The organism is Clostridium sp. (assembly GCF_036569345.1).
Classification (GTDB): domain Bacteria; phylum Bacillota; class Clostridia; order Clostridiales; family Clostridiaceae; genus Clostridium_AD.
Map to the genome: position 1 here is coordinate 1 of NZ_DATCQT010000164.1, position 57,671 is coordinate 57,671.

The window sequence follows — 57,671 nt, forward strand, 5'->3', positions numbered from 1 at the left end:
ACGTGTTACTCACCCGTCCGCCGCTAATTGATCCCGAAGGATCGCATCGCTCGACTTGCATGTGTTAGGCACGCCGCCAGCGTTCGTCCTGAGCCAGGATCAAACTCTCAATTTAAAAGTTTACACTTTTTTAGTTGAAATAATTAATCTGCGCCAACTGTAAAGTTGGTTAGCAAGCTCATTACATACTTTTTAGTCTTACGACTAAAATATTACTTTTTTCTAAAGTAATTAACTGGTTAAAATAAAATGTTATTTCATTTCTTTACCTATTTCTCTGTTTAATTTTCAAAGACCAGTTTAATCTATTTGTTCGTCAACAAGTGACTACTTTTCATATTATATCAGTTGTATTTGTTCATGTCAATATTTTTAAAATATTTAATAATATTTAGAATCTAAGTTCCTCAACTCTAACTGAGGACAAGTAATAATAATTATTATTACTTGTCCCCAAATCATACAGAGAGGATGCAATTAAGATAACTACCTCAAAGAAAAAGAAGCCATATTAGCTTCTTTTCCTCATTTATATCCTATTATTTTATATACCTAATAAAGCGACTACTTTTTCCTTATCAAACCCAACCATTTCTTCTCCATTTATATCTATTATTGGAACCGACCTATATCCTTTTTTTATGAGTGCTTTTTTTGCTTCAAGATTTTCAGAAATATTATGCTCTATATATTCAATATTATTTTCTTCGAAAAACTCCTTAGCCATATGACAAAATCCACAAGCATTACTTGTATAAATCTCAATTTTATTCATAAATAATCTCTCCTTTATTTTGACTCTTTCAACTTACATCCCATACCTTTCAATTTATTTTCATACTACCATTTTTCTTTTACTGAGTCAATAATATTAGTTTTTAATTTTTAATTTTTATAGATTTTGAATTTAAATAAATAACAATTATTTAACTAGTATTCCACTAAATTTAATAATAAATAATAATATTTTTGTATTTTAGGTTTACATATATTTTTTATAATATTATGATAGTCTTAACACTATGTGTTAGTTACAAAATAATTTATAAGTATTTTGTAACTAGGTAACTAAAAATATAAATATGGGGAGGTGCCAAATAATGATTAAACTATTAGAAGCTATAAATAATGCAAAAATAACTCATAAGTTAACCAAAGATGAAATCATCTCTATTTTAAGTTGTAATTATTTAGACCAAGAATTATTTAACGCCGCTGATGAGGTACGCAAAAAATATGTAAGCGATGAAGTTCATCTTAGAGGTCTTATTGAATTTACTAACATTTGTAAAAACAATTGTCTTTATTGTGGTCTCAGGCGGGATAACAAAAATTTAGTTAAATATAGATTAACTGTGGAACAAATTTTAGACTTTGCCACTAAAGCAAAAACTATCGGCTATAAAACTATAGTACTTCAAGGTGGCGAAGATGATTATTATACAAGGGATATAGTAGTCAAAATAATTAAGGGTATTAAAGCTTTAGATTTAGCCCTGACTTTAAGTATAGGTGAAAAAACTTATGATGAATACAAAGCTTTTAAAGATGCTGGCGCCGATAGATATCTTCTAAGAATTGAAACAACAGATAAAAAACTATATGAAGATTTGGATCCAGGCATGAGTCATGAAACCAGACTGAATTGCTTGAAAAATTTAAAAGAATTAGGGTTTGAAGTTGGAACAGGTGTTATGGTTGGTCTTCCAAACCAAACAATAGAATCATATGCTGATGATATATTGTTTTTCAAAGAAATAAACGCTGACATGTTGGGCATAGGACCTTTTATTCCAAATGAAGACACACCACTTGCAAATGTCAAAGGTCGAGAACTCACTATGGCACTTAAGGTAATGGCTATAACTCGTTTACTCCTACCAGACATCAATATACCTGCAACAACTGCTATGGAGTCCTTAGCCAAAAACGGAAGATTAATGGCTCTGCAAAGTGGTGCCAATGTAGTTATGCCAAATGTCACAGAAGGTGAATATAGAAAATATTACGCACTTTATCCTGGAAAGATATGTACTGGAGATACTCCAATTCATTGTCGCGGATGCATAACCGGTAAAATTAATAGTATTGGAAGAACAATTTCAACTAATTATGGATTTAGAGGAGATAAACCTAATAAATAATTTTATATCATAAAAAAAGAGCTCAAGGCTCTTTTTTTAGCGAAATGTATGTTTCGCTTCTTTAATTGGTTTATTATTAACTGGTTCACCTTCTGCATCCTTAATTCCAGGCTTGTTGTGTTTCTTATTTAAATCATGCTGTATATTCATTTTTGTAGCTTTATTGGGCATTAAAAACTCCCCCTTTCTAGAATTATATTATCCTAGAAAGGTAGTTTCTATTCTATATTTTTAATATTTATAATCTTTGTATCATTAAAAGTTCTGTTTGATGTAATAAATCTTGTACAGTTTTTTTATATAATATTATATTAACGAATAAAATTCATAAATATTTTTTCTTCTCTTTCTGGTGCTTTAATATTCTCTTTTCCGTTTTCAACAAGTTTCATAAGCCATGCCATATTCTTCCCAAGCACTCTCATAATTTGTACACCCTCTTCATCTTGTAAAACTTCACCAGGTGTTGTGCCATTAATGACATTCCAATAATTTGAGGTTGGAATTAACATTTCCGAATAATTAATATAGTTGTTTAACTGATTGAAGGTTGGAATCCCACCAGCACGTCTTACAGCAACAACAGTTGTGCCAACCTTATGTCTTAACATTGAATCATTATTACCTGCAACATAGAAAGCTCTATCTAAAAATGATTTCATAGTCCCTCCCATTGATGCGTAATGTACAGGGGATCCTAAAATTATTCCATCTGCTTCTTTCATTTTTTGAATCCACTCATTAACCTCATCACCAGGTAGCACACATTTTTCATTTTTATTCTTTGCACATTGATTACAAGCAATACATCCTCTTATGGACTTGTTTCCAACATGAATAATTTCCGTTTCTATTCCTTCTATTTCGAGCTCATTTGCAACCATTTTTAATGCATGATAAGTATTGCCCTGTTTATTTGGACTTCCGTTGAAAGCTACGACTTTCATTTGTAAAACCTCCTTTTATATTTGCCACTATTATACCTATAAGCAAATTCATTATTTTGTTATATCTTTTTATATATATTAATCACTGACTGACCTTCTTTTAGCTCTGCAAATTTGGGAACAATACTAGTAAAATGTTCTGAGGCATTATGAATTTTAACAGCATCGTCATTTTCCCACTCTTCTATAAATGCTAATATATTAGACTTATTAGCATCTTGATATAAATTGTAGGATATGTTTCCTTTTTCTTTTCTGCTTTCACTAATAAGTCTTTCTGCTAAAATTTTGAATTCCTCTACTTTTTCCTGTTTTATTGAATTTTTTGCCACTATAGTAATCATTAAAATTTTCACGCTCCTTTAAGCTATTTTAAATCAAATACATTTCTATTTTAAAGTATACGCCATTAGAAAATATAGAACAAGTATGCACTTTTTTGTAAGATACCTTGGGAAAGGTTATTTATTCTAAATCAAATATTTCTACATAGAAGCTATAACATTATAAACACCATCTTCGTTATTGCTTTCTGTTATAAAATTAGCATGTTTTTTCACTTCTTCTGGGGCATTCCTCATTGCATAACTATAATGTGCTGCTTTAAACATAGTTAAATCATTATAATAATCACCAAAAACCATTGTATTATTTTGATCTATTTTAAATTTTTCTTGTAGTATTTTTATAGCACTTCCTTTACTTATGCCTTTATTCATTATATCTATAAATTTACCTCCAGATACAACAAATTCAAGTTTCTCATCCAATTTTTCTTTCAAATGATTTATTATAGCGGAACTTACGCCACCTGCCATATAATAAGTAATCTTATATATTGGACTTTTTAATTCACTAAAAGATTTCAATTTTACCACAGGCACATCAACGCAGGTGAGCTCATGAAAAATAACTTTTGATGGATTTACTATAAATGCTTCATTTTCTCCAGCTAAAAACATTTCTTCTCCTAGTTGTGGATTTAAATTTATTACGTGTTCTATTTCTTCTTTGGCAATATTATTTGAATATAGCGTTTTTCCTTTGTTATTATACTTAATAAGAGCTCCATTATGTGCAATGAATATCATATCCGTATTTACCTTTTTAAAATTTAAGCTCAGTTGCGAATAAAATCTGCCACTCGCCGCCGCGAATTTTATATCCTTCTCATTCAAATCATGTATCAAACCAAATATTTTTTCATCTATATTCCCTTTATCATTTAATAAAGTTCCATCCATATCAGTTGCAATAAGTTTTATAATAAGTATTTCCCCCTTAGTAACGTTTAAGTAGATGTATTAACAAGTAATTCTTTAATAACAAAAATGGGCTATAAACGAACTAGTGTTCATTTATAGCTCATAAATTTCTTAAATTTTTATTGTTAATGCGTTTTTGTTATTTCATCACTTTACATATATTATTTGTAAATTCTACTGGATCATTAATTGGTAATCCTTCAATGAGTAGAGCTTGATTATATAATATATTAGTATATAAATCTAATTTGTCTTTATCTTTTTCAAAAGACTCCTTAAGTACTTTAAACATATCATTATTTATATTTATTTCTAAAACCTTGTCTGCTTTTACATTTTCGTTGTTAGGCATAGAATTTAATGTTTTTTCCATTTCTATTGTAAGGTCACCATCATTTGATAAACATACTGGGTAATTTTTAAGTCTTTTAGATGCTCTAACATCCTTAACTTTACCTGCTAAAGCAATTTTCATATGTTCAAATAATTCTTTATTATCTTTTTCATCAGTGCTAGAAGGATTTTCTTTTTCATCCACTTCTATTCCTAAATCACCACTTGATACGGATTTAAATTCCTTTTCTTTATACTTCATTATCATTCTTATAGCAAATTCGTCTACTTCATCAGTAAAATATAAAATTTCGAATCCTTTATCTGATACCATCTCAATTTGTGGTAATTTTTCAATTCTTTCATTTGATTCTCCAGAAGCATAATAAATATATTTTTGATCTTCTGGCATTCTAGAAACATATTCATCTAAAGTAACATTTTTTTTCTCCTTTGATGAATAAAACAACAATAAGTCTTGCAAAGTATCTTTATTACTACCAAAATCGCTATAAATACCATACTTTAGTTGTCTTCCAAATGATTTGTAGAATTCTTCATACTCTTGTCTTTCATTTTTAAGTAAATTATCTAACTCATTTTTAATTTTAGTTTTAATGTTTTTAGCTATAAGTTTAAGTTGCCTATCATGTTGTAATACTTCTCTAGATATATTAAGTGATAAGTCTTCTGAATCAACTATTCCTTTTACAAAACTAAAATAGTCAGGTAATAAATCTGCACACTTGTTCATAATTAATACACCACTTGAATATAGTTCTAAGCCTTTTTCATATTCCTTAGTATAGAAATCATAAGGTGTTTTTTCTGGTATATACAAAATTGAATTGTAACTTATAGTACCATCAACACTTATATGAATATGCCTCGCTGGTTTGTCAAAGCCATAGTGCTTTTCAGCATAGAAATTATTATAATCTTCATCAGTAAGTTCACTTTTGTTTTTTCTCCATATCGGAACCATGCTGTTTACAGTCTTTTCAACTATTATATCCTCGTATTCTGTTTCACTACCTTCTTTAAGTCTTGATTCACTTATATCCATTTTAATTGGATACCTAATAAAATCTGAGTATTTCTTTATAATAGATTGTAATCCGTGTTCATCAAGATATTTATCAAAATTATCATCTTCTGTATTCTCTTTTATTTTAAGTGAAATCTCTGTACCAACAGAATCTTTTACGCAAGGTTCTATAGTATATCCTTCTGCTCCAGTAGACTCCCACTTATAAGCCTTATCACTACCAAAAACTTTACTTATAACAGTAATATTATCTGCTACCATAAATGCTGAATAGAATCCTACTCCAAATTGACCAATTATATCATATCCATCTTTTATTTCATTTTCTTTTTTGAAATCCAAAGATCCACTTTTAGCTATAACTCCAAGGTTATCACTAAGCTCCTCCTCTGTCATTCCAATTCCAGTATCAGAAATTTTCACTGTTCTAGTTTTTTTATCAGTTGCTATTGTAATGTAGTAATTACTTTTCTCAAAATTTAATGAATCATCTGCTAATGTCTTATAATAAATTTTATCAATAGCATCACTTGCATTTGAGATAAGTTCTCTTAAAAAAATATCTCTATGAGTATATATTGAATTTACCATCATATCTAAAATTCTCTTAGACTCCGTTTTAAACTGCTTTTTTTCCAATTAAAATTTCCCCTTTCGTACCGTTATTCTTATTTTTTGGTTTTGTTAGCACTCTATGTGTTTGAGTGCTAACGATAATTATAAAATACACCTTTTTTTAAGATTTGTCAATGTGAGTAGTATCTTATTTTGCCATTATAAGTAGATCCTTCTTTAATATATGACTTACCAACCACTCATTTAAAAAAGTTAATATCCCCATTATGGCTTCATCTTGGTTTTCATCAATTTTACTTAAATCAACTTCATCCATCTTTTTAATGAAAAATGCATGGTCTATTTTTTGGGTAAATAATCTTTTATAATTTATACTTACCATATACTCTTCTTCAGCTTTAAAATGATAAACAGTATACTCTTTTAATTCTTCTATTACCCCTACTATTTTATCGTATTTATCAATATCATATGGATCTATAAGTAATTGATAAGCCCTTTCTCCTATTTCAAAAAGTCTTTCATGTTCTGCATCAATCTTTTGATTATAAGTTTTATATTTTTCCTTCATCTCAAACATTAATTAATCTCCTCCCCGCTTGAATTAATTTTAATATATTATATAGGTTATAGTTACTTCCTTAATAGCTATTAATATTATATCTTTATCTTACTTTGTTTTAATTTAATTTACAAGAATAATTAATCAAAATTTTCATTTACAATAAGTTCTCATTAATAAAATACATATTGACAAATATTAATTTACGATGTATAGTGTTAAACAATATCAATGAACAGGAAGAGTAGATAAGGGAGTTTAGTTTAAGCGAACCTGGAAAAGTGAAAGCTGGGTACTGTAACTCTTATTGAATGGGTCTGTGAGATGTGATGCGAACTAGTAGTAGCATTTACCGGAGTGTCTACCGTTACATGGACAGGGCAATCGAGAAATCCGTGCCTGACAAAGATAGTTATTTAGGTGGTAAAGCGAAATTTTACATTTCGTCCTTTAATAGGATGAGGTGTTTTTATTTTTTTGTATCATAATAACTAATATGGGTGGCACCGCGGTCACTTCGTCCCATTATACGGATGAAGTGTTTTTTGTTGTACAAAAAAATAAAGAGGTGGTAATAAAATGGTTAATTTAACTGCAAAAGAATTCGATGAGAAAAAATCTTTGAAAGTAATTTTTCCGATGTTTATTAAAATCAACGGCGATGAACTTACCCCAGTAAATATTTACTACAAATTAAAGGGAAAACATAAGTTTTTACTAGAAAGTGCTTCATCTTCTAAAGAGGAATCAAGGTACTCCTTTATGGGAAGTAATCCTTATATGGTATTAAGCAGCCGAGGTGAAAATGTAACTATAACAAAAGAAAATGAAATTAAAGAAAAAACAGGCAAAATATTAGACTATGCGCAGGGTCACTTACTTAAAAATTATGATAAATTAGACTTAGAACTACCTTTTATCGGAGGCGCAATTGGTTATATCGGTTACGACATAATAAGGCAATATGAAAACTTACCAGATAATAATCCAGATGAATTAAACCTCCCAGAGACTTGTTTGCTTTTTTACAAAGAATTTATATGTATTGATCACTTTAAAAACACAATTATGTTAATTTATAATGTATTTCCAGAAGAAGATGAAGATTATAATACTGTGATAAACAAACTAGATAATATGAAATCATTAATTAATGAAGAGCACATTACTCATAAATTTATTGAAGCATCGCAAAATGCAAAAGTAGTATCTAATTATACAAAGAAGGATTTTTGCAAAATGGTCACAAAAGGAAAGGACTATATAACTTCAGGTGATATTTTTCAAGTTGTCTTATCTCAAAGGTTGAAAATTGAAAATAGCAATGATCCTTTTGAGGTATATCGAAGGCTCAGGCGTAACAACCCATCACCTTATATGTTTTATATAGATTTTGAGGGCTTTGAAATTGCTGGGGCATCTCCTGAGAGTTTAGTTAAAGTTAAGGGAAATCAAGTAATGACGAATCCTATTGCTGGCACAAGACCTCGAGGTGGAACCCCAAAGGAGGACCAGAAGTTAAAAGAAGAATTATTAAATGATGAGAAGGAACTTGCAGAACATTTAATGCTTGTAGATTTAGGTAGGAATGACATAGGAAAAATATGTGAATTTGGGTCAGTAAAGCTAGATAAATTTATGGAAGTAGAATTCTTTTCTCATGTAATGCACATATGTTCAAAAGTGACTGGCACACTTAAGAGTGAATTAAATTGCTTTGATGCACTTAAGTCTTGTTTACCAGTCGGAACAGTTTCCGGTGCCCCAAAGGTAAGAGCTATGGAAATAATTGATGAACTAGAAAATGTCAGACGCGGTATATATTCAGGAGCCATTGGTAATTTTTCATATGGTGGAGATATGGATACTTGCATAGCCATAAGAACAATAGTATTTAAGGATAATTTTGCTTATGTTCAAGGTGGTGCTGGAATAGTTTATGACTCAGTGCCAGATACGGAATACACAGAAACCTTAAATAAAACTATGGCACTCCGGGAGGTATTATAATGATTTTAATTATTGATAATTATGATTCCTTTACTTATAATTTATATCAATATATAGGTGAATTATATAAAAACGTGAAAGTTGTTCGAAATGATAAATTCACAATTGAAGAATTAAAAACCCTGCCATTGAAAGGCATTATTATTTCTCCTGGGCCTGGTAGGCCTGAAAATGCTGGTTTAAGTATAAATGTTATAAAAGCCTTTGAAGGCATGCTTCCAATTATGGGTATATGTCTAGGGCATCAAGCTATAGGTTATGCTTATGGTGGAAAAGTTATAAGTGCACCAGAAATTAAACATGGAAAAACCTCTATTATTAATCATAATGGGAAAGGTTTATTTAGGGATTTAGAGGATAACTTAAAAGTAATGAGGTATCATTCTTTAATTGTTGAAAAATCTACACTACCAAAAGACTTAGAGATTACAGCTGTTACAAAAGATGGGATAATCATGGCAATTAAACATAAAAAATTTCAAACATATGGGCTTCAATTCCATCCTGAATCAATATTTACTGAAACAGGAAAAATGATAATAAAAAACTTTGTGGAGGTAATCTGTAATGTTAAAGATGGTGATTAGTAAAATTATAGCGAATCAGGATTTAACAGAGGATGAAGCTTATGCTTTTATGAATGGAATAATGATAGGAGAAGCCACGCAGTCTCAGATAGGAGCTTTCCTTGTTGGTTTAAGAATGAAGGGCGAGACCATTGAAGAAATAACAGGTTGTGCAAAAGCTATGAGAGATAATGCACAACGTATAAATTTAATTAGTGATTATGCTATTGACACATGTGGAACTGGTGGAGATGGTGGGAAAACTTTTAATATATCTAGCATTTGCGCAATAATAGCAGCATCCGGTGGAGTCAAGGTTGCAAAACATGGTAATCGTGCAGTTTCCAGTCAAAGTGGAAGTGCAGATGTCCTAACTGAACTTGGAATTAATATAAATGTAGACCCTAAAGATGCAGCGCAATTAATTGAGAAAAAAGGTATGGCCTTTCTATTTGCTCAAAGCTATCACTTAGCTATGAAGAATGTTGCAATGCCAAGACGTGAAATAGGAACTAGAACTATTTTTAATATTTTAGGGCCATTAACAAATCCAGCTTTTGTACGTGGCCAGTCACTTGGAGTTTTCAGTAAAGACTTAACCAATCCAGTTGCTCAGGTTTTAGGAAGGCTTGGATCAGAGAGAGCCCTTGTAGTTCACGGTGAGGATGGATTAGATGAAATAACAACAACGGGTTTTACCTATGTTAGTGAATTAAAAGATGGAATTGTATTTGATTATAAAATATATCCAGAAGATTATGGCATTAAAAGAACATTCCTTGAAAATATAAGTGGAGGTAATGCTAAAGATAATGCAGGTATTATACTCAATATTTTAAAAGGACAAAAAGGGCCTCAAAGGGATATTGTTGTAATAAATACAGCTGCAGCATTATATATAGGAAAAAAATGTGAAGCTTTAAAAGATGGAGTATTAATGGCCAAAAATTTAATTGATTCAGGTTATGCTTTGCGAAAACTTGAGGAGCTTAGATTATCATGAATATATTAGATGAAATAGTTGAAAATAAGGTGCACCAAATTACAGTGGAAAAAATTGATAAACCATTAGAAAACTTTATTAATATTGAAACTAGAGTAATAAGAGATTTTAGACAATCACTTACAGGAAATGGCCTATCAATAATTGCTGAAGTAAAAAAAGCTTCACCATCTAAAGGACTTATTGATCCAAATTTTGATCCTATTAAAACTGCTTTAAACTATGAAAAATATGGTGTTGACGCTATTTCGGTTCTAACTGAGAAAAAATATTTCTTAGGAGATGATAAAAATATAAGATTAGTTAAAGAAAAAACATCGAAACCTATTTTAAGAAAAGACTTCATTATAGATAAGTATCAGATATATCAATCCCATTTCCTTGGTTCTGATGCAATCTTGTTAATAACCTCTGTTCTTAAGGATAAACTTAAATCTTATTTCGAGCTTGCAACTTCCTTAGGACTTCATTGTTTGGTAGAGGTGCATAATAGAGTTGAAATAGAACTTGCCCTGGAATGTGGTTCAAAAATAATTGGCATAAATAATAGAGATTTAAATAATTTTAATGTCGATATTCATACTACTGAGAGCCTAATGAAGTATATACCAAAAGACAAGATTATAGTATCTGAGAGTGGCATAAGTTCTATAAGTGATGTTAAGTATTTAAAATCAATAGAAGTGAATGCAGTACTAATTGGAGAATCCTTTATGAGAGACCCAGGTAGTGTGTCCTCTTTTCTTATGGCATGCCATGACTAAAATAAAGATTTGTGGAATAAGACGACTAGAGGACATAAAGTATCTTAACGAGCTCCTCCCAGAATACGCAGGTTTTGTTTTTGCTAAGAGCAAACGACAAGTAGATAAATATTATGCCTACCATTTAATAAATAATTTAAGGTGCGACATAAAAAAAGTTGGAGTTTTTGTTGATGAAGATCCATCCGTGGTATTCGACATTGCTGAAAAATTAAAACTTCAGGTTCTACAGTTTCATGGCCATGAAAGCCAGGAATATATAAATAAATTTAAGGGATATGAGATTTGGAAAGCACTTAAAATTAATAATATTGAAAGTATTTCTGAAATGAAAAATTACAAATGTTCAAAATTTCTTTTAGATAATAGTGTTGCAGGCTCCGGTGATAGCTTTAATTGGAACCTTGCAGAAAAAAAAGTTGATGGCAATATTATTATGCTAGCTGGTGGATTAAACTGCAAAAATATAAAACAAGCAATTATGAAGTTAAAACCATGCGGAGTTGATGTGTCCAGCGGAGTAGAAAGAGATGGATTTAAAGACTATGCATTAATAAAAGAATTTATTAAGAAAGTGAGGGAGTTATAATGAAAGGTAGATTTGGAAAATTTGGAGGTCAATATGCACCTGAGACAGTAATGAATGCAGTTATAATACTTGAGAAGGAATATGAAAAGGCAATGGAAGACCCTGAGTTTATAGCAAAATTTAAATATTATCTTAAGGACTATGCAGGCAGGGAAACTCCACTGTATTATGCTGAGCATCTTACAAAAAAATTAGGTGGAGCAAAAATATACTTAAAAAGAGAAGATCTAAACCATACTGGGGCTCATAAGATTAATAATGCATTAGGGCAAATACTCCTTGCAATAAGAATGGGAAAGAAAAGAATAATAGCAGAAACCGGAGCAGGTCAACATGGAGTTGCAACGGCTACCGTAGCTGCAATGTTTGGACTTGAGTGCGAAGTATTTATGGGCGAGGAAGATATAAAAAGGCAATCTCTAAATGTGTTTAAAATGAAAATGCTAGGGGCTAAGGTTACCTCAGTCACTACTGGCACCGGAACCTTAAAAGATGCCGTTAACGAAGCTATGAAAAATTGGGTCAGTAACGTGGATGATACTTTTTATGTTATAGGATCTACCGTAGGATTACATCCATATCCAACAATGGTGCGTGACTTTCAAAGAGTTATTGGAGATGAAGCTAGGAGACAGATATTAGATAAAGAATATAGATTACCAGATTACATAATAGCATGCGTTGGTGGTGGAAGTAACGCTATGGGGATTTTCTATCCTTTCATCGAAGATAAATCTGTAAAGCTTATTGGAGTTGAAGCAGCAGGAAAAGGGTTAAATACAGAGCAACATGCAGCTACTATAACTAAGGGGGATATAGGCATAATTCATGGAATGAAGACATACGTGCTTCAAGATGAAGATGGTCAGATAATGCCTGTATATTCTATCTCTGCAGGTCTTGATTACCCTGGAATAGGACCTGAACATGCTTATTTACATGACATTAATAGAGCACAGTATGTCTGTGCTACAGACGACGAATCCGTTGATGCCTTTATGGAACTCACAAGAGTTGAAGGAATAATCCCTGCTATAGAAAGTGCTCATGCCGTTAGCTATGCTATGAAACTCGCACCAACACTCACAAAAGATAAAATAATTATTGTTAACCTTTCAGGACGTGGTGATAAGGATATCAATACAATTGCACAAATAATGGGGGTAAAACTATGAATAGAATAGTTGAAAAGTTTAATTATCTTAAAACCAAAAACGAAAAAGCATTTATACCTTTTGTAACAGGAGGAGATCCCGATTTAGATACCACCTTAGAATTAGTTTTAACTCTTGAAAAAGCTGGAGCTGATATAGTAGAAATAGGTATTCCCTATTCTGATCCTATGGCTGATGGTCCTGTAATACAAGCATCCTCTACTAGAGCCTTATCTAATGGGATTAAAATAAATTCTATTATGGACAAGGTTTGCAAAATAAGAGAAAAAACACAAATCCCACTAGTATATCTACTTTATTATAATTCAATTTTCAAATATGGTGATATAAATTTTTTTAAGAAATGCAGTGAAGTTGGCATTGATGGATTAATAATTCCAGATCTCCCCTTGGAAGAGAGAGCTGAAGTAATAGCAATCGCAGATAAATATGACATATGCATAATACCAATGGTTGCCCCAACATCGCATGGTAGAATTAAAGCAATTACTAATCTGGGAAAGGGTTTTGTGTATTGTGTTTCAGTAAATGGTGTAACAGGTACAAGGCAAAATCTTAATACAGACATTAAAGAATATATGGATTTAATCAAAAGCTACACTGAGATGCCTAGAGGCCTGGGTTTTGGAATTTCTAATGCTGAAATGGCAAAGAAATATGCGCCCTATTGCGAAGCAATTATTGTTGGAAGTGCAATAATAAAATTGGTGGCTGAGGGTGGAGCTAGAGAAGAAATACTAAAAAAAGTCTATGATTTTGCATTAGAAATAAAAAATGCTATAAATTAAACTAAAAAAGCTATTGAATATGTACTTAAGTATTCAATAGCTTTACTTTGTTATATTATTTTGTTGTAGGTTAGACAACTATCGAGGTTATGATTTACCTTCAACATCGAGCTATACAACTTATTTATTAGTTTGTGTATGTATTTCTATAATATCATTCACCACATCATCAATACTACTAATGTTCATAACCTCATGGTCACAATATTTTTTGTACAAATCACATCTTTCCTCAAGTAATTTGTAAAGCTGAGATGGGTCCTTTGCAAGTAATGGACGAGCTACAACATCTATATCTTCCACTATATTTTCAATAGGTCGGTTTATATATATTATTATGCCAGTTTTCTTAAGGTTTAAGATATTTTCATACCTCTTAATTACTCCACCACCAGTCGCAATGACTGCAGGATTTTTTTTTGATAATTCCATAGCCGCAATAGATTCTATATCTCTAAACCCATCCTCACCATTCTCAAATAATTCAGCAATGGTATGATTTGTACTCTCCATAATATAAACATCTGCATCTATGAAAGTCATCTTTATTTTTTCTGAAATCATTTCCCCAATTGTACTTTTACCACAACCAGGCATTCCAATTAAAACTATACTTTTCATCATCTAATTCTCTACCTCCTTATTTAACTCTTCATAGATTTCATCAATTGTGCTCTTTGGAATTTTAATATCGTTCCAGATTTCCTGAGCGCATGTTGCCTGCCCAACTAGCATGTAAAGACCATTTACTGCTTTTAAACCCACTTCCTCTGCATACTTTAATAATAGAGTTTTTTTAGGATTGTAGATCATATCCACAGCGGCACCAAATTTACCGATAATTTTTTTTCCTATTAGTGAGCCATCCAAATTAGGATAAGTCCCAATTGGCGTACAGTTTACCACTATATCTGACTCTTTAATCCCTTGAATTTCATCATAAGAAATCAACTTACAATCATCAAATTTTCTAATCTCTTTAAGCTTTGCAGTATCCCTTGTGGCTACAGTGATTTCAGCTATTCCACTATCTAATAGATACTGAACCATAGTGACTGCTACCCCCCCATTTCCAAGTATTACTGCTTTTTTATTTTTAACTTTAATAGCATTTTTATCAAAAAGCATACCTATGCCAAAGTAATCCGTATTGTAACCAATAGTTTTGCCACTTGCAAATTTTAGAGTATTTACAGATCCTATCTCTTTTGCTCCAAGACTAAGCTCATCAACAAATTCCATAACCTTAATTTTATATGGAATGGTTACATTAATTCCTCTTGGTTTTATAACCTTAAAACCCTCCATTGCTGATTTAAGATCTTTACTTTTAAATTCAAATAAATGATAGTAACCTTTCATGTTCAATTTGTTAAAGATCATTGAATGTATTTGCGGAGAAACACTATATGATAGTTTTTCTCCAATTAAACCATATAACTCTGACATAAATCCCCACACCCCTTTTATAAAACTTATTCAATATCGACAATATCACGTCTATAATTACCCAGTATCTTAAAATAATGACTATTCTTTTTAATTAACTCAATTGTAGGTATAATCTTATTTTCATTTATATTTCCCTCAAAATCTATATAAAAGAAATATTCCCATGGCTTATCCTTAATTGGCCTAGATTCAATTTTCAATAGATTTATATTATTATCTGCAAAATGTTTTAAAACATGACATAGTGAACCTGCCTTATGGGTAGTAGATAAAACTAAGCTAGTTTTATTACATTCAATCGTCGACTCCATCTCCTTGCCAATGATAACAAACCTGGTCATGTTTGTTGTATTTGAATTTACATCCTTTTGAAGTATTTCAAGATCATATATTTCTGCGGCCTTAGTGCTACCTATCGCAGCCAGTGTTTTGTCCTGCTTATTTCTAACTAATTCTGCGCTTTTCGCAGTGCTTTGGTATGGAACTAACTTCCAATGTTTATATCCCTTTAAAAATTCCATACTTTGTTTTAGCCCTTGCGAGTGAGAATAAACCTCTTTAATATCATCTAAGGTTGAACCTCTCACTCCCATTAGATTTTGACTTATTTTGAGATATTTTTCTCCTGTTATATAAAAATTATATTTATTAAGAAGGTCATAAACCTCAGATATTGCTCCTGTTGAAGAATTTTCTATAGGAATAACACCATAATTTATTTTTCCATAGCTTAGTTCCAAAAATATATCTTCAAACTCACTTATTGCTTTTTTGTTTACTCCTTGACCAAAATACTCATTTAAAGCTTGCTCGCTGAATGATCCTGTAACACCGTAAAAACCAACAGTTACATTTTTAAAGTTTGTCAAAGCTTTCTTGCTATTTAAATTTTTGTTTTGAAAACCCCTACTTATTTCCATAATTGATTTGAAAAATTCTTCTACCTCTAAACATAGATCTTTATTTTTAACTAGGTCTATGTTTTTCTTTATAACTGCTTGTTCTCGCTTACTATTTAAAATTTTAACATTATTTTCCTTTTTATATTTAGCTACTTTTGCAACTATTTCCATACGATTTTCAAATAATGAAACAAGGCTAGAGTCAATTTCATCAATTTGATTTCTCAAATCATCTATGTCAAATCCTTCTAAATTACTCATTAAAACACATCCTTAAATAAAATCTAAAATACTCATTGCAGCGCAGGCCTCAATTACTGGTAGTGCTCTCAAGACTATGCAAGGATCATGTCTACCTTTAACTGATACTTCTGAATTCTCACCAGTTGCCATATCAATGGTATTTTGAAGTTTTGCGATGGAGGGTGTTGGTTTCATTGCAACTCTAAAAACTATTGGCATTCCATTAGTTATGCCCCCATTAATTCCACCATTATTATTAGTCTTAGTTAATACTCTTCCGTTATCCATATAAGGTACATCATTTGCCTGACTTCCCCTGATTTTTGTTATTTCAAATCCCAGTCCAAATTCAACGCCCTTTACTGCTGGAACGGAAAATAGTAATTGAGCTAAATTACTCTCTATAGAATCAAAGAATGGTTCTCCTAGTCCACAAGGCAAATTTAATATAGCAACTTCAATTATACCCCCAACTGAATCTGTTTCCTCCTTAGCCTTTAGAATAATATTCTTCATTTCTTTCCCTTTTAAATCATCAAGCACAGGGAAATCTTTTCTTAGAACATCTGCGAGTGTCTGTACTTTTAAATTAACTCCATCAAAATAACTGTCAGTTACATTTCCAATACTCAAAATATGACTTCCTATTACAATACCCTTATCGAAAAGTATTTGTTTTGCAACAGCACCTGCAAAAACAAGTGGTGCTGTAATCCTTCCTGAGAAATGACCTCCACCTCTATAGTCGTTAAAGCCTTCATATTTAATCTTTCCTGTGTAATCTGCATGGCCTGGTCTTGCTAAATTTTTTAATTTATCATAATCTTTTGAATTTTGATTTTCGTTAAAAATCATGCCACAAAGAGGTGTTCCTGTGGTATACCCATTAAAATATCCACTTAAAATTTCAACCTTGTCTCCCTCGAATCTTTTAGTTGAAAATTCATCGCGTCCAGGTGCACGTCTTTGCATTTCACCACTTATAAAATCCATATCAAGCTCTATTCCTGGTGGCAACCCATCAATAGTTATTCCTATCCCTCTTCCATGAGACTCTCCAAATATAGAATACTTTACTTTTTTACCCCATTGTCCGCTCATTAACTTTCCCTCCTAGACTCTTAAAATCTTCATAAAACTCTGGGTAAGATTTCTTAACAGCGCCGCTATCCTCAATTATGAGCTCTGAACTACATCTAATTGAAGCAATTGACATAGCCATAGCTATTCTATGATCATTCCAGCTGCTTACAACTCCGCCCTTAAGCCATGGTTTACCATGAATTATAAGTGAATCTTCTCTTTCAATAACCTCTGCTCCAATTTTGTTTAGCTCTGTTGCCATAGCTTTTAATCTATCCGATTCCTTAATCCTAACTCTACCAGCATTAATAATTTCTGTTGTACCCTCACTTAAAGCCGCAAGAACTGCAACTATTGGTACAAGGTCAGGGCATTGCGATGCATCAATAATAGTGCCTTTTAAATCTGATTTTGAAGCTTTTAATTTACCATCTTGAATAGTAATATTCCCACCCATATTTTTAATTATATCCACTATGACCCTATCCCCTTGAAGTGATTCCATGTTTAAATCATGACATTCAACCTCTCCACCTAAAACACCTGCAGCTAGGTAAAATGCAGCTTGTGAAAAATCGCCTTCAACTCTGTAATCTGTTTTTAAATAATGTTGATTACCTTTTATCTTAAATTCTCTATAATTATTATTTTCTATATTCACTCCAAATTTATTAAGTACATCTAAAGTTAAATCTATGTACCCAATAGATTCCATTTCTGTAGTAATTTTAATTATTGAATCTCCATCTAATAGAGGCAATGCGTAAATTAGACCAGTAACAAACTGTGAACTTACGTCTCCTCTAAGTTCAAAAAAACCAGGTTTAAGGCTCCCGTCTACTGTTAATGGAAGGTTACCATTGATAGTCGTGTACTTTATATTCTTCGTATCAAAAATTTCATAATAGGGTTTAAGCGTTCTTTGTACTAGTTTAGACTTACCTTTGAAAGTTATTTTTTCTCCAGTAAGCATTGCTATTGGAATTAAAAAACGTAGAGTTGATCCGCTTTCATTACATTGTAGATCGTTGCAAGCAATTTCATTACGGGCAATGAAATTGCTATTAACCCCACCGCATGTTAGTTGTAGTTTACCTTTTCCAGTTATTTTGAGATTTCCAGGAAATTGTTTTATCTTAACTCCAAGTTTCTCCATTATTTCGCAAGTAGCTATTATATCATCGGACATACTTATATTATCAATTAAACATTCTCCCTTACTTAATCCTGCAGCTATAACTGCTCTATGAGATAAAGATTTTGACGGTGGAATTTTCACTTTTCCATTTAAAGGGAAAGGATATATTACAACTGATTTCATCATACAACACCTCTACTTAATAATTTACTTAATAATTTTTTTAAGATAATCTTTTATCTTTGCTATATCAATCTTTTCAATAAAACTACTACCAATGGCTTCTATTAATATTAAATTCATTGAGTCACCAATATTTTTTTTATCATGATTAATTGCTTCAATTATATCTTCACTTCTTATTACAGGCAAGGTCCAGGGCAGATTATACTTTATTAAAATGTCCTTTATAGCAATAGATGTTCCAATTTTAGTTTTCCCTAGTTCTTCTCCAAGTTTCGCTATAGAATACATTCCCATTGATACTGCTTCTCCATGAGAGTACTTTGCATAGTTAAAGAGTTGCTCTATTGCGTGACCTATGGTATGACCATAGTTTAATAACATTCTATCCCCAGTATCCTTCTCATCAACTTCAACAATATCAGCCTTAATGCTACAACATGTATAAATAATTTTATCTATCTCCGTCATAAGTGCTTCTTTATTTTCATATTCCATTAAGTTATAAAATAGTTCACTATCTTTAATAGCTCCATATTTTATAACTTCACCCATTCCATCATTTAAGTACCTCTCTTTAAGTGTTCCGAGTAGCAATGGATCAATAAAAACTGCTTTTGGCATATAAAAGCTTCCCACAAGATTTTTTCCACGAGGAAGATCTACTGCAACCTTGCCTCCCACACTACTATCCACCTGTGCAAGTAGCGATGTTGGAATTTGTATTAGAGAAATTCCCCTTAAAAAAGTTGAGGCTGCAAACCCAGCCAAATCTCCCACAACTCCACCACCTAATGCAATTATAATATCTCCTCTGTTTATCTTGAAATCTAAAAGTTGGTCATACACCTCTAAAAGAGTTTGAAAGGATTTACTTTCTTCACCAGCTTTTACAACTATTTTAAATGTCTCAAATCCTACCGTCTTTAATGAACTAATAAGCCTACGTCCATAAAATTCATCAACGTTCGAATCTGTAACTATAGCTATTTTAAGTCCTTTATATATCTTCTTAATTTCTACTCCAATTTCCCCTAGTAACCCATTCTTAATGTATATTGGATAGGTTCCGTTAGAAGCTTTAACTTCTATACTGTACACCTTAATCTAGCTCCTTTCTCTTCTTCGTTGCATTGTCAAACTTTATCTTTAGAAAAGCTTCATCATGATTTATTATTGCATCTTTTATTTCTTTTATATTGTTTTCAAAGTCTTCTATTTTACTAATTATATTTTCTTTATTATATAAAAGTAATTCAGGCCACAATTCACAATTTATAGTAGCAACTCTAGTGGTGTCCTTAAAACTTCCTCCAATAAACTGAGATATTCCCATAATTGAACTATTACAATCTATTAACGACGCAGCTATAATATGTGGCAACTGACTTGTATACGCAATTATATCATCATGTTCCTCAGGTGTAAGGTGGACTACTCTATTACAGCCCATGCCTCTAGCAATCTCTGTTATTAAATTTATATTTTTATCTTTATTACCACTAACAGGTGTTAAAATGTAATTCGCATTTTCAAACATATCTTTGCTTGCAGCCTTAAGCCCTGACTCTTCTTTTCCAGCCATAGGATGTCCACCTATAAAATCTAAATCCTCACGAAGTATAGACATGATTTCTTTTACTAAATTACTTTTAATTCCAGCAGTATCTGTAATAACTGCATCACTTTTAAATAAATTCATATTGCTTTTAACAAATTCTATAGTCTTTAAAGGATAAAGTGCAAGTATCACAATATCAGAATTCCTTAGTGGTATTTCTGAACTTGTATATCCAATATCTATAATATTCATTTTTTCTGCTGAATCTAAAGTAGCTTTATCAATATCAATAGCCCAAAGATTTTTAGGTTTTAATTCTTTAAGTGCCATAGCAAAGGACCCACCTATAAGTCCTAAGCCTACAATTGTAATATTAAAGTCACTGCAATCCAAATTTACCATCCCCTAAACTATTCTATTTTGTGTTTTAGCAATTTCTCTTAGCTCATCTACAAGAGCAACAAATTTCTTTGGTTTTAAGGACTGCTGTCCATCACACAATGCATTAGTAGGATCGTTATGAACCTCAATTTCAAGACCATCTGCCCCAACCGCTATAGCAGCCTTTGCAAGTGGCTCTACTAACCACCATTTACCAGCAGCATGACTTGGGTCTACTATAACTGGCAAATGAGTAAGTTTTTTAAGCACAGGAATTGCACTTAAATCTAAAGTATTTCTTGTAAAAGTTTCAAATGTTCTAATTCCTCGCTCACACAAAACTACGTTTTCATTACCTTCTGACATTATATACTCCGCAGACATAAGAAGTTCTTCAATGGTAGCACTCATACCTCTTTTTAAAAGTATTGTCTTATTACATCTTCCTACTTCCTTTAAAAGATCAAAGTTTTGCATGTTTCTAGCACCAATTTGCAATACATCAGCATAACGAGATATTTTCTCAACTAGCTCAACGCTCATAACTTCAGTTACTATTGGAAGCCCTGTTATTTTTTTTGCTTCTAATAATAATTTTAGTCCTTCTTCCCCCATTCCTTGAAATGCATATGGGGAGGTTCTAGGTTTATAAGCCCCACCTCTTAGAAAATTAGCTCCTGCTAGCTTTACATCTTTTGCAATAGTTATCAGTTGCTCTTCACTTTCTACAGCGCAAGGTCCTGCGATTATTGCTAGTTTTTTCCCACCTATTGTTTGCTCGTCTACCTTTATTATTGAATCATCAGGATGAAAAAGTCTATTAGCTCTTTTATAAGGAGCTTGAACTCTCATAACCATATCAACACATTCCTCTGCTTCAATTTGACCTTCGTTAATTCTGCTTGTGTCTCCAACAATCCCTAAAACACAATGATTTTCTCCTTTGGAAACATGAACAATGCAACCCAATTCCTCTAGTTTTTTCTTAATGGCCCTAATTTGCTCTCCATTTGCATCTGATTTCATTACGATTATCATTTAAAATTCCCCCTAAATATTATTTTAACCTTAGTTTAAATAAAGTGTTTAACATACTATTTTTTATAAATGATTATAAAAAAAGGAAGACCCCTTATAATGGGTCTTCCTTTAAAAAAAGTAGAACCCTTATAATGAGTCCTCCTTGCGTACAGACTTAGTTTACTTTCTATAAATCAGCATAAGCCGGTATCATAGTTTTATTACTAAACTCATTATTTAAAGAAACCATATATATTTTTTTGCACAAAAAGTAACCAACGCTAAAATAACGATAGCCCCAGCTAAAATAAAAATATACTTTTTTAGTGATTTCTTTCATAATGATGTTTTTCATAATAATACCTCACAAAAGTTTAAATTAGTACCTATATTTTTTTAATATTAAAATATTATAACATGCTGGTTGTATTTGTCAAGAAGTATCTTTTCAAAATTAACATACTTTAAATTTTAGGCACAAAAATGCCCTATAGGCTAGACTTTTCTATGTCTACGCTATAGGGAACATTTTAGAGTTGATTTCCGTCCAATTTTTTAAATATTATTATGAAGTAACTCTATAGCTTTACGTAATTCTACTACAGAAATTTGACCTGGGGCTGAAACCTTCTTAGCTGCACCAAATGTTAATGCAGAACCAAATAATTCCCCTGATAATCTACTAATAATACCTTTACCTGCCATGGACATAGTAATAATAGGACCATTGGCATATTCTTCATTCATAATTCGCGTTGCATCAAGAAGTGTTATTACATCTGCTGCACATGTAGGCATAACTGCAATTTTTGGAAGATCTCCACCTAATTCAACTGCCTTACGTAACCTTGATATAATTTCTTCTTTTGCTGGGGTCTTGTGAAAATCATGATTAGATATAATAACAGCTACATCATTTTCATGAGCTACTTTAACTAATTTCTTCACATCTTTTTCATCGTTAAATAACTCAACATCTATAACTTCAACAAGTTTTGACTCTGCAATTGATTTATTTAGTTCAACATAAAATGCTGTACTAACTTGTTTTTGTCCACCCTCTTTAGCGCTACGGAAAGTAAAAACAATAGGTTTATTAGTTAGTACTTCCTTAATTGCTTTTAATGCTTCTTTAACCATTTCTATATTTGTAACATCTTTAAAAAAATCCACACGCCATTCTATAACATCAAAATCAAGTTCTTTTAAAAATTCAGCTTCGTCTATGAGCTCTTGAATAGTTTCTCCCACCATTGGCACACAAATTTTAGGTAGGCCTTCGCCAATTATTACGTCTTTAATTTTAACTACTTTCTTCATTATTACCCATCCTTTCAAATATATTAAAAACTTATTTGAACAACAATTCTCTAATATAATCTACTGGCATTTCTTGCCCTGTCCATAGTTCGGATGCAGCTGCACCTTGCCATAACATCATACCTATACCATTGACAGTTTTACAACCCTGTTCTCTAGCTAATTTAAGTAATTCTGTTTCGAGTGGTGCGTAAACAGTATCTGCAACTATTAAATCTGAGCGTAACATTGTAGTATCTGTAATTAAACTTTTACCTTGTAATGGTTTCATACCAACACCTGTTGCATTAGTGAAAATAACACTATCTAAAATTTCACGGCGCAAGCTTTCTTTGTCATCTATATCATATAAAGTTGCTTTGCAATCTGTTTTTTCATTTATAATAGCCACTGTTCTCTCAGCATTTTTATAGAAAGCATCTTTACGATTAAAAATAGATAATTCACTTACACCATCAAGAGCAGCCTGAATGCAAACAGCCGTTGCAGCACCACCTGCACCACATAGGGTCATTTTCTTTCCGATAATATCAACATCTGCTTGCTTTAGTCCAAGCATAAAACCAGTTCCATCAGTGATATGACCAGTTAGAATACCGTTATCATTGACAATAGTATTCACGGCTCCCACCATTTCAGCCGCCGGTGATAATTTATCTAAATACTTAATTACTGTTTGCTTGTTTGGCATAGATATATTTGATCCACGCATTCCAAGTGCTCGAATTGCTTTAATTCCATCCTCTAATTGTCCATCTCCTACTTCAAATGCAAGATAAGCATAGTCTAGTCCAAGTTTAGCGAAAGTCTCATTGTGCATTATTGGTGATAAGCTGTGCCTAATAGGTGTTGCCATTAATCCGATAAGTTCTGTATGTCCTGTAATTCTTTCTGCCATTTTAATTACTTCCCTTCGTTTAATTATTTTAGTAATACTAAAAATTCTTTTATATAATCCTTTTATAAAAAAATAACCCTTTTTATAAAGATATTAACGTAATATTTACATAGCCCCTATTTTTTCTAATATAAGAGTTAGTTCACTGCCTTCGCGGACACCATCCATTATTTTTCTTGCTCTAGCACTATCCCCAATATTAATTATTTCAACATTCTTTTCCGAGAAATATTCTTGTAATTCATTTAACCCTTCATTTACCGGTTTCATACCAAGGCATACAAATCCAAAATCGAAATCTATATTTTCTTCTTTTTCACCTTTTTTAACCTTGAAGTGGTCTGAAGCTACTTCTACAAGTGCTGTGCTCGTGTTAACATCTACATTATATTCTTTTATTATAGACATCATAGAAACTTTAGTAATCACGTCCAAATCACGTCCAAGCATTGGCATCATTTCAATTATGGATACTTTTGCTTTTCTCTCTGCAAAGAATTCTACAACATCAAGACCAACAGCTCCACCGCCAATAACTGCTATCTTTTTCCCTACAAGATCAAGCTTTTTAAATTCTTCTATTTTATCAAGCAATCCAAATATTGAATATAAGGTCTCACCTTCCTTATCAATACGCTCTAGAAGTCCTTTGATTGGTGGAAGTAAGGGAATAGATCCTGTGGCATTCACTATAATATCTGGGTTTAAATTTTCTATCATTTTAACATCTGGTTTTACATTTGTAAACGCTGTAAAGTTACTAAATTTTTTAATCTTGTTTAGGAGATAATCTGGAAAATAAGAAATTCTTTGTTTATCTGGTAATTTTGAAATTTCTCTTGCGAGTCCGCCTAAATATGGCTTTTGTTCAAACAAAAACGTTGTACATCCAAGCTCTGCTGCTGTACCTGCTGCCTCAAGTCCAGCAGTTCCACCACCAATAACCACTACATTTGTCTGCTTTTTCACCGTTCTATTTTTATAGGAATCTTCATTTATAATGTCTGGATTAACTGTGCATCTAATTGGTCTATTTAAACCTATTCTATAACCTGCACATCCTATATTACATGAAATACATTTTCTAATAACATCTTCATCACCATTTTTAACCTTTTCTACCCAATTAGGATCGGCTATAAGGCCACGTCCTATGCCAATTAAGTCAGCGTCTCCATCAGATAAGATCTTCTCAGCTATTTCTGGATTTCTGATGTTTCCTGTTGTTATTGTAGGTTTATTAAATTTGTTTCTTACGGCTTTTGACATATATGAACGCCATCCATCCTTAAGGCTCATGTTATCTATTTGGTATTGCAATGAATCATTTAAACCTGCGGACACGTCAAAAATATCAACTTCATCGTTTAAGTATTCTAATAGTTCTAAGGTATCTTCTAATGTATTACCGCCTTCTAAAAGTTCATCTGCACTTATTCTGAGCATTATAGGAAATTGTGGTCCAACTTCTGCTCGTACACTATCAATTATCATTCTCGCAAATTTTGTTCTATTTTTAACACTACCACCAAATTCATCTTCCCTTTTATTATAAATAGGTGATAAAAATTGACTAATTAAATATGAATGACCTGCGTGAATTTCAACTGCATCAAAGCCTGCTATTTGCACTCTTCTTGCTGCCTTACCATATTTTTCAACTATATCTAAAATTTCGCTCTTTTCTAGAGGCCTAGGAACTGCGCCCCCAGTTTTGGACGGAATATTGGAAGATGAAACTGGTTGGCAACCTATTCTTTCTGCCATTGCTGATGCTCCTGAATGGTTAATTTGTATAGCAACACATGCGCCATACTTGTGCAATCTTTCAGTAAGCTCATATAAAGATGGCATAAAACTATCAATATCTATTCTAAGTTGTGTTGTTCCATTAGATCCTAAAGGAAATTGAACACTAACATTTTCCACAATTATGAGTCCAGTTCCACCTTTAGCTCTTTGTTCGTAATATTTAATATGGTCTTCATTGATTTCACCATTCTGCCCTGCAAAGTTTGTACCCATTGGCGGCATAATAATTCTGTTTTTTATTGTCATATTTTTCACTTTTAGTGGACTAAAAATATTCTTGTATTTTATCATCTTGACCTCCTATATTCATTAATAATATAAAAACACACTTGAGTGTTTTGTAAACATTTCATTGTCCTGATTCATCTAATTGTGTCTCTCTAAGCTTGTTATACTTTTAACATAATATCGATTACAATTTCATTATACTCTTGCAGTAGTTATAAATCTAATTGATATTTAATGCTTAATCTATAGAATTTATCTATATGTTTTGGTATAATAATTAGTATGAATAATCAACAAATGCTAATCAATGATATGAAAGGATTGAAATTTAATGAATTTAAAACATCTTGAATATTTTCGTGTACTTGCAAGCCTAGAACACTACACACGTGCAGCTAATCAGTTATATATAACCCAACCAAGTTTAACTAATGCCATTTCAGTGCTCGAAAGAGAATTAGGAACTCAGTTATTTGAAAAGAAAGGTAGAAATACTCAATTAACAAAGTATGGACGCTTTTTTCTAACATACGTGAATACTGCATTAGACACATTAGAAAAAGGTGAAAAAGAACTAAGACAATTAACTAGTCCCTCACTCGGAACTATTGATTTTGCATTTATTTACACTTTAGGTCCTCATTTCGTACCAACAATTATTCAGGCTTTTTCAAGTGAATCAGGAAATGAGAATATCTCGTTTTCCTTTAATGAAGGAAACACAAAAAACATTGCCCAGGGACTTAAAGATGGAAAATTTGATTTGGCTTTCTGTTCTTTTTTAGAAGATGAACCAGATATTGATTTCATTCCTCTAGTACAACAAGAACTTGTCATCATAGTGCCAACCAACCACCCACTTGCAAATTGTGATTCAATTGATTTAAAAGACACTGCCTCCTACCCATTTGTCTTCTTTAACAATCAGAGTGGTGTTAGGCCTCTTATCGACAGTTTATTTGAAAAGGTTGGCGTCACCCCAAGAATAGTATGTGAAGTTGAAGAAGATAATTCTATGGCAGGTTTAGTATCTATAAACTACGGTATTGCCATTATCCCACGCATATGGTCACTAAATCATTTTGATGTAAAAATTTTACCAATACACACTCCATCTCATGAACGATTTATCTATATTGCTTCCATGAAAAATAAATATTTGAGCCCACCAATTCATCTATTTCGTGATTTTGCTATTAACTACAGTAAAGTTCATTCTTTAACTAAAGGTAATCATGTATAAAGAAAACAATTATGAAATTTTCTTTCACTGCATAAATTTTAATTCTAAGAATAGCGATAGACTTAGGATTAAAATTTATATTTAGATCAATCTTCACCACCTTAATAGGTGCTTAGCATTAACCTAATTAATCAGATATTACAATACGGGTAGGTTTTCCTATGATAAATATGTAGGAAAAAGCACCTACAATACCCATAGAAGACACAAAAACCAAAGCAGAAGAATAAGATCCAGTTCTTGCAATTAGATAACCAACTATGGCTGGTGATAATGCCCCCCCCAAATTGGCTATAAAGTTATAAGTTCCATATGATAAACCTAATAGTTCTTTCGGTGCTATCTCAGATAACAGAGCCCAGGAAATAGCTGATGCCATACCCTGTCCAAAAAATGCAATACACATAAATGTGATAATAATATTAACATCATTGGTATAGTTAGACCCAATCATCACAGAAGACAATATCAAACCCAAAATAACGGGGAGCTTACGTGAGATCCCTAGCCCATATCCTTTGGAAATCATCCGATCTGACCACTTGCCAGCAACTATAACTCCAGCAATTGCTGCAAAGTAAGGAAGTGAACCGTAAATTCCAACTTTTAATATACCCATGTGTTTTTCAGTTACAAGATAAGATGGAAACCATGTCATAAAAAAGAATAATATAGCGGCATTTGCAAAAGCCGTTATGTACATACCACCTAGTTGGCGGTTTATTAACAATTTTTTAATCTGTTTCCAAGTAAATTTCTTTTGTTCTACGATTGTATCAGAGAGACCACCACCATTTTTAATAAGATCAATCTCTGCTTTATTAACACCTTTAGATTTAGCCGGATCATTATAACTGAGAAACCAAATGACAGAAAATACAATGCCTAATAATCCAGTAGTGATAAATATAGATCTCCATCCAAAAGTTACTAGCAACCAAGTTAGTATAGGAGTGCATAGTGCAAGTCCTACATATTCAGAACCAGTATAAGCTCCAATGGCGAGTCCTCGTTCCTTAGATGGAAACCATGTAGTAACAATGCGAGTGTTTGCTGGAAAAGCAGGCGCTTCAAAAAATCCAAGGCCAAGACGACAAAAGATTGTACTAGTAAAATTATAAGTAAATCCCATAATCATTGTTAAAACCGACCATCCACAAAGTGCAACTCCATATACTATTTTAGATCCAATGCGATCAAGAAGCCAGCCACTAGGAATTTGCATTAAAGTATATGACCAACTTAAAGCAGAAAATATTAATCCCATCTTAGCAGGGCCTAATAGAAACTCCTTTGACAAAAAAGGAGCAGCCACCGCAAGATTAGCCCGATCTAGATAATTTATAAAAGTTATTGAACAAATCAAAAAAAGTATAAACCATCGTCTTTTGGTTGGTTTTTCTTGTAATTTTCCTAAATTTTTTTGTCCCATTATTCTCCCTCCAATTCTAATTAACCCTATACATACAAACTAATAATTAAGAATCTATCCTATAATTATTTCCCTTATATCAAACAATACACTAGGTACGAGGCTGAAGTTATTTCCATCATTTCCTCTACCTAGTGGCATTGTAATCTTTTGTGTAAATTTGTAATTGTTATTTTAAATTAATTGTCTAAAACCAATTATAAATTAGTGTAAATGTTATCTAAGCTATTACTTTTTTAGAATACTGTTTATTTACAAACACTGCAAGACAAATACCAATAACAGTAATTGATATGTTAAATAAAAGTATATATTTAGGTCCTTGTATCCCACCAGCTTTTGTAATAATACCCGCAATAGTTAAGATAATATAATTTGATAAACTAGAAGAAATCATAACTATGGATGTAATCTTACCTTTGTTTGTTGGGAACATTCCGTTTGCTGTTGATACAGCTAACTGAAGTACACCACCTGCTGCTGCGTATCCAATTACAAATCCACCTAATAATAGAATAGTTGGTGATTGTACGAAATATAGTATTAACAACATAATTGTAGAAATTACAGGGTAAATCACAAGAATTCTAACTGGTTTAACACCTTTTTTTATAAAAGCTGCAGTTACTAATATAGCAACCATTGATCCCATTGCATAAAATGATTGAATACTTCCTGGATTAGTCATACCATATAATTTACCTAATTCCTGATTACAGTTTAACCATAACTGGAATGTAGATGTAGCTGTAAATGCAATACAGATGATTGCAATACTGGTTGGTGTAAATTTCATTTTCTCTTTTTTAGGTTTTGCTGCACTTTTTTCACCCTGGATACTCACGTTCCTTGGTGGGAATGGCATGAATGCGATTAAAATACCATCAATAATAAGTAATACTGCTACTACGAAGAAAATAGTTTTATACGACATTTGGCTTGTTGCAACAAACCCAATCATAAATGGAAGTAAAAATTGTCCGATAGATATTGAAAATTTTGTAAACATATTGGCAACATCACCTGAATTTACGAAAATCTCTAAACATGATGGTGTAACGCATGTATCTAGGAAAGAATTAGCTACGCCTCCAAGCAATGCAAATCCATAAGCTACATACATGTTTGGTGCTAGTACTATACCAATAAAATAAGCAACGTAACAAGCTACGCCGATTAATCCAGAAACTCTTCGACCAAACTTATCTGAAATAGGTCCAGCAAATGGAAGTGTAATTAAACGACCTAAACCTAATGCGGCAATAACAGTGAGGACTATACTTACATCAATAGTACCATCAGCCAATTTTCCTGCACCCCAGGCACCTGCGAAGTTACTTTTATATTGTCCTAAAACTGATACCCCTATACCATGTATAAAATATGTGAAATATAATGCCAGTGCAGTTGGAATGTATTTTTTATTATTCATCTCTTTTTTCATTTTCTTTTCTCCTCCCATTGTCCCCTTTAGGGTAACATACTTATATTTACTAACTTTCTTTATCTATCCAATAAGAATAAATTTTCTTATTGATAATTTTCTGCCATTCTTGTTAAATACTTAACTATATGTCGCCGAATTCAGGGGTTAAATGTAAAATTCAACCCCTGACATACCTTGGATCCATAAATTAAAATGTACACCCTTATATTTTCATCGCTATTTCCATTGCCTCGGCTGTTGCATCAAGTGCTCTACGCGCTTTCATTGCATCACCAATAACATAAGTTTCTTTTACTATCTTCTTAACTTCTTCACTTATTGGATCGTAATTACGTGCTCCCATGGAAAGAACTACTGAATCAAAACCATCAAGAAGATGCTCCTCTCCTTCACAATCTGTATAAGCAACCCCGCCTTCAAAGAACTTGGCAACTTTTGCACCTGTAACAGTTTTAATGTTGTATTCTTCGAAATCCTTCATTAAGAATATTCTATGCTCAGACATTACATCTGCAGCCACCGCATCACGAAGTTCAATTACTGTAACGTCATGTCCATGCTCTCCTAAAAAATCAGCAGTTTCAGCTCCTACCATTCCGCCTCCTACAACAAGAACCTTTCTGCCGCAAGCGTCTTTTCCATCAAGAAGATCTACTGCATGTATTAATCCTGAATCATGGATTCCTGGGATATTAAGAACTAATGGTATGGAACCTGTAGAAATAATTACTACTTCCGGTGCCTGCGTTGATACCATTTCAGCCGTCACTGCTGTATTTAATTTAACTTTAACTCCATACATTTCACATTTTTTAACATAGCTTCTTACCATGTTTGTAAGATCGCCTTTTCCTGGTGGGAATGCTGCAAGACGCATTTGTCCACCAAGTGTATTTGATGATTCATATATTGTTACATCATGGCCTCTCTTAGTTGCCAATGCTGCTGCATATAAACCAGCTACTCCTCCGCCTACAACCATTACCTTCTTTGCTTTATACGTAGGCTTTATTTCACCTTCATGTCCAACCATTGGGTTTACAAGACATGTTATTGGTTTTCCCTGATACATGTTTGGAACGCATCCCTGAAGACATCCAATACATGGATTTAATTCGTCAAGCTTTCCAGCTGCAGCTTTATTTGGTGTATGTGGGTCAGCAATACTCTGACGTCCAAATGCAACTAGGTCAGCTCTTCCTTCACGAACCATAAGTTCTGCAAAATATGGCTCTGTGTAACGTCCAACTGTGATTACTGGAATGCTTACAGCACGTTTTATTTCTGAAACCTGCTCAGCATTGAATCCACCGTGAAGAACTGTAGGTGCCCACATGTACTGATCTTTGAGATGTACAGCACGTGAAACGTTAAGTCCGTCAACACCGCAGTCTTCTAAGTAAGCAGCAATTGCAGCACTGTCATGAACATCTAATCCACCGTCTACTTCGTCACAGCTGTTTATACGGCAAATGATTGCTATAGAGTTTCCAACTTTTTTACGTATGTTTTTAATGATCAATTTAGCAATTCTCATTCTGTTTTCAAAGCAGCCGCCAAATTCATCTACACGCTTGTTTGTCCTTGGTGAAAGGAAGCTGCTAATTAGATATCCATGTGCACAGTGAACTTCCACTGCATCAGCTCCTGCTTTTTTAGCACGAAGTGCCGCATCTCCGAAGAATTCAACAACTTCATGGATTTCTTCTGTTGTCATTGATTCTGGTGTATCTTTTCCTGATGCTGAAGCAATTGCAGAAGCAGCTTTTATTGGATATCCTGCAGCTGCTGCGTTTCCGTCAGGGCCTGCATGCTGAAGCTGTATGGATATTTTAGCGCCTTCTGCATGACAAGCATCGATTACTTTTTTGAAGCTTTCTATAGTGCTGTCATCAAATAAGCATGGCTTGCGAACTCCGCCTTTAGCTTTAGGAGATACAACAGTAGCCTCGAAAGTTATTAATCCGAATCCGCCTATTGCACGTTCACGGTAATAAGCAAGTGACCTTTCGCTCATAGTTCCATCTGTATTTGCATAATTGTTTCCCATAGGTGAAACTACAAAACGATTTGGAACTGTCATCGGACCAATTTGTATTGGTGTAAACATAGATTTAAATTTCATAAAACAAATCATCCTTTCCTAATTAGATTAATTTAAATATATTTTTTTATTATTTTGATTGTGGAGATACTTCAGGCCATGCTTTGTCTAGTACTTTTTTAGCATTGTCATATGTGAATTTAGCCGCTTGGGCAACACCTTCTGCTAAAATAGCATCGCTTATTACTTCAACACCGATACATAAAGGTTTGATGCCTTTTTCTTTTATCATTCGAACAAAGCCTTCTGTTGCATTGATTCCATTACCTGGTGCAAGTCTGTCATGCATTGATTCATCTCTTAAGGTAGATATTGCATAAGGTCTTTCATAAACATCGTTAATCTGAATAGATACAATCTTATCAGCTGGAATATCTTTTAATAATTTAACATCATTTTCCTGATTTGCTCTTACCCAATGCCATGTATCCAAGATAAGTTTAGCGTTATCACAACCAGAGCCTTTAACAACTGCCCAACCCTTTTTAACATCAGGAATACCGCTGTATGGCATGGGTTCTACACCGATGATGTATTTGCCTGCTCTTTGACATAATTCTTTTAACTTCTGTGCAGTATGTTCTACACTATAAGTTTCCATTAAGCCAATATTGATATGTTGAACATCGAATAATCCACACATATGGAAGCATAATTGTTCTTTATATTTTTGTTCATAAGAACGGTTATCTTCAGCCCAAAGTGTAATGTATTCAACTTCGGTAACCTTCATATCATATTTTTTAAGAATATCAAGAATATTTGAATCGAACAAACCTTCGTTTAATGCATCTACATATGTTTCAGCACGAAGACCTATTCCGTCATAGCCTGCCTCTTTTGCTGCTTTAACTCTTTCCTCAAATTTACACTGATCCCCTAATGTCCATGAACTAACTGTAATTGGAGGGCACTGATTTTCCTTATCCCCATTAGTATTTTTTATAAATTTTTCATTCATAATATATTCTCCCTTCCATCCTATAAATTAAAATCAGTTTCTAAATTCGGCTCAAAACTAACTGTTCTACCGGTAAGTTTGTTGCATCAAATATGTTTAATCATATTTTGTAATCGATTTTACATAGATTCTATAGGTTTATTATATTACATGAATTTTACAAATACCAATTGATAATATTCTAACAATCAATAGATTTTGTTTATACATATGATATAATTGGAATCAACAACATAGATGTATTATGAAAGTAGGTTATTAAATTGAATTTATATCATTTACGTTATTTTGTAACTCTAGCACATTTAGAGCATTATACAAAAGCTGCTGAGCAATTAATGATTACACAACCAAGTTTAAGTCATGCTATCTCACTGCTAGAAAAAGAACTAGGGGTTTTACTGTTTGAAAAGGAAGGTAGAAACATAGCCCTTACAAAGTACGGAAGAATTTTTTTATCTGATGTAACAAACTCTCTGGAAATACTTGATTCTGGTGTAAAAACATTTAAAATGATTAGTACTGGAGAAGGTAGAATTGACTTCGCATTTCTTCGTACATTAGGAACAGATTTTGTCCCAGATATATCACGAGGATTTTTGCAGGAGCATCCTGAAAAATCAATCGAATTTCACTTTAGCACAGGGGTAACTGTAGATATTATTCAGGGTCTTAAAGACAAGAAATACGATCTTGCTTTTTGTTCTAAAATGGAACATGAACAAAGTATTGAGTTTACACCAATTTCAAGTGAAGAACTAGTAGTAATTGTTCCTAATGACCATCCCCTAGCAAATAAAAATATAATAGATTTAATTGAGACTATTCCATATTCTCAAATCTTTTTTACACAAAAAAGTGGACTTAGGCCTATAATTGACGATTTGTTTAGACAAATCGGTCAGCAACCAAAAATCGCATATGAAGTTGAAGAAGATCAGGTAATTGCAGGATTAGTTGCTAAAAATTTTGGTATCGCAGTTATTCCTCTTATGCCTATTCTAAGTTCTATGAACCTTAAAGTTCTTAAGATTACGAACCCCCATATTGAAAGATTTTTTTATTTAGCAGTAATGAAAGACAGGTATTTAGCTCCAGTGGTTCAAAAATTTAAAAACTTCATTATTGAAAATTCACGTTTATAATTACATATTTTAATATAACAAACAAATATGTGAATTAACTCTACCCCTCGTAGAGTTAATTCACATTTTTTGTTGCTATAAATACAAGTACTCACATGGGATTTTCCACCACAACCAAATAAAAAAAGGCAAATAAATTTACCTTTTCTTGTTTATCAAAACATAATACAACTAAATAATATGAATATATCTACTCCTCCGATAAACTCCATAATTCTTGTTTTGACGTTGAAATTGCCATTGCCCCTGCACCAATTGCTTCCATTATATCCTTTTTGCTTTGAATTAACCCTCCTGCTATAATTGGAACTCTCACTGCAATCCCCATACTTTTAATTATTTTACTTGCAACTCCTGGCATAATTTCCACAGCATCAGGAAGTACAGATTGTATATTTCTTATTCCTGATTCTAATGACAGTGAATCTACTGCAAATATCCTCTGTATTACACAAAATCCTAATTTTTTTCCATTTTTTACATTAGTTGCCCTTGTAGTTATAATCCCATCTGGCTCTCCACATTGCTTTATAAAATGTAAACCTGTGTAATCACCCTTTAGACCTTCTATTAAATCAACATGAACAAATATTACTTTGCCAACCTCTTTAAGTCTCTCACATGTTTTCTTTAAATTTATTATGCTTCCATATAATACAAACACAATTAAAACATTACTAGAAAGTACTTTTTCTAAATCCTGCTCATTTCTAATGGCTGCAATAACTGGATTTTCTATTAATAATTTTTCTAAGTTTTGCAATTATTTTCCTCCAAAATTTTATTTAGACTAATTAGTTCAAGAGATATTATGCTTATCTCGTATTTAGAATTATATTAATCATACCCAGTTTAGCATAGTCTTATTTTTCATTCAATTAAATTTTAATTATAATATAATTCTTCCTATAAAAAATCAATCAGATATTCCTATGAATTAGTTTATCGCTACTTCAAGGGCATTAAAAGATATTGTATGAACTAATAATGTTAAAGTGGTATAATGATATTATCTTAACACTATATTAATATAGCTTACCTATTAATATAGAAAAAATATGATATTACTCAATTTAATATGTGTTTTTATAAACAATAAGTAAACGGTTACCAATAAAATTAATAAGGGGTGTAAAAAACTATGTCTCAGTATGTAATTGCACTAGACCAAGGAACAACAAGCTCAAGATGTATTTTATTTAACAAAGATGGACTTATTGCAAGTGTTGCTCAAAAAGAATTCACCCAAATATTTCCTAAACCAGGTTGGGTTGAGCATGATCCTATGGAAATTTGGGCTACTCAATTAGGTGTAACACAAGAAGCTATGGCGAAAATTGGAGCAACAGCACAGGATATTTCGGCGATCGGTATCACTAACCAAAGAGAAACTACAGTAGTTTGGAATAAAATTACTGGAGTTCCTGTATACAATGCAATTGTTTGGCAGTGCAGGAGAACAGCTGGTATATGTGATGATTTAAAAGCTACAGGCTTCGATAAAGTAGTAAGGGACAAAACTGGCCTTATACTTGATGCTTATTTTTCTGGTACAAAAGTAAAATGGATACTTGATAATGTTGCAGGTGCTCGGGTCGAGGCTGAAAAAGGAAATTTAATATTTGGTACTATTGATACATGGTTAATTTGGAAATTAACCAAAGGAAAAGTTCATGTAACAGATTATACAAATGCTTCGAGAACAATGTTATACAACATACATGAATTAAAATGGGATGATGAATTACTTAACACTTTAGATATACCTAAATCAATGCTTGCAGAGGTTAAACCGTCTAGTTGTGTTTATGGATATACTGATACTTCAATATTTGGTTCTCAAATAGCAATAGCTGGAGCAGCAGGTGATCAACAGGCTGCATTATTTGGACAAACCTGTTACCAAGCTGGAACCGCTAAAAACACTTATGGTACAGGTTGCTTCTTACTAATGAACACTGGAGAAAAAGCTGTGGAGTCCCATAATGGACTACTTACAACTATAGCTTATGGCATTAATGGCAAAGTTAACTACGCTCTCGAGGGAAGTGTATTTGTTGCAGGCGCTGCTATTCAATGGTTAAGAGATGAACTTCGAATGATAAGGACATCCCCTGAATCAGAAGCATATGCCACAGCTGTTGAAGATACAGCTGGCGTATATATGGTACCGGCATTCGTTGGACTTGGTGCACCATATTGGGATCCATACGCAAGAGGAACAATTGTTGGTATAACACGTGGAACAAAAAAAGAACACTTTATAAGAGCAGCACTTGAATCATTAGCCTATCAAACAAATGATGTATTAAAAGCTATGCAAGAAGATTCAGGCATTACACTTAAAGCCTTAAAGGTTGATGGTGGTGCATGTGCTAATAACTTCTTAATGCAGTTTCAATCTGATATATTAAATGTTCAAGTGGATAGACCAGACGTAATTGAGACAACAGCACTCGGTGCTGCATATTTAGCAGGTCTTGCAGTTGGATATTGGAAAGATCAAGAAGAAATCTCAAAAAATTGGGCACTATCGAGATCATTTGAACCAAAAATGGTAGAAGAAAAAAGGGTTAATCTTTTAAAAGGCTGGCATAAAGCTGTTGGTAGATCTAGAGATTGGGAAAAATAAATTAATTTAACTGGGTTATATTGTTATGATGATAATTTATATTCATTAATTTCATACTTGTATTTACTTAACTATTATGTTACTATTAAATTAATGAATAAAGGCGGAGAAAAGAGAGCCTTGGTTTGTGGGTGTGTTATGCCCATTAATCAAGGTTCTCTTTTTATTTGCGTTTATTGTTGATAATTTCAAAACATAACAAGAAACAAAGATAGTTTATTATTTACAGTTTAATTCTTCATTTATACTTAATCTTTATATCACTACTTGAAAACGCATACAAGAATGCAGCAAAAATTAGTCTTGCAACTATTAAGTGAAAGAAAGTATAAATCATGAAAAACTAATAAATTATTTTGATTTTGCAAATCATAATCAAAATTATCATTTTCAACAAGGAGGCAAAAAATATGTTTGATGTAACAATTATTGGTGCTGGTGTTATTGGGTGTTCAATATCAAGAGAGCTATCTAAATATAATTTAAAAACATGTGTACTTGAAAGATCTAGTGATGTTGCTTCTGGTACAACAAAGGCAAATAGCGCGATTGTACATGGAGGGTTTGATGCTAAGCCTGATACTCTTAAAGGTAAATTAAATGCAAAAGGCAATGCAATGTTTACTGACCTTGCAAAGGAATTAGATTTCCCATTTAAGAGGAATGGTTCATTGGTTCTTTGTTTCGACAAGAAGAGTATGGTAGATCTTACCCATTTACTAGAGCAAGGTAAAATAAATGGAGTACCTGATTTAGTTATTCTTGATGGAGATCAAGTTAGAAAAATGGAACCTAATGTAACTGATAAATGCGTTGGCGCACTATATTCTCCAACAGGTGGAATTGTTTGTCCATACGAAATGACTATTGCTATGGCTGAAAATTCATATAGTAATGGTGTTGAATTTAAGTTTAAAACCGAGGTTAAGAATATAGAAAAAAACTTAAATGGGTATATTATAAAAACTAATAATGGTGATATCGAAACAAAAATGATAATAAACGCAGCAGGTTTATATTCAGGTGAAATGAATAATATGGTTAGCAACAACAAAATAAATATAGTTCCAAGACGAGGAGAATACGTTTTATTTGACAGAGTCGCAGGAGCTTTAGTAAAAAAAACTATTTTCCAGCTTCCAACTAAACTTGGAAAAGGAGTTTTAGTTACCCCCACTGTAGATGGTAATCTTTTAATTGGACCAAATGCAGTTGATTTAGAAGATAAAACTAATCTTGATACAACTCGTGAAGGTATTGATGGTATTATTTCGAAGGCTCAATTAAGCATTCAAATTCCATTTCCTATGAATATGATTATAACTTCTTTCTCAGGAAATAGAGCCCATAGTGAGTCAGACGATTTTATAATTGAAGAAGCTGCCGATGCTAAAAACTTCATTAATGTTGCAGCAATTGCCTCTCCAGGATTAAGCAGTGCACCAAGTATTGCTGTAATGGTAGCTGATATGGTAACTTCAAAATTAGTTCCCGAAAAAAATGTGAAGTTTAACCCTATAAGAAAAGGTATAAGAAAGTTTAGGGAAATGTCCAATGAAGAGCGAAAAGATATAATTAAGGAAATACCTGAATATGGAACAGTTATTTGTAGGTGTGAAACTGTAACAGAAGGTGAAATCTTAGACTCTATAAGAAGGCCTCTTGGAGCAAAAACACTCGATGGTGTTAAACTTAGGACAAGAGCTGGAATGGGTAGATGCCAATCAGGTTTCTGTTCAACAAGAGTTGTAGATATTCTAGCAAAAGAACTTAATATACCTCGCTCTGAAGTTACAAAATCAGGTGGAAATTCTATTTTGCTAACAGGAAAGAATAAACAATCTTTATAAATTGGAGGAATAAATATGCAAGAATATGATTTAATCATAATTGGTGGCGGTCCAGCAGGACTTGCAGCTGCAGTTTCTGCAAAGGAAAAAGGAATAGACAGTATTTTAATTATAGAAAGAGATAATCAATTAGGTGGTATTTTAAATCAATGTATTCATAATGGCTTTGGATTGCACACCTTTAAGGAAGAACTTACTGGCCCTGAGTATTCGCAAAGATTTATTGACAAGGTTATTACACTTGGTATTGAGTATAAGCTAAATACCATGGTTTTGGATGTAAATGATAATAAACAGGTTACTGCTGTAAATGCAAAGGATGGTATTTTAGAACTTCAGGCAAAAGCAATTATACTTGCAATGGGATGTCGCGAGAGGCCACGGGGAGCTCTTAATATACCAGGTGCAAGATGTGCAGGTATTTACACAGCTGGAACTGCTCAAAAATATGTTAATGTTGAGGGTTTAATGCCAGGAACAGAGGTAGTAATACTTGGTTCTGGAGATATCGGCCTTATAATGGCTAGGAGAATGACCCTCGAGGGTGCAAAAGTAAAGGCTTGTGTAGAGTTAATGCCTCATTCAAGTGGACTTAAGAGAAATATCGTGCAGTGCTTAGACGATTTTAATATTCCACTAAAATTAAGCACAACAATAATAAATATACACGGACATGATAGACTTGAGGGAGTTACAATTGCAAAAGTTGATGAACACAGAAAACCAATTAAGGGAACTGAAGAATATATTGCTTGTGATACTTTACTCTTGTCAGTTGGACTGCTTCCAGAAAATGAACTTTCTAGGAAAGCAAATGTTAAACTTAATAAAGTTACAGGTGGCCCAATAGTCGATGAAAGTATGCAGACAAGCATTTCTGGAATATTTACCTGTGGTAATGTGCTTCATGTTCACGATCTAGTAGATAATGTAACAACTGAAAGCTATACTGCTGGCAGAAATGCTGCAGATTTTATAACTGGAATTCACCACCCTGGAAAAATTGTTGAGGTATTCGCAACAGATGGAGTTAGGTATACAGTGCCGAGTACTATTAATCCTGAAAATATAGGTGATGGAATAGATGTTAGATTTAGGGTTGGAGAAGTCCATAAAGCCGCCTATATTTCTGTTTATTTTGATGACGTTCGTGAAATGCATTTAAAGAAAAAAATTCTTACTCCAGGTGAAATGGAAAGCATCAAATTAACTAAAGCAATTTTTGACAAATATAAAGACTGCACTAAAATCACCATAAAAGTAGAAAAGGAGTAATAAATTATGAGTACAAGGGAACTTACGTGCATAGGATGTCCAATAGGTTGTGCTCTTGTTGTAGAACTTAAGGGCAAAGAAGTTATAAGTGTATCAGGAAATACTTGTAAGATTGGTGAAAATTATGGCAAGAAGGAATGCACTAATCCAACAAGGGTTGTTACCTCCTCAGTTTTAGTAACAGGCGGAGATATTTCAGTACTTCCTGTGAAAACTGAGAAAGATATACCAAAAGATTTGATTTATGATTGTGTAAGAGCATTAAAAAACATTGTAGTAAAGGCTCCCATAAGTATTGGGGATGTGGTTCTAAAAAATGTGCTTAACACAGGTGTAAATATTATTGCAACTAAAAATGTTAAATTAATATAATTGTTAACCTAACAGTGTGTTAGTATTAACTTTGAGCAACTAATAAAGAAGAATTCACGATATTATAATATTAATATCGTGTTTCTATAGAATTCCGGGTAAACGTTATCAAATAAAATGAAAAAGGAGTGTTCAAATAATGGCAAAGTATGTAATGGCACTAGACCAAGGAACAACAAGTTCAAGATGTATTTTATTTAACAAAGAAGGACTTATTGCAAGTGTTGCTCAAAAAGAATTCACACAAATATTCCCGAGTCCAGGTTGGGTTGAGCATGATCCTATGGAAATTTGGGCTACACAATTAGGTGTAGCTCAAGAAGCTATGGCGAAAATTGGTGTAACATCACAAGATATTTCTGCAATTGGTATCACTAATCAAAGAGAAACTACAGTTGTTTGGAATAAAAATACTGGAGTTCCTGTATACAATGCAATTGTTTGGCAGTGTAGGAGAACAGCTGGTGTGTGTGATGAATTAAAGGCTACAGGCTTTGATAAAGTAGTAAGAGATAAAACTGGTCTTATACTTGACGCTTATTTTTCTGGTACAAAAGTAAAATGGATACTTGATAATGTTGCTGGTGCTCGCATCGATGCCGAAAAAGGGAATTTAATATTTGGTACTATTGATACATGGTTAATTTGGAAACTAACAAAGGGAGAAGTTCATGTAACAGATTATACAAATGCTTCTAGAACAATGTTATACAACATACATGAATTGAAATGGGACGACGAATTACTTAACACTTTAGATATACCTAAATCAATGCTTGCACAGGTTAAACCATCAAGCTGTGTTTATGGTTATACTGATAATTCGATCTTTGGTTCTCCAATAGCAATAGCTGGCGCAGCAGGCGATCAGCAAGCTGCATTATTTGGACAAACCTGTTATCAAGCAGGAACTGCTAAAAACACTTATGGTACTGGATGCTTCTTATTAATGAACACTGGCGAAAAAGCAGTTGAATCACGCAACGGTCTACTTACAACTATAGCTTATGGCATTAATGGCAAAGTTAACTACGCTCTCGAGGGAAGTGTATTTGTTGCAGGCGCTGCTATTCAATGGTTAAGAGATGAACTTCGAATGATTAAGAATTCACCTGAATCAGAAGAATATGCTACTGCTGTTGAAGATACAGATGGTGTATATATGGTACCAGCATTCGTTGGACTTGGTGCACCATATTGGGATCCATATGCAAGAGGAACAATTGTTGGATTAACTCGTGGAACTAAAAAGGAACACTTTATAAGGGCAGCACTTGAATCCTTAGCTTACCAGACAAATGATGTATTAAAAGCTATGCAAGAAGATTCTGGTATCACACTTAAAGCTTTAAAGGTTGATGGTGGTGCATGTGCTAATAACTTCTTAATGCAGTTTCAATCTGATATACTAGATGTTCAAGTTGATAGACCAGAAGTTATCGAAACAACAGCACTTGGTGCTGCCTATTTAGCTGGCCTTGCAGTTGGATATTGGAAAGATGAAGAAGAAATCGCAAAAAATTGGGCACTTTCAAGATCATTTGAACCTAAAATGGAAGAAAAAAAGAGAGTTGAACTTTTAAAAGGATGGCATAAAGCTGTTGGTAGATCAAGGGACTGGGAAACCAAATAAAGCGTAATTTACAAAAATAAAATGTATTTAGCAGAAGTAGAATGCATAAAGCATTTTACTTCTGAATTAAATAAATAAATTATATAGGGGGAAAATATTATGTTACCATATTATGCTGAATTTTTCGGAACAGCACTACTCATTCTTCTTGGTGATGGTGTAGTTGCAAATGTAGTTTTAGCAAAGACAAAAGGACATGATTCTGGATGGATAGTTATAGCTTTTGGTTGGGCATTTGCAGTTGGTGTTCCAGCTTACATCTTTGGAACAGCTAGTGGAGCTTCATTTAATCCTGCACTTACAATAGCTCTAGCTGCGGTTGGTAAATTATCATGGACACTCGTACCTGGATATTGCGTAGCTGAGATACTCGGCGGAATATTTGGTGGAATTCTAGTATGGCTCATGTACTTTCCACATTGGGCAGTTACAGATGACAAAGTAGGAAAACTTGCTGTATTCTGTACTGCACCTGCAATTAAACATACTCCATCAAACTTTTTAGCAGAATTTATAGGAACATTTGTGTTAGTATTTGCGTTACTAGGAGTTGCTCAAACAAAATCAGCTCCTGGATTTGGTCCTCTTATTGCAGCATTTATAATTTTAGTAATCGGTTTAAGTTTAGGTGGCCCAACTGGATATGCTATTAACCCTGCAAGGGATTTAGGACCAAGAATAGCTCATGCAATATTACCGATAGCTGGTAAAGGAGATTCTGATTGGGGATATGCATGGATACCAGTAATAGCTCCAATTTGTGGTGGTATTGCGGGAGCACTCGCAGTAGTTGCTATGTTTGGTTAAATGTAATTTCCAATAGTTTCAAATAAATTTATTAATAGTATTTATCTTTAATAAAATAAAAACATCCAATTATATTTAAATATTGGATGTTTTTTTGCATTTAAATCGTTCTATTTTGCGTTTGTGCAATTACTTTTAGTTCATTTATCATAGCCTCAAATTTCTCTGGCTTTAAGGATTGTGGTCCATCACTAAATGCATTAGCAGGGTCATAGTGCACTTCAATTTCAAGACCATCTGCACCAACTGCTATAGCAGCTTTTGCAAGTGGTTCAACTAACCACCATTTACCCGCAGCATGACTTGGATCTACTATAACAGGCAAATGAGTAAGCTTTTTTAGCACTGGAATTGCACTTAAATCTAAAGTATTTCTTGTGAAAGTTTCAAAGGTTCTAATTCCTCTTTCACATAAAACTACATTCTGATTACCACCAGCCATTATATACTCTGCAGACATAAGCAGTTCTTCGATTGTTGCGCTCATACCTCTCTTTAAGAGTATTGTCTTATTACATCTTCCTACTTCCTTTAAAAGGTCAAAGTTTTGCATGTTTCTAGCACCAATTTGTAATACATCGGCATAACTAGATATTTTCTCAACCAGTTCTACGCTCATAACTTCAGTTACAATTGGAAGCCCTGTTATTTTTTTTGCTTCTAATAATATTCTTAGCCCTTCTTCCTCCATCCCTTGGAAACTGTATGGAGAAGTTCGTGGCTTGTAAGCTCCTCCTCTTAGGAAATTAGCCCCTGCCTTCGCTACATCTTTTGCAATAGTTATTAGCTGTTTTTCACTTTCAACTGCGCAAGGCCCTGCAATTATTGCTAACTGTTTCCCACCAATTGTCCTATCATCTACCTTCATTATTGAATCATTAGGATGGAAAAGTCTATTAGCTCTTTTATAAGGGGCTTGAACCCTTACAACCTTATCAACACATTCTTCGGCTTCCAATTGTCCTATGCTTATTGCACTTGTATCTCCAACAAGTCCTAAAATACAGCAGTTTTCTCCCTGTGTAATATGAACGGCGCAACCTAACCTTTCTGATTTTTTCTTAATGACACCAACTTGTTCTTGTGTTGCATTTGCTTTCATTACGATAACCATCTAAAATTCCTCCTAAAATATTATTTTGTCGCGGTTTTTGTAAAATACTTATTCTTAAATTAATTTGTTATAAATAAATTTATTATAAAAAATTATAAAAAAAGGAAGACCCATTATAATGAGTCTTCCTTGTGTGTATCTTTAGTTTACCTATTAAATAGAAATATAAATTGGTATCCTAGTATTATTCTTTAACTCATTATTTAAAGAATCCTTATATATTTTTTTGCACAAATAATAACCCATGCTAAAATAATAATAGCTCAAGCTAAAATAAAAAAAATATACTTTTTTAGTAATTCCCTTAATAACGATGTTATTCATTAGAACACCTCACAAAATTTTAAAATGATATCTGATTTTTTTTTAATGTTAAAATATTATAACATACTTAAGCTATTTGTCAATGTATAACATTTTTCTAAAGTAGACGTTTTAAATCTCTTCCCTCTTTTGTTTTTTATTGTTTATCTTTTCACGTCTTGTTTCAAGTTCAGCTACAACATCCTCTACTTTTATTCCCTTTGCCACCATAAGTACTAAGGTGTGATAAAATAAATCTGATATTTCGCCTACAGTTTCCTTCTGGTCACTGTTTTTACTACTAATTATTACTTCCGCACTTTCTTCTCCTACTTTTTTCAGGATTTTATCAAGCCCTTCTTCAAACAGATAACTAGTGTATGAACCATTTGTAGGGTTTTCCTTTCTTTCTTTTATTACTTTATAAAGTTGATCTACTATATTATTTCCGCTCATTTTACAGTTCCCCTTCTCTATTTATTTATAATGCAATTTTAGTTATTGTTTGTTCTTATGTGACAAAAGCTCATATCGCATCCTATATTTTTTCTTCCCCTGTACTTTTATCACTAGTAATATCCCTGTAAAAACAACTTTTATTGCCAGTATGACAAGCTGCTCCAACTTGCTCTACCTGCAACAGCATTGTATCTCCATCACAATCAAAACTTATTTTTTTCACATATTGAAAATGTCCTGATGTTTCACCTTTGTTCCATAATTTTTTTCTAGATCTACTATAGAACCAAGTTGTTTTAGTCTCCATAGTTTTTTTAAAGGATTCTTCATTCATGTATGCAAGCATCAAAACCTCTCCACTACACTCCTCCTGCACTATTGCAGGAACTAATCCATTATTAAATTGAATTTCATTTATTTCATCCACAATAATCACCACATTTCTTTATTTTTCGTTAAATCCTAATTTCTACACCTTCACTTTTGAGGTACTCTTTTACTTGTTTGATTGATAGCTCTTTATAATGAAACAAAGAAGCTGCCAGTGCTGCATCCGCTCCACTTTTTTCAAAAACTTCATAAAAATCTTCTATTTTCCCACAGCCACCTGATGCAATTACAGGAATATTTACAATATCGGTAATTGCATTTATGAACTCTATATCATACCCTTTTTTTGTTCCATCTGCATCCATACTGGTTAAGAGTATTTCACCTGCGCCTAGCTCTTCTACCTGTTTTGCCCACTTCACTGCATCTAGCCCTGTATTTATTCTTCCACCATTTATAACCACATGCCACCCTAATCCGTCATCATTCTTTTTTCCATCTATAGCAACCACTACGCATTGACTTCCATATTTCGCTGCTGCCTCAGTTATAAGATCAGGCCTTCGAATTGCAGCGGAATTTACTGAGATCTTATCTGCTCCAGCTCTAAGAATTTCTTTAAAATCATCTATAGTTTTAATTCCTCCACCTACAGTCAGTGGAATAAATACCTTTTCAGCAGTCCTTTTTATTACATCTATCATTGTTTTTCTTCCCTCATGAGTAGCTGTTATATCAAGAAAAACAATTTCATCTGCCCCCTCTTTATTATAAAACTCTGCTATTTCTACGGGGTCTCCTACATCTTTTAAATTTATAAAGTTTATTCCTTTCATTACCCGTCCCATAGTTACATCTAAACAGGGAATGATTCTTTTAGTAAGCATTACTAACCCCTCCCTTCTAAAATTGCTTCCTCAAGAGATATATTGCCACTGTAAAGCGCTTTCCCTATAATAGCTCCATACATATTCATTTCCTTAAGTTTTTTTATATCTTCAATGCATTTCATACCGCCTGATGCAATAATATCACAAGTAACTTCATCATTCATTTTCCCAGTTGCTTCGAAATTAGGTCCAGTCAAAGTTCCATCACGACTTATATCTGTAAAAATTATAGTTTTTATTCCTATACTCTCCATTTGTTTTGCAAAATCTATATATTCCACTTTACTGCTTTTTTGCCAACCCTCTACTGCTACAAATCCATCTCTTGCGTCAATACCAATAGCAATTTTATCACTAAACTTTTTAACTGCTTCTTTTACTAGTGACGGATTGTTTAAAGCTGCAGTACCAAGTATTACTCTACTTAATCCCTTATTAATTAACATTTCTATAGTTTCTATACTTCTAATTCCACCGCCAAGTTGTATAGGGATTTTTAAATCTTTTATAATTTTGTTTATACTATTTAAATTTTCAATAGATCCTTTTAATGCTCCATCTAAATCTACCATATGTAGATATTCTGCACCCTTGTCCATAAAGTTTAGGGCAGTTTGTAGAGGATCTTCCCCTACAACTTTTGCTGACATAAATTCACCCTGAAAAAGTCTAACACATTTTCCACCCTTTAAATCTATTGCTGGAAATATCTTCATTATATTACCTCCACAAAGTTTTTAAGTAATTTTTGACCGAACTCACCACTTTTCTCTGGATGAAACTGCATACCAAATATATTTCCTTTACTTACAATCGCAGGTATCCTTTTCTCATAAGTGCTATATGCATTTACTATACCCTCTTCGCAATTTACCGCATAATAAGAGTGAACAAAATATACATATTGGTTTTCTTCTATGCCCCTTAGGAGTGGTGAAGGAGTTTCAAATGATAAACTATTCCAACCCATATGTGGAATTTTTATAGAGCCTTCGAGTTTTATTATATTTCCTTTTAATAATCCTAGTCCCTCGCATTTTTCAACTTCATCACTTTCTTCAAAAAAAAGTTGCATCCCTAGACATATTCCAAGTATTGGTTTTCCTTCCTTAGCCGCTGCTTTAATTACCTTATCTAGTCCTGAATTCTTCATATTTTCCATTGCATCTGGAAAGGCACCAACGCCCGGGACAATAATGCTTCTACATTTTGATATTTCCTCAGCGCTTGAGGATATTATGGACTTAATATTCATAGAATTAAGTGCATTTTGAACACTATTTAGATTTCCAACACCATAATCAACTATCCCTATCATAGTTTTCCTCCTTATAAAGATCCTTTTGTAGATAATACTCCTTTTATCCTTTTATCATAAGTTAAAGCCTCACTTAATGCTTTTCCTAAAGCTTTGAATAAAGCCTCCACCATATGATGGTTGTTTTTTCCGTAAATTACTCTTGCGTGAAGTGTTATTCCACCGTTTGTTGCAACGGCCCTAAAGAACTCTTCTACCATTTCTGTATCAAACCCACCAATTTTATCTACAGTAAACTCAACATCAAATACAAGATAAGGTCTTCCACTTAAATCTAGTGACACTGAAGCCAAAGTTTCATCCATAGGTACAAAACTTGTTCCGTACCGTTTTATTCCCTCTTTACCCTTTAGTGCCTCTTTAATAGCCATTCCCATTACTATTCCAACATCTTCAATTGTATGATGAGAATCCACAAATAAATCTCCTACAGCCTTAACTTGTAAATCGAGTAATCCATGTTTTGCAAAAAGGTTTAACATATGATCAAAGAAACCTATACCTGTATCACCTTCATAATTTCCGGACCCATCTAAGTTTATGTTAACCTCAATATTTGTTTCATTACTTTCTCTTGAAATTTTTGCTTTCCTCTCTATCATATAACTCTCTCCTTTTGTTTTGGACTAAAAATATGTTAACTCATCATCTTCGCTACTTCAATATTGCCTTGATTTTTATGTAATATTTTTTAATAAACAATCATTTTCTTGTCTACTTCCAATAGTTATTCTTAAACAATTTTTTAATGGACCAGAAGTAAAGCTTCGAACATTTATACTTCCTTCTAGAAGTCTTTTTTTGACCTCTAAAGCATTTGGAACCTCTACCAATATAAAATTTGCTTGTGCTCTATAAAGTTTTAAACCATCTATATTACTTAGTTTTTCCCATAAATATGCTCGCTCATGAATTATGTTTTTTACATTGTTATTTATTATTTCTGGATTCTTTAAAATAACAGACGTTATACTCTGCGTGATTGTATTTACATTATAAGGTGGTTTTACTTTTTTTAGTTCTTGCATTAAAACACCGCTAGTAATCATAAATCCAATTCTAATTGCTGCAAGTCCAATTTTCGAACAAGTTCTAAGTACAATCAAATTCTGGTATGTTTCTATTTTATCTACCACGGTCTCACCATAAAATTCAAAGTATGCTTCGTCAATAACTACAATGCATTTGCATCCTTCTATAATACTAATAATATCCTCTCTTTTAATAGTATTACCTGTAGGATTATTCGGATTAGATAAAAATACAATTTTAACCTTTTCACAATTAGCCATTGAAATAAAACCTTTTACATCTAACTCTAATTTTTTACTTAGTGGAAATTCAATTGGAACTCCTCCTGCAACTTTAGTATATAAACCATACATTGAAAAATCTGGACTTTGCATAGCGACCTTATCACCAGTATTTAAGAATGTATGTGCAATTATTTGTATGCACTCATCTGAACCATTTCCTGCCATTACATTTATATTTCTCACATTTGCATATAAAGAATAAAGATCACATACTTCTAAGGCATCTGCATCTGGATATCTATTATAAATAGAATTTTCTATTACCTTACTTATTTCGCGTCGAACCGCCTCTCCTAGGTTATCAAAACTTTCATTGGCATTTAACCTAACTTTATAATCAGTTTTACCTGCGTTATATGATTCAAAATCACTTAAGTCTTTTCTAAAAAAATCTTGTATCATTATTTAAACCTCACTTTAATCGAATTTCCGTGCGCAGAAAGTCCTTCAACTTCTGTTAGTTTTATAACCTCTTTTTTAACCTCACCTAGAGCTTCTTTGGTATAGTATATATAACTTGATTTTTTAATAAAATCATCTACAGATAATGGTGAAAAGAATTTTGCAGTTCCACTAGTTGGAAGAACATGATTTGGGCCTGCTACATAATCACCTAAAGGTTCTGGTGCATACTCACCCAAAAATATGGAACCTGCATTTTTTATATCTCCTAGGTAATTAAATGGGTCACGTAGCATAACTTCAAGATGTTCTGGTGCAATTTTATTTGCAAGATCTATAGACTCTTTTATATTTTGGGTTATTAAGATAACTCCATATTTTTCTAACGATTCCTTAATAATCTCGCATCTACTCATATCTTTTACCTGAGCTTCTAGCTCTTTCACTACCTTCTGCGCAAGTTCCCTTGAAGTTGTAATAAGCATAGCGGATGCAAGAACATCATGTTCTGCTTGAGACATTAAATCTGCAGCAATGAATTTTTCATTTGCAAGCTCATCTGCAATAATTAGAATTTCACTTGGACCTGCAATCATGTCTATGGCAACGTAGCCAAATACACTTTTCTTTGCCATAGCAACGTAAATATTCCCAGGTCCCACTATTTTATCAACTTTAGAAATCTTTTCTGTTCCATAAGCAAGCCCTGCAATTGCCTGAGCTCCACCAACTTTATAAATTTTATCAACACCTGCTATATCAGCTGAGACAAGAATATGTGGATTCACACTTCCGTCCTTAAGAGGTGGAGTTACCATCACTAGATTTTCAACTCCTGCTACCTTTGCTGGAATTGCATTCATAATAACTGAGCTTGGATAAGACGCTGTTCCACCAGGAACATATATTCCAACGCTATCAAGTCCCCTTACTGTTTGGCCTAAAATAACGCCCTTTTCTTTTGTCATCATCCAAGCATTTCTTTTTTGTTTTTCATGGAATTCTAAAACATTTTTTTTCGCCAGTGTAATTGCATCCAGAAAATCCTGATCTACCATTTTATATGCATTTTGAATTTCAACATCTGTTACCATAATATTTTCATTCGTAACAAATTTACTATCAAATCTTTGAGTGTACTCTATTATAGCATCATCACCTCTAGTTTTTACATCTGCTAGAATTTTGTCTACTATTATACTTACATCCTTTTGTACCTCTTCAGATCGTTTTTTTAAAAATTCTATATATTCTTTTCCTTCATTACTATTTGCCTCTGTAATTTTTATCATAGCGATGTCACCTCATTCTCATCAACATATTTTTGTACCTTTAATATTAGTTTGCTTATGTTTTCTTTTTTCATCTTCATACTGGCTCTATTTACTATCATTCTTGCACTTATATCACATATTTTTTCTATAATAATCAATCCATTTTCCTTTAGGGTGTCTCCTGTTTCTACCAAATCTACAATTGCATCGGATAACTCTAATATGGGAGCAAGTTCTACAGATCCATCAAGTTTAATGATTTCAACATCTTCATTATTTTTTTTAAAATATTCTTTTGCAACTGATGGATATTTGGTAGCTATCTTTTTACGATTATACCCATCATAACTTTTAAAACTTGGTAATGCTGCCACAGCAAACATACATTTTCCAACCTTCAAATCAACTACTTCATAAAATTCTTTATTCTGTTCCATTAAAGTATCTTTACCAACAATTCCAATATCTGCTGCTCCATGCTCTACATAAGTCAAAACATCTGTGGATTTAACAAGTACAAATTCTATATTATTTTTCTCATCTTTAAGAATTAATTTTCTCCCTTTGTTTTTAAGCTGCGTACAATCTATCCCAATCCCCTCAAACATTGAAATAGCATACTTTTCTAGTCTTCCTTTTGTTAATGCTATTCTTATTGCTTTCATTATAATTCCCCCAAACTTCTAATAAATTCCTCTGTTCTTGTCTTAAAGCTATTTTTATTTTTTATATCTATTATTTCAATATTTTCATCTTCAAGTATACAAATCATTTTATTTATCTTCTTTTGCTCTGCATAAATTAATGCCTTTTCCTTTTCTTCAAATAAGCTTAACTCGCAAGTAATGCCTTTTGCTCTAATTCGCGTTGCAAATTGATATACACTTCCTACTAATGAATCTTCATAATGTATGATGACTTTTTCATTTTCCTTCTCATTACTATTGCCTTGTTTTTCAAGGACAGATAGTATATTGTCCACATCAATTGCGAATCCAACTGCTGGCATAGATACACCAAATTTTGAAATTAGATTATCATATCTGCCCCCACTAATAATTGTAGTTCCAACTTCACTACTATACCCTCTAAAGGTTATACCTGTGTAATAGTCAATATGCTGTACCATACCTAAATCAATAGAAATATATTCACCAAGGCCTACACTTTCTATTCTCTGATAAATCTTTTCTATAGTATCTATTGCACTAAGTGCTCTTTCATTTTGAGTTAGCGTTCTTGCCTTTGCAAGTATTTCAATGCCCCCAAATAGCTCTGGCAGTTTTTTTAGTGCTTCAACATTTTTTATTCCAAACTTCTCTTCCTTTTCCTGTATAAACTCTCGAAGTGTTCCAAAGTTCTTGCTTTCTACAAGTCCTCTTAATTTTTCCATTTCAACTTCTGTAAGCTCTATGTCCTCAATTAGACCTTTAAAGAACTCAGCTTGACCAATTTCAAGTTCGAATTTTTGTACACCTATAGCAATAAGAGCCTGAATTGCAGTTATAATTACTTCTGCATCTGCCTTTGGACTTTCACTTCCTATTATTTCAATTCCAGATTGAGTCATTTCACTGACCTTTCCATTCCAATTTTCATTAATTCTAAATATATTTCCACTATAACAAATTCTTAGGGGGAACGCGGAATCTCTAAGCTTTGTTGCGGTAATTCTTGCTATAGGCATTGTCATATCTGGTCTTAGCACCAATATCCTTCCTGCACTATCAAAAAGTTTATACATTTTCTCTTGCTCTATAGATACATCATCTCCCTGAAACACATCATAAAATTCCAGTGTTGGAGATAACACTTCTAAATAACCAGCATCTATATTTAATTTCCTAAGTAAATCAATAATCTTTATTTTATTATTACAATCCTCAAAAAGTATATCTCTCGAACCTTCCGGTATATGTCTTTTCCAATTATTCAAAATTTCTCTCCTCCAGTTTTACTTCATTGCTTTATCGCTTTAGCGTTGTGACTTGTTAATATAATAAAATATTACCATTTTTTTTTAAGAAAGTCAATGGTTAATCTTCATTTTATCATTTAATTATAAATAAATTATATCACTCAATCATGTACACCTTCCATATAAAAAAACTTTTGGGAAATATATTTCAGATTATTGATATTTAAAAATTATTGTGATATTATTTTTTAGTTGTAATTTTTTTAAATAAGACATAATTATAAGTTTTAACAATTCTAATATGGATTGTATACTATAAATATATAATAAAAAAGGAGCTGTTACGGTGTGACAAAAAATGTTTTTGTTCAATTGTTAAATGTTTGTAAAAGTTTTGATCAAGATGAGGCTATCATTAAAAACTTAGATCTTGATATTAGGCAAGGGGAGTTTTTAACCTTACTTGGACCAAGTGGTTGTGGAAAAACCACTACATTAAGAATGATCGCTGGTTTTGAATTACCTACAAGTGGCTGCATTGTAATTGATGGAGAAAATATTACGGAAAAGCCACCATACCTTCGCAGTGTTAACACGGTATTTCAAAACTATGCCTTATTTCCTCATATGAATATTTATGATAATATCGCCTTTGGACTTAAAATGAAAAAGATGCCAAAGAAAGAAATCAAAAATAAAATAAATGAGATGTTAAAAATGGTTCAACTTGAAGGATATGAGAATAGAATGCCTTCTCAACTGAGTGGTGGACAGATGCAACGTGTTGCTATAGCAAGAGCCGTAGTTAACAGTCCAAAGGTTCTTCTTTTAGATGAACCACTAGGAGCACTTGATTTAAAACTTCGCAAACAAATGCAATTAGAGCTTAAACATCTTCAAAAAATTCTTGGTATAACCTTTGTGTTTGTAACCCACGATCAAGAAGAGGCATTAACAATGTCAGACAGGATTGTTGTTATGAACAAGGGAATTATTGAGCAAACTGGTACACCAGAAGAACTTTATGAGCACCCTAAAACTAAATTTGTAGCTGATTTTTTAGGAGAAACAAACATTTTAGAGGGAGAAGTATTTAAATTAAAAAAAGATGAAGTTTTGCTTAAACTTTATGAAGAAGAAGATATAATTAGAATTCCTAACCTAAGTTATAAGTTAGGGGATAAATTTATAGTCTCTGTTAGACCTGAGAGAATTAGAATAAAAAAAGACCCGCAGGAAGGAGATGTTTGGCTAGAGTGTAAATTCAAAGAACGAATTTACATCGGTTCAAATATTAAAGTTGTTATGATTCTTAAAAATGGCAAGGAAATTATAGTTAATGAACCCATTGGACAAAATTTTATATTTTCAGATGAAATTAAAAATTATTTCGTAACCTGGAATCCAAATCACACTATAGTTATTAAAGCATAAAGGTGGCGGAATAAATGAAAACTAAAAAATCAAAAAATCCCATTACAAAATATTTAACATCTGTTCTAAAATATTTGACAACAATTATGCCTGCTCTACTATGGATGGTTGTGTTTTTTGTTATACCCCTTATATTTATAGTTGTAGTTAGTTTTTCTACAAGAGGAGAGGTTGGAAATATAGTATATAAATTTACTCTATCTAACTATATAAATCTTTTAAATCCTCTTTATATTGATATTTTTATTAAATCAATTTTAATTGCTATATATACCACCGCTCTCTGTTTAATAATAGGATATCCATTTGCATTTATAATCGCTACATCACCTAAAAAATATAAACCATTCTTACTTTTACTTATAATACTCCCATTTTGGACTAACTCTTTGGTTAGAACCTATGCAATGATAGTGTTACTTCGAACAGAAGGAATAATAAATACGCTGCTACTACACTTGCATATAATAAATATACCCCTCCATTTAATGTATAACAATACAGCTGTTATGATTGGTATGTTATATATGATGTTTCCATTTATGGTACTTCCACTTTATACCTCTTTAGAAAAACTAGATAAGAGAATACTAGATGCTGCTTCAGACCTGGGCGCAGGACCAATTAATAGATTTTTAAAAGTTACCCTTCCGCTTACAAAGGGTGGAATTATATCAGGTTGTATTCTAGTATTTATTCCTACCTTAGGTCTTTTCTTTGTAACTGACCTTATGGGAGGTAGTAAAGTAATTCTTATGAGTAATCTTATTAAAAATCAATTCTTAACTGCAAGAGATTGGCCCTTCGGTTCGGCTATATCCGTTGTATTAATAATTGTTATGTTATCAGTTATTACCTTTAACTCAAGGACACCTGGAACTAAGGGGATGTTATGAATATGAAAATCAAAAAAACAAACTTAATGAAATTTCTATATTTACTTTTAATATTCATGTTTTTATATATACCAATTATGGTACTTATAGCCTTTTCCTTTAATCAATCAAAATTAAATGTAGTATGGACAGGTTTTACCTTTAAATGGTACCAAAGCCTTCTCCATAATGCTGGAATTTTAGATGCGGTTAAAAATTCCTTTATTATCGCTACAATAAGTACAATTATTTCAGTAATTATAGGAACTTTAGCAGCTATTGGAATGTATAGATATAAATTTAAAGGAAAAAGAATAGTTGACACAATTTTATATGTTCCTCTAGTTATTCCTGAAATAGTTATGGGTATATCATTGCTTGCCTTCTTTTCTATTGTAAAGATTCCTTTAGGAAAGGTATCTTTAATTATTGCTCATGTAACTTTCAGTATAGCGTACGTTGTTGCAGTAGTAAAAACTAGACTTGACGGCTTTGATAAATCCGTTGAAGAGGTAGCAATGGATCTCGGAGCAACATCGTTAAAAACATTTTTTTATGTAACACTTCCAATTATAATGCCAGGCGTTATCGCAGGTGCACTACTAGCCTTTACATTATCACTTGATGATGTAATAATTAGTTTTTTTGTTGCGGGTCCTGGTAGCGTAACTTTGCCTCTTAAAGTTTTTTCCATGGTAAAGTTCGGTGTTACCCCTGAAATTAACGCTCTTTCAACTTTGATAATACTTTTAACTGTTGTAGTATTGAGTTTTGCACTTATAATTCGAAATGTGAATATAAATATGAAGAAGATTGTAATAATACTAACATCAATTTTCCTTGTGGTGGCAAGTATTGGTGGTGGTATATATACTTATACTAAAAACAATGTAGCACCTAAGGAAGTTTTAAATGTTTTTAATTGGTCTGAATATCTACCGCAATCTGTTATAGATAAATTTGAACAAACATATAATATTAAAGTAAACTATAGTACCTTTTCTTCTAACGAGGAAATGCTGGCAAAGCTTATGGCAGGTGGTGGAAATTATGATCTAACAGTTGCAAGTGATTTTATGGTTGAGGTATTAAGTAAACAAGGCCTCATTCAGCAAATAAATAAAGAAAGTCTAACAAATCTTAAAAATATTGGACCACAGTTTTTAAACCTACCCTTTGATAAAGGAAATAAGTACAGTACCCCCTACATGTGGCTTGCAGGCATAATATCCTATGATAGTTCAAAAATTCCTGAAGGCACAATAAAGGGTTACAAAGACCTATGGAAACCAGAGTTTAAAAACTCTCTAACCGTCCTAGATGATGAAAGAGTTATAATTGGTATGACACTTAAGATGCTTGGCTATTCTCTAAATGAAACTAGTCCAGAAGCCCTTCAAAAGGCAAAAGAAGCATTAATAAAGCTTCAGCCTAACATTAAATCTTATGATAGTGATAGTCCAAAAACCAGTCTTATAAACGGAGAGGCGAAAGCAATATTTGCCTGGGGAGCAGAGGGAAGTTTGGCTAGTCGTGAAAATCCAAATATAAAATATGTAATACCTAGTGAGGGTCTATTCCTTCAACAAGATAACTTTGTAATTCCGAAAGCCGCAAAAAATATTAAAGCAGCCGAACTTTTTATGAATTTTATAATGGATCCAGAAATAAGTGCAGAAATTTCTCAAAGTTTCCCTTATGGAAATCCTAATACTTCAGCTTACAAATATATAGATAAAAAAATACTTGATGATAAAGCAGTTTACCCACCAGAAGAAGCAGTAAAAAAAGGTGAGTACTTAAGGGATATAGGAAACTCAGTAACAGATCTAGATAAGATATGGACTGAAGTTAAATAAGGTGTATTGGACCAAATAAAGTGGCTAAGATTATAAAAAATCTTAGCCACTTTATTTGGTTAAAATTCCTTTAACTATTCATCAATGTTTACATATAATTTTCCTCAAGGGATACACTATCACCTTCACATTATATTTAAAAATATAATGTAAAGGTGATATATATGAAAACTGAAAGTATTGATACTAAAATAAATAATATTATAAATGCCTTAGGACCATCAGCTCCCACTAAAGTTAAGAAGATATCAATTGGTAAAAATCCATCAATACAAGGCGCTATTATTTATATTGATGGTTTAGTAGATAAAAATATTATTAATCGTGATATTCTTAATCCTTTGATGATTCAAATACAAAGTTCCATAACAATTAAAAGTAACCCAGAGGGTTCAAAAATTCTATTTGATAGATACGTACTTTCACCTCTTATAGACAGATTGACTTATACACAAAATGCTATTTGTTATTCATTAATTGTGCAAACCTATTAATATTCTCTTCACTTATATTCAAAATATCTTTATTAACATCTATTTTAGATCCTTTATTTTCTTTTTTAGATACCATCTTAATTATAAATTTTTCAAAAAAATTCATTTTACTAAAAATGAAACCTCCTCCAAGATGTTCTTTAACTGTAGCCACAGAAATTAATTCATTAGAAAAACAACTGTCTAACTGTGTTATTGCCTTGTCACCTTCACTCATGCAACATACAAAAAGACCTATTTTTTTATTTCTTAATAAATCAACATTTTTTAAGCAAAATTCTGTTATATTCTTTTGAATTCTCCCTGCATATATTGACCCACCAATCACGATATTATCAAATGAATTCATATCAGGTAATATATCCTTTTTTATGTTTACAACTACAACTTCCCCATTAAGTTTTCCTTTTAAAACATTACTACATTTTTCTGTACAACCATGTTTAGACCCATAAACTATAAGTGTTTTCATAAATTTCCCACTCCTTTTGTAAATCAATACCATTATATCAATAAAGGGTTTATTAATCAAAGAAATAATTGTATTAAAGGTCATTAGATCTTTAATACAGCTGACTTTGGTTATAATAATTCGATATCTTCATGTTTAGAAAATTCATCTAAAATTTCTTCCACTAGGGAATGCTTTAAGTTTCTAAAATTTCTCGCCTTACAAATAAACCTTAAGTTTAAACATACCCTTCCAGGTTCCATTGATGTATATATTGTATGAGAAAGATTTTCGTAATAAATTGGAAGGGTTTTTGATGCGATTTTTAGTGCCTCTTTTGCC

The 57,671-nt window shown here is 32.5% G+C and carries 57 protein-coding genes, 1 rRNA gene and 1 other annotated feature (1 of these 59 running past the window's edge); of the genes, 20 read left to right on the top strand and 38 right to left on the bottom strand.

The window, feature by feature from the left end:
* Both VIM70_RS16280 and VIM70_RS16285 read right to left on the bottom strand, forming a co-directional pair.
* Nucleotides 1–115: ribosomal RNA gene (locus VIM70_RS16280) — 16S ribosomal RNA — on the bottom strand; the annotation flags it as partial.
* 429 nt (nt 116–544) lie between these two features.
* Nucleotides 545–775, bottom strand: a complete 231-nt coding sequence (locus tag VIM70_RS16285; RefSeq protein WP_331946829.1) for a glutaredoxin family protein — start codon at nt 773–775, stop codon at nt 545–547.
* 325 nt (nt 776–1,100) lie between these two features.
* On the opposite strand from VIM70_RS16285, the gene hydE reads away from it, so the two are divergent.
* The gene (gene hydE, locus VIM70_RS16290; RefSeq protein WP_331946830.1) at nt 1,101–2,144 is read left to right on the top strand and encodes a [FeFe] hydrogenase H-cluster radical SAM maturase HydE; all 1,044 of its coding nucleotides are present in this window, start codon (nt 1,101–1,103) and stop codon (nt 2,142–2,144) included.
* 36 nt (nt 2,145–2,180) lie between these two features.
* Here the strand turns inward: hydE and VIM70_RS16295 are convergent, their stop codons facing one another.
* The 6 genes from VIM70_RS16295 to VIM70_RS16320 all read right to left on the bottom strand — a co-directional run bounded on the left by VIM70_RS16295 (nt 2,181) and on the right by VIM70_RS16320 (nt 6,893).
* Nucleotides 2,181–2,315 (bottom strand): hypothetical protein, encoded by a 135-nt coding sequence (locus VIM70_RS16295; RefSeq protein ID WP_264174585.1) that lies wholly within the window; start codon nt 2,313–2,315, stop codon nt 2,181–2,183.
* 140 nt (nt 2,316–2,455) lie between these two features.
* Nucleotides 2,456–3,091 (bottom strand): flavodoxin family protein, encoded by a 636-nt coding sequence (locus tag VIM70_RS16300; protein ID WP_331946831.1) that lies wholly within the window; start codon nt 3,089–3,091, stop codon nt 2,456–2,458.
* A 59-nt stretch (nt 3,092–3,150) separates the two neighbouring features.
* On the bottom strand, nt 3,151–3,435 hold the full coding sequence (locus tag VIM70_RS16305) for a putative quinol monooxygenase (protein ID WP_331946832.1): 285 nt from the start codon (nt 3,433–3,435) through the stop codon (nt 3,151–3,153).
* A 141-nt stretch (nt 3,436–3,576) separates the two neighbouring features.
* On the bottom strand, nt 3,577–4,359 hold the full coding sequence (locus tag VIM70_RS16310) for an HAD family hydrolase (protein ID WP_331946888.1): 783 nt from the start codon (nt 4,357–4,359) through the stop codon (nt 3,577–3,579).
* Nucleotides 4,360–4,495: 136 nt separating this feature from the next.
* Nucleotides 4,496–6,376, bottom strand: coding sequence for a molecular chaperone HtpG (gene htpG, locus VIM70_RS16315; RefSeq protein ID WP_331946833.1), 1,881 nt, complete (start codon nt 6,374–6,376; stop codon nt 4,496–4,498).
* 124 nt (nt 6,377–6,500) lie between these two features.
* On the bottom strand, nt 6,501–6,893 hold the full coding sequence (locus tag VIM70_RS16320) for a hemerythrin family protein (RefSeq protein ID WP_331946834.1): 393 nt from the start codon (nt 6,891–6,893) through the stop codon (nt 6,501–6,503).
* Nucleotides 6,894–7,097: 204 nt separating this feature from the next.
* Nucleotides 7,098–7,403, top strand: a binding site (T-box leader).
* Nucleotides 7,404–7,454: 51 nt separating this feature from the next.
* Between VIM70_RS16320 and trpE the strand changes: the two genes are divergently transcribed.
* The 7 genes from trpE to trpA are packed head-to-tail and all read left to right on the top strand — an operon-like array spanning nt 7,455 to nt 13,770.
* Nucleotides 7,455–8,885, top strand: coding sequence for an anthranilate synthase component I (trpE, locus tag VIM70_RS16325; protein ID WP_331946835.1), 1,431 nt, complete (start codon nt 7,455–7,457; stop codon nt 8,883–8,885).
* Nucleotides 8,885–9,472, top strand: coding sequence for an aminodeoxychorismate/anthranilate synthase component II (locus tag VIM70_RS16330; protein WP_331946836.1), 588 nt, complete (start codon nt 8,885–8,887; stop codon nt 9,470–9,472). Before trpE ends, VIM70_RS16330 begins: the two co-directional genes overlap by 1 nt.
* The gene (trpD, locus tag VIM70_RS16335; protein WP_331946838.1) at nt 9,453–10,454 is read left to right on the top strand and encodes an anthranilate phosphoribosyltransferase; all 1,002 of its coding nucleotides are present in this window, start codon (nt 9,453–9,455) and stop codon (nt 10,452–10,454) included. The genes VIM70_RS16330 and trpD overlap by 20 nt, the downstream gene beginning before the upstream one ends.
* Nucleotides 10,451–11,218 (top strand): indole-3-glycerol phosphate synthase TrpC, encoded by a 768-nt coding sequence (gene trpC, locus VIM70_RS16340; RefSeq protein WP_331946839.1) that lies wholly within the window; start codon nt 10,451–10,453, stop codon nt 11,216–11,218. The genes trpD and trpC overlap by 4 nt, the downstream gene beginning before the upstream one ends.
* A complete protein-coding gene (locus tag VIM70_RS16345) occupies nt 11,211–11,807 on the top strand; it encodes a phosphoribosylanthranilate isomerase (RefSeq protein ID WP_331946840.1) in 597 nt (198 codons plus the stop codon). The genes trpC and VIM70_RS16345 overlap by 8 nt, the downstream gene beginning before the upstream one ends.
* Nucleotides 11,807–12,982, top strand: coding sequence for a tryptophan synthase subunit beta (gene trpB / locus VIM70_RS16350; protein ID WP_331946841.1), 1,176 nt, complete (start codon nt 11,807–11,809; stop codon nt 12,980–12,982). The genes VIM70_RS16345 and trpB overlap by 1 nt, the downstream gene beginning before the upstream one ends.
* Nucleotides 12,979–13,770: a tryptophan synthase subunit alpha gene (gene trpA / locus VIM70_RS16355; protein ID WP_331946842.1), complete on the top strand. Its 792-nt coding sequence runs from the start codon at nt 12,979–12,981 to the stop codon at nt 13,768–13,770. Before trpB ends, trpA begins: the two co-directional genes overlap by 4 nt.
* Before the next feature lie 120 nt (nt 13,771–13,890).
* On the opposite strand, the gene VIM70_RS16360 is transcribed toward trpA, so the two are convergent.
* The 12 genes from VIM70_RS16360 to VIM70_RS16415 all read right to left on the bottom strand — a co-directional run bounded on the left by VIM70_RS16360 (nt 13,891) and on the right by VIM70_RS16415 (nt 26,054).
* The gene (locus tag VIM70_RS16360) at nt 13,891–14,394 is read right to left on the bottom strand and encodes a shikimate kinase (RefSeq protein WP_331946843.1); all 504 of its coding nucleotides are present in this window, start codon (nt 14,392–14,394) and stop codon (nt 13,891–13,893) included.
* The gene (aroE, locus tag VIM70_RS16365; protein ID WP_331946844.1) at nt 14,395–15,219 is read right to left on the bottom strand and encodes a shikimate dehydrogenase; all 825 of its coding nucleotides are present in this window, start codon (nt 15,217–15,219) and stop codon (nt 14,395–14,397) included.
* A gap of 26 nt (nt 15,220–15,245) precedes the next feature.
* Nucleotides 15,246–16,385, bottom strand: a complete 1,140-nt coding sequence (gene pheA / locus VIM70_RS16370) for a prephenate dehydratase (protein ID WP_331946845.1) — start codon at nt 16,383–16,385, stop codon at nt 15,246–15,248.
* 12 nt (nt 16,386–16,397) lie between these two features.
* The gene (aroC, locus tag VIM70_RS16375; RefSeq protein WP_331946846.1) at nt 16,398–17,468 is read right to left on the bottom strand and encodes a chorismate synthase; all 1,071 of its coding nucleotides are present in this window, start codon (nt 17,466–17,468) and stop codon (nt 16,398–16,400) included.
* On the bottom strand, nt 17,449–18,771 hold the full coding sequence (gene aroA, locus VIM70_RS16380; protein WP_331946889.1) for a 3-phosphoshikimate 1-carboxyvinyltransferase: 1,323 nt from the start codon (nt 18,769–18,771) through the stop codon (nt 17,449–17,451). The genes aroC and aroA overlap by 20 nt, the downstream gene beginning before the upstream one ends.
* A gap of 24 nt (nt 18,772–18,795) precedes the next feature.
* Entirely contained in the window at nt 18,796–19,872 is a 1,077-nt protein-coding gene (aroB, locus tag VIM70_RS16385) for a 3-dehydroquinate synthase (protein ID WP_331946847.1), read from the bottom strand.
* Nucleotide 19,873: 1 nt separating this feature from the next.
* Nucleotides 19,874–20,725, bottom strand: a complete 852-nt coding sequence (locus VIM70_RS16390; protein WP_414648721.1) for a prephenate dehydrogenase — start codon at nt 20,723–20,725, stop codon at nt 19,874–19,876.
* Nucleotides 20,726–20,737: 12 nt separating this feature from the next.
* On the bottom strand, nt 20,738–21,751 hold the full coding sequence (gene aroF, locus VIM70_RS16395; protein ID WP_331946849.1) for a 3-deoxy-7-phosphoheptulonate synthase: 1,014 nt from the start codon (nt 21,749–21,751) through the stop codon (nt 20,738–20,740).
* A 169-nt stretch (nt 21,752–21,920) separates the two neighbouring features.
* A complete protein-coding gene (locus VIM70_RS16400) occupies nt 21,921–22,088 on the bottom strand; it encodes a hypothetical protein (RefSeq protein ID WP_331946850.1) in 168 nt (55 codons plus the stop codon).
* A 200-nt stretch (nt 22,089–22,288) separates the two neighbouring features.
* Nucleotides 22,289–23,053, bottom strand: coding sequence for a type I 3-dehydroquinate dehydratase (gene aroD, locus VIM70_RS16405; protein ID WP_331946851.1), 765 nt, complete (start codon nt 23,051–23,053; stop codon nt 22,289–22,291).
* A 31-nt stretch (nt 23,054–23,084) separates the two neighbouring features.
* Nucleotides 23,085–23,951 carry a shikimate dehydrogenase gene (locus VIM70_RS16410; RefSeq protein WP_331946852.1) on the bottom strand — a complete coding sequence of 289 codons (867 nt, stop codon included), beginning with the start codon at nt 23,949–23,951 and terminating at the stop codon, nt 23,085–23,087.
* 105 nt (nt 23,952–24,056) lie between these two features.
* Nucleotides 24,057–26,054 carry an NAD(P)/FAD-dependent oxidoreductase gene (locus VIM70_RS16415; protein WP_331946853.1) on the bottom strand — a complete coding sequence of 666 codons (1,998 nt, stop codon included), beginning with the start codon at nt 26,052–26,054 and terminating at the stop codon, nt 24,057–24,059.
* A gap of 268 nt (nt 26,055–26,322) precedes the next feature.
* Between VIM70_RS16415 and VIM70_RS16420 the strand changes: the two genes are divergently transcribed.
* Nucleotides 26,323–27,234, top strand: a complete 912-nt coding sequence (locus VIM70_RS16420) for a LysR family transcriptional regulator (RefSeq protein WP_331946854.1) — start codon at nt 26,323–26,325, stop codon at nt 27,232–27,234.
* Nucleotides 27,235–27,361: 127 nt separating this feature from the next.
* Here the strand turns inward: VIM70_RS16420 and VIM70_RS16425 are convergent, their stop codons facing one another.
* From VIM70_RS16425 to VIM70_RS16440, 4 genes are all read right to left on the bottom strand, one after another.
* A complete protein-coding gene (locus VIM70_RS16425) occupies nt 27,362–28,666 on the bottom strand; it encodes an MFS transporter (protein WP_331946855.1) in 1,305 nt (434 codons plus the stop codon).
* Nucleotides 28,667–28,886: 220 nt separating this feature from the next.
* Nucleotides 28,887–30,098 carry an MFS transporter gene (locus VIM70_RS16430; protein WP_331946890.1) on the bottom strand — a complete coding sequence of 404 codons (1,212 nt, stop codon included), beginning with the start codon at nt 30,096–30,098 and terminating at the stop codon, nt 28,887–28,889.
* 217 nt (nt 30,099–30,315) lie between these two features.
* Nucleotides 30,316–32,238, bottom strand: a complete 1,923-nt coding sequence (locus tag VIM70_RS16435) for an FAD-dependent oxidoreductase (RefSeq protein ID WP_331946856.1) — start codon at nt 32,236–32,238, stop codon at nt 30,316–30,318.
* Nucleotides 32,239–32,287: 49 nt separating this feature from the next.
* Nucleotides 32,288–33,178, bottom strand: coding sequence for a sugar phosphate isomerase/epimerase (locus VIM70_RS16440; protein ID WP_331946857.1), 891 nt, complete (start codon nt 33,176–33,178; stop codon nt 32,288–32,290).
* 263 nt (nt 33,179–33,441) lie between these two features.
* On the opposite strand from VIM70_RS16440, the gene VIM70_RS16445 reads away from it, so the two are divergent.
* Nucleotides 33,442–34,323, top strand: coding sequence for a LysR family transcriptional regulator (locus tag VIM70_RS16445; protein ID WP_331946858.1), 882 nt, complete (start codon nt 33,442–33,444; stop codon nt 34,321–34,323).
* 190 nt (nt 34,324–34,513) lie between these two features.
* On the opposite strand, the gene VIM70_RS16450 is transcribed toward VIM70_RS16445, so the two are convergent.
* Nucleotides 34,514–35,086 (bottom strand): glycerol-3-phosphate responsive antiterminator, encoded by a 573-nt coding sequence (locus VIM70_RS16450; RefSeq protein ID WP_331946859.1) that lies wholly within the window; start codon nt 35,084–35,086, stop codon nt 34,514–34,516.
* A 378-nt stretch (nt 35,087–35,464) separates the two neighbouring features.
* On the opposite strand from VIM70_RS16450, the gene glpK (VIM70_RS16455) reads away from it, so the two are divergent.
* The 6 genes from glpK (VIM70_RS16455) to VIM70_RS16480 all read left to right on the top strand — a co-directional run bounded on the left by glpK (VIM70_RS16455) (nt 35,465) and on the right by VIM70_RS16480 (nt 42,892).
* Nucleotides 35,465–36,955, top strand: a complete 1,491-nt coding sequence (gene glpK, locus VIM70_RS16455) for a glycerol kinase GlpK (protein ID WP_331946860.1) — start codon at nt 35,465–35,467, stop codon at nt 36,953–36,955.
* Between the two features lie 410 nt (nt 36,956–37,365).
* Nucleotides 37,366–38,805 (top strand): NAD(P)/FAD-dependent oxidoreductase, encoded by a 1,440-nt coding sequence (locus VIM70_RS16460; RefSeq protein ID WP_331946861.1) that lies wholly within the window; start codon nt 37,366–37,368, stop codon nt 38,803–38,805.
* A 15-nt stretch (nt 38,806–38,820) separates the two neighbouring features.
* Nucleotides 38,821–40,080 (top strand): NAD(P)/FAD-dependent oxidoreductase, encoded by a 1,260-nt coding sequence (locus tag VIM70_RS16465; protein WP_331946862.1) that lies wholly within the window; start codon nt 38,821–38,823, stop codon nt 40,078–40,080.
* A 6-nt stretch (nt 40,081–40,086) separates the two neighbouring features.
* A complete protein-coding gene (locus VIM70_RS16470) occupies nt 40,087–40,452 on the top strand; it encodes a DUF1667 domain-containing protein (RefSeq protein ID WP_331946863.1) in 366 nt (121 codons plus the stop codon).
* Nucleotides 40,453–40,591: 139 nt separating this feature from the next.
* Entirely contained in the window at nt 40,592–42,085 is a 1,494-nt protein-coding gene (glpK, locus tag VIM70_RS16475) for a glycerol kinase GlpK (RefSeq protein WP_331946864.1), read from the top strand.
* A gap of 99 nt (nt 42,086–42,184) precedes the next feature.
* Complete coding sequence (locus VIM70_RS16480) at nt 42,185–42,892, top strand: MIP/aquaporin family protein (RefSeq protein WP_331946865.1); 708 nt, start codon at nt 42,185–42,187, stop codon at nt 42,890–42,892.
* 100 nt (nt 42,893–42,992) lie between these two features.
* On the opposite strand, the gene aroF (VIM70_RS16485) is transcribed toward VIM70_RS16480, so the two are convergent.
* From aroF (VIM70_RS16485) to VIM70_RS16535, 11 genes are all read right to left on the bottom strand, one after another.
* Nucleotides 42,993–44,006 carry a 3-deoxy-7-phosphoheptulonate synthase gene (gene aroF, locus VIM70_RS16485; protein ID WP_331946866.1) on the bottom strand — a complete coding sequence of 338 codons (1,014 nt, stop codon included), beginning with the start codon at nt 44,004–44,006 and terminating at the stop codon, nt 42,993–42,995.
* A 435-nt stretch (nt 44,007–44,441) separates the two neighbouring features.
* Nucleotides 44,442–44,765, bottom strand: coding sequence for a phosphoribosyl-ATP diphosphatase (hisE, locus tag VIM70_RS16490; RefSeq protein WP_331946867.1), 324 nt, complete (start codon nt 44,763–44,765; stop codon nt 44,442–44,444).
* An 82-nt stretch (nt 44,766–44,847) separates the two neighbouring features.
* Nucleotides 44,848–45,204, bottom strand: a complete 357-nt coding sequence (gene hisI, locus VIM70_RS16495; protein ID WP_414648723.1) for a phosphoribosyl-AMP cyclohydrolase — start codon at nt 45,202–45,204, stop codon at nt 44,848–44,850.
* A gap of 19 nt (nt 45,205–45,223) precedes the next feature.
* Nucleotides 45,224–45,985 carry an imidazole glycerol phosphate synthase subunit HisF gene (hisF, locus tag VIM70_RS16500; RefSeq protein WP_331946868.1) on the bottom strand — a complete coding sequence of 254 codons (762 nt, stop codon included), beginning with the start codon at nt 45,983–45,985 and terminating at the stop codon, nt 45,224–45,226.
* A 2-nt stretch (nt 45,986–45,987) separates the two neighbouring features.
* On the bottom strand, nt 45,988–46,704 hold the full coding sequence (gene hisA / locus VIM70_RS16505; RefSeq protein WP_331946869.1) for a 1-(5-phosphoribosyl)-5-[(5-phosphoribosylamino)methylideneamino]imidazole-4-carboxamide isomerase: 717 nt from the start codon (nt 46,702–46,704) through the stop codon (nt 45,988–45,990).
* Nucleotides 46,704–47,306, bottom strand: coding sequence for an imidazole glycerol phosphate synthase subunit HisH (gene hisH, locus VIM70_RS16510; RefSeq protein WP_331946870.1), 603 nt, complete (start codon nt 47,304–47,306; stop codon nt 46,704–46,706). The genes hisA and hisH overlap by 1 nt, the downstream gene beginning before the upstream one ends.
* A gap of 11 nt (nt 47,307–47,317) precedes the next feature.
* On the bottom strand, nt 47,318–47,908 hold the full coding sequence (gene hisB, locus VIM70_RS16515) for an imidazoleglycerol-phosphate dehydratase HisB (protein ID WP_331946871.1): 591 nt from the start codon (nt 47,906–47,908) through the stop codon (nt 47,318–47,320).
* Between the two features lie 75 nt (nt 47,909–47,983).
* Complete coding sequence (gene hisC, locus VIM70_RS16520) at nt 47,984–49,024, bottom strand: histidinol-phosphate transaminase (protein ID WP_331946872.1); 1,041 nt, start codon at nt 49,022–49,024, stop codon at nt 47,984–47,986.
* On the bottom strand, nt 49,024–50,316 hold the full coding sequence (hisD, locus tag VIM70_RS16525; protein ID WP_331946873.1) for a histidinol dehydrogenase: 1,293 nt from the start codon (nt 50,314–50,316) through the stop codon (nt 49,024–49,026). Before hisD ends, hisC begins: the two co-directional genes overlap by 1 nt.
* Complete coding sequence (gene hisG, locus VIM70_RS16530; RefSeq protein WP_331946874.1) at nt 50,313–50,963, bottom strand: ATP phosphoribosyltransferase; 651 nt, start codon at nt 50,961–50,963, stop codon at nt 50,313–50,315. The genes hisD and hisG overlap by 4 nt, the downstream gene beginning before the upstream one ends.
* Nucleotides 50,963–52,234, bottom strand: coding sequence for an ATP phosphoribosyltransferase regulatory subunit (locus VIM70_RS16535; protein ID WP_331946875.1), 1,272 nt, complete (start codon nt 52,232–52,234; stop codon nt 50,963–50,965). The genes hisG and VIM70_RS16535 overlap by 1 nt, the downstream gene beginning before the upstream one ends.
* Nucleotides 52,235–52,564: 330 nt before the next feature.
* Between VIM70_RS16535 and VIM70_RS16540 the strand changes: the two genes are divergently transcribed.
* The 4 genes from VIM70_RS16540 to VIM70_RS16555 all read left to right on the top strand — a co-directional run bounded on the left by VIM70_RS16540 (nt 52,565) and on the right by VIM70_RS16555 (nt 56,878).
* A complete protein-coding gene (locus VIM70_RS16540) occupies nt 52,565–53,650 on the top strand; it encodes an ABC transporter ATP-binding protein (RefSeq protein ID WP_331946876.1) in 1,086 nt (361 codons plus the stop codon).
* A 14-nt stretch (nt 53,651–53,664) separates the two neighbouring features.
* Nucleotides 53,665–54,546, top strand: coding sequence for an ABC transporter permease (locus VIM70_RS16545; protein ID WP_414648722.1), 882 nt, complete (start codon nt 53,665–53,667; stop codon nt 54,544–54,546).
* Nucleotides 54,547–54,548: 2 nt separating this feature from the next.
* Nucleotides 54,549–56,384, top strand: coding sequence for an extracellular solute-binding protein (locus VIM70_RS16550; protein WP_331946877.1), 1,836 nt, complete (start codon nt 54,549–54,551; stop codon nt 56,382–56,384).
* Nucleotides 56,385–56,548: 164 nt separating this feature from the next.
* Entirely contained in the window at nt 56,549–56,878 is a 330-nt protein-coding gene (locus VIM70_RS16555) for a hypothetical protein (protein WP_331946878.1), read from the top strand.
* Here VIM70_RS16555 and VIM70_RS16560 read toward each other — a convergent pair.
* Nucleotides 56,844–57,350, bottom strand: coding sequence for a flavodoxin domain-containing protein (locus VIM70_RS16560; protein WP_331946879.1), 507 nt, complete (start codon nt 57,348–57,350; stop codon nt 56,844–56,846). The two genes, VIM70_RS16555 and VIM70_RS16560, sit on opposite strands and share 35 nt — an antisense overlap.
* Nucleotides 57,351–57,460: 110 nt before the next feature.
* Nucleotides 57,461–57,671 carry the 3' end of a mechanosensitive ion channel family protein gene (locus tag VIM70_RS16565; RefSeq protein ID WP_331946880.1) on the bottom strand. Its footprint extends 650 nt past the window's final position, so the window shows 211 of its 861 coding nt (coding positions 651–861); the start codon falls outside the window, past its right edge — the gene reads right to left on this strand; the stop codon is at nt 57,461–57,463.

Coding starts and splice junctions, on each gene's coding strand:
- hisE (WP_331946867.1), bottom strand. CDS start 44,765: ATGAGCGGAAATAATATAGTAGATCAACTTTATAAAGTAATAAAAGAA.
- VIM70_RS16360 (WP_331946843.1), bottom strand. CDS start 14,394: ATGATGAAAAGTATAGTTTTAATTGGAATGCCTGGTTGTGGTAAAAGT.
- aroC (WP_331946846.1), bottom strand. CDS start 17,468: ATGAGCGGACAATGGGGTAAAAAAGTAAAGTATTCTATATTTGGAGAG.
- VIM70_RS16425 (WP_331946855.1), bottom strand. CDS start 28,666: ATGGGACAAAAAAATTTAGGAAAATTACAAGAAAAACCAACCAAAAGA.
- VIM70_RS16560 (WP_331946879.1), bottom strand. CDS start 57,350: ATGAAAACACTTATAGTTTATGGGTCTAAACATGGTTGTACAGAAAAA.
- aroF (WP_331946849.1), bottom strand. CDS start 21,751: ATGATAATCGTAATGAAATCAGATGCAAATGGAGAGCAAATTAGGGCC.
- VIM70_RS16435 (WP_331946856.1), bottom strand. CDS start 32,238: ATGAAATTTAAATCTATGTTTACACCAATACAAATTGGTCCGATGACA.
- VIM70_RS16440 (WP_331946857.1), bottom strand. CDS start 33,178: ATGAATGAAAAATTTATAAAAAATACTAATGGGGATAAGGAAAATCAG.
- VIM70_RS16545 (WP_414648722.1), top strand. CDS start 53,665: ATGAAAACTAAAAAATCAAAAAATCCCATTACAAAATATTTAACATCT.
- VIM70_RS16295 (WP_264174585.1), bottom strand. CDS start 2,315: ATGCCCAATAAAGCTACAAAAATGAATATACAGCATGATTTAAATAAG.
- aroE (WP_331946844.1), bottom strand. CDS start 15,219: ATGTCAGAGTTATATGGTTTAATTGGAGAAAAACTATCATATAGTGTT.
- VIM70_RS16480 (WP_331946865.1), top strand. CDS start 42,185: ATGTTACCATATTATGCTGAATTTTTCGGAACAGCACTACTCATTCTT.
- VIM70_RS16470 (WP_331946863.1), top strand. CDS start 40,087: ATGAGTACAAGGGAACTTACGTGCATAGGATGTCCAATAGGTTGTGCT.
- hisH (WP_331946870.1), bottom strand. CDS start 47,306: ATGATAGGGATAGTTGATTATGGTGTTGGAAATCTAAATAGTGTTCAA.
- hisF (WP_331946868.1), bottom strand. CDS start 45,985: ATGCTTACTAAAAGAATCATTCCCTGTTTAGATGTAACTATGGGACGG.
- trpA (WP_331946842.1), top strand. CDS start 12,979: ATGAATAGAATAGTTGAAAAGTTTAATTATCTTAAAACCAAAAACGAA.
- VIM70_RS16330 (WP_331946836.1), top strand. CDS start 8,885: ATGATTTTAATTATTGATAATTATGATTCCTTTACTTATAATTTATAT.
- VIM70_RS16555 (WP_331946878.1), top strand. CDS start 56,549: ATGAAAACTGAAAGTATTGATACTAAAATAAATAATATTATAAATGCC.
- VIM70_RS16415 (WP_331946853.1), bottom strand. CDS start 26,054: ATGATAAAATACAAGAATATTTTTAGTCCACTAAAAGTGAAAAATATG.
- VIM70_RS16320 (WP_331946834.1), bottom strand. CDS start 6,893: ATGTTTGAGATGAAGGAAAAATATAAAACTTATAATCAAAAGATTGAT.
- VIM70_RS16400 (WP_331946850.1), bottom strand. CDS start 22,088: ATGAAAAACATCATTATGAAAGAAATCACTAAAAAAGTATATTTTTAT.
- hisG (WP_331946874.1), bottom strand. CDS start 50,963: ATGAAAGCAATAAGAATAGCATTAACAAAAGGAAGACTAGAAAAGTAT.
- trpD (WP_331946838.1), top strand. CDS start 9,453: ATGTTAAAGATGGTGATTAGTAAAATTATAGCGAATCAGGATTTAACA.
- pheA (WP_331946845.1), bottom strand. CDS start 16,385: ATGAGTAATTTAGAAGGATTTGACATAGATGATTTGAGAAATCAAATT.
- VIM70_RS16550 (WP_331946877.1), top strand. CDS start 54,549: ATGAAAATCAAAAAAACAAACTTAATGAAATTTCTATATTTACTTTTA.
- VIM70_RS16465 (WP_331946862.1), top strand. CDS start 38,821: ATGCAAGAATATGATTTAATCATAATTGGTGGCGGTCCAGCAGGACTT.
- VIM70_RS16285 (WP_331946829.1), bottom strand. CDS start 775: ATGAATAAAATTGAGATTTATACAAGTAATGCTTGTGGATTTTGTCAT.
- aroA (WP_331946889.1), bottom strand. CDS start 18,771: ATGAAATCAGTTGTAATATATCCTTTCCCTTTAAATGGAAAAGTGAAA.
- VIM70_RS16300 (WP_331946831.1), bottom strand. CDS start 3,091: ATGAAAGTCGTAGCTTTCAACGGAAGTCCAAATAAACAGGGCAATACT.
- hydE (WP_331946830.1), top strand. CDS start 1,101: ATGATTAAACTATTAGAAGCTATAAATAATGCAAAAATAACTCATAAG.
- glpK (WP_331946860.1), top strand. CDS start 35,465: ATGTCTCAGTATGTAATTGCACTAGACCAAGGAACAACAAGCTCAAGA.
- hisB (WP_331946871.1), bottom strand. CDS start 47,908: ATGATAGAGAGGAAAGCAAAAATTTCAAGAGAAAGTAATGAAACAAAT.
- VIM70_RS16420 (WP_331946854.1), top strand. CDS start 26,323: ATGAATTTAAAACATCTTGAATATTTTCGTGTACTTGCAAGCCTAGAA.
- VIM70_RS16410 (WP_331946852.1), bottom strand. CDS start 23,951: ATGGCAGAAAGAATTACAGGACATACAGAACTTATCGGATTAATGGCA.
- hisC (WP_331946872.1), bottom strand. CDS start 49,024: ATGATACAAGATTTTTTTAGAAAAGACTTAAGTGATTTTGAATCATAT.
- VIM70_RS16430 (WP_331946890.1), bottom strand. CDS start 30,098: ATGAATAATAAAAAATACATTCCAACTGCACTGGCATTATATTTCACA.
- trpC (WP_331946839.1), top strand. CDS start 10,451: ATGAATATATTAGATGAAATAGTTGAAAATAAGGTGCACCAAATTACA.
- VIM70_RS16305 (WP_331946832.1), bottom strand. CDS start 3,435: ATGATTACTATAGTGGCAAAAAATTCAATAAAACAGGAAAAAGTAGAG.
- VIM70_RS16460 (WP_331946861.1), top strand. CDS start 37,366: ATGTTTGATGTAACAATTATTGGTGCTGGTGTTATTGGGTGTTCAATA.
- trpE (WP_331946835.1), top strand. CDS start 7,455: ATGGTTAATTTAACTGCAAAAGAATTCGATGAGAAAAAATCTTTGAAA.
- aroF (WP_331946866.1), bottom strand. CDS start 44,006: ATGGTTATCGTAATGAAAGCAAATGCAACACAAGAACAAGTTGGTGTC.
- hisA (WP_331946869.1), bottom strand. CDS start 46,704: ATGAAGATATTTCCAGCAATAGATTTAAAGGGTGGAAAATGTGTTAGA.
- VIM70_RS16345 (WP_331946840.1), top strand. CDS start 11,211: ATGACTAAAATAAAGATTTGTGGAATAAGACGACTAGAGGACATAAAG.
- hisD (WP_331946873.1), bottom strand. CDS start 50,316: ATGATAAAAATTACAGAGGCAAATAGTAATGAAGGAAAAGAATATATA.
- glpK (WP_331946864.1), top strand. CDS start 40,592: ATGGCAAAGTATGTAATGGCACTAGACCAAGGAACAACAAGTTCAAGA.
- aroD (WP_331946851.1), bottom strand. CDS start 23,053: ATGAAGAAAGTAGTTAAAATTAAAGACGTAATAATTGGCGAAGGCCTA.
- trpB (WP_331946841.1), top strand. CDS start 11,807: ATGAAAGGTAGATTTGGAAAATTTGGAGGTCAATATGCACCTGAGACA.